The organism is Nocardia flavorosea NBRC 108225 (genome assembly GCF_001613385.1).
GTDB classification, from domain to species: Bacteria; Actinomycetota; Actinomycetes; order Mycobacteriales; family Mycobacteriaceae; genus Nocardia; species Nocardia flavorosea.
The window spans coordinates 1-57671 of the sequence record NZ_BDCG01000021.1 but is presented as its reverse complement, the minus strand read 5'-3'; the positions used below and the strand labels follow the sequence as shown (position 1 = coordinate 57671).

Genomic DNA, 57671 nt, shown 5'->3' with positions numbered 1-57671 from the left:
CGAGGGCGGTCAGACCGGTCTGCACCGGGCCTGGGAGAACTCCCGTGACGAAATGCGGTCCTACTGGGCGGAGCGCGCCTGATGGCCGTGCTGTCGATCAACACCGATGTCGGTGAGGGTTTCGGTGTCTGGGGCGTCGGGGACGAGTCGGCCTTGCTGGCGGAGGTCACCGCCGCGAATATCGCCTGCGGATTCCACGCGGGCGATCCGGATATCCTGCGCCGTACCTGCGATACCGCCGCCGAACTGGGCGTATCCATCGGGGCCCAGGTCTCCTACCGCGATCTGGCCGGCTTCGGACGCAGGTTCATCGAGGTGCCGCCGCCCACCCTCGTGAACGATATCGTCTATCAGATCGGCGCTCTCCAGGCGTTCGCGCGGATCGCCGGCACGGAAGTCACCTACGTCAAAGCGCACGGTGCGCTCTACAACGCCGCGGCCCGTCACGAGGGGCACGCGTCGGCGATCGTCGAGGCGGTCGGACTGGTCGACCCGGCATTACCGGTGCTGTGCCAATACCGGACCAGGGTGTGGGAACTCGCGATATCCGCCGGATTGCTGCCGCACGCGGAGGTGTTCGTCGATCGCGGGTACACCGACGAGGGTCTGCTCGTCGCGCGGAGCCACCCCGATGCCCTGCTCGCCGATCCGGCCGCGGCCGCGGCGCGGGCCTGGGAGATCGTCGGCACCGCAAGCGTGGTCTCGGTCGACGGCATCCGGACGACGGTGCTACCCGAGCAGGCTTCGGCGGTGGCGCTCTGCGTGCACAGCGATACTCCCGGCGCCGTGGAGATCGCCCGCGAAACCCGGAAAGTGCTCGAACGCAATGGTTCGGCGCCGGTCCCGATCGGTCCGGAACGATGACCGGCCCGGCATTGCTGCGTGCCGGTGACCGGGGCTGGATGGTGGACCTGGAACCGGACCGGATCGCTTCCGTGGTGCGGTCGGCGCACAGTCAGGACTTGTCGTCCCTGATACAGGACATCATCCCGGCCTCTCGCTCGATCCTGTTCTGCGCGAACGATTCCACGGATATGGACCGCCTGGCGGCCCGTATCCGGGATCTGCTCGACTCCGCCGGCCCCGAATCCGGGGTGGTATCCGACCGCGATCCGGTAATCGTCCCCGTACGCTACGACGGCGCGGACCTGCCCGGTGTGGCACGCAGCCTCGACCGCACCGTCGACGAGGTAATCGAGGCCCACGTAGCCGCGGAACATCGTGTCGGATTCTTCGGATTCGCGCCGGGATTCGCCTATATCGACGGTTTGCCCGAATCCCTGAAACTCCCGCGCCGCAGTTCGCCGCGCCCCCGTGTCGATCGCGGACTGGTCGCGATCGCCGGAACACAGACTGTCGTCTATCCGGGCGGCACGCCGGGTGGCTGGCACCTGATCGGGTCGACGTCCGAGATACTGTGGGATCCGGAATCCGATCGGCCGAGCCGTTTGTCGGTGGGCGACCGGGTGGTCTTCCGGCCGGTGCCGCGATGACCGCCGTTCTGTCCGACCACGCCGGCTCACCGCCCGCAGACCGCTGCGCGACCGTGACGGTCATCGACCCCGGCCCGGCATCCACCCTCCAGGACCTCGGCCGGCCCGGTCTCGCCCACCTCGGGATCACGGCATCGGGTGGCGCGGACCGGTCGAGTCTGATGCTGGCGAATCGCCTGGTCGGGAATCCCGGCGGGGTGCCGGTGATCGAGTCGACCTTCGGCGGGCTGACCGTGGTGTTGTCCGCCGACCGGATGATCGCGGTGGCCGGAGCGCCGGCGGACGTCCGGGTCGACGACCGGCCGGTGGCCGAACCCCGGACCCTGCTGCGGGCCGGGCAACGACTCCGCCTGGGGCTTTCGGCCTGGGGATTGCGTACCTATTTGGCCGTTCAAGGCGGTTTCGAGGCAGACTTCGTCTTCGGCTCGGCCTCTGCCGACTGTCTGTCCGGACTGGGCACTCGGCCACTGCAATCCGGGGATCGTTTGACGCTGGGCGAACCGTACGGAACGCCTCCGGAGGTGCCGCTGGAGTTGGTCACCCCCCGGGCGGACCCGGGGCCGCTGGTCTTGGACTTCCACTGGGGACCCCGCGATCGGCTCTTCTCGCCCGAGGACCGCGCGGCCTTCACCGGGCGGCGGTGGTCGGTCAGCAACTCCTGCGACCGCGTCGGTGTCCGCCTCGCCGGCACCCCGCTGACCATCGGGTCGGTGGATCTGCCGAGCGAAGGAATGGCACTGGGAGCCGTTCAGGTGCCGCCCGCGGGTGAGCCCATCGTGTTCCTGGCCGATCATCCGGTCACCGGGGGATACCCGGTGATCGGGGTGATCACCGAACGCGCCGTCGACCGGCTCGCCCAAGCCCGGCCGGGCACCCCGGTGCGATTCTCCGCCCTACCCCGAGGGGGCGCCTGACCCGGACACGACTCGATATCCCGCCCCGAACAGAGCATCCATACCCGAGAAAGGTATCCCCATGACCGCTCAGACCGACCTCGTCCCGTTCCACCTCGCCATTCCCGTCGACGATATCGAGGCTGCCCGCAAGTTCTACGGCGGCGTTCTCGGATTCGCCGAAGGCCGGTCCGACACCAAGTGGATCGATTGGAACTTCCGCGGCCACCAGGTCGTCACCCACCAGGTCGGTGCCGGGAAGCCGGCGGCCGCCCGCGACGGGGTGGCCGGAACGAACCCGGTGGACGGACACGATGTTCCGGTGCCGCATTTCGGCCTGGTACTCCCCGTGGAGGAGTTCAAGGTTCTCGCGGACACACTGACTTCGATCGGCACGGAATTCGTCATCGAACCCTACGTCCGGTTCGAAGGCGAACCGGGCGAGCAGTGGACGATGTTCTTCCTCGATCCCGCCGGGAACGCGCTCGAGTTCAAGGCCTTCGCCGATCTCGAACAACTGTTCGCCGTCTGACCCACAGGCTTCGCTTCCGGACAACCCGGTACGGCATCACTCCGGATCACCATGTGGTGCCTCGTCCGCCGTGGTCATCGGCAGGAGTCGCATTCCTGCCGATGACCGGCTCGGGAGTCTCACCGTGAAGCGATACGCATTCGAAGACACGCGGCCGGCCGGCCGCACTCCCACTCCGCCCGCGCTCACCTCGGAGTCCTCCATGACCACAATACCCACAGCCACCTCGATCGAGGGCGGCCACCCGACCGGATCCCGGCGGATGAAACCACGCCGGGCCGCCGTTGCCGCGGCGGCCGGTACCGCCGTCGAGTACTACGAATTCGGCGTCTACGGATACCTCGCGGTGATCATCGGGCCGCTGTTCTTTCCCAACGACAATCCGACCGCCTCGCTACTCGCGACGCTCGCTGTTTTCGGCAGCGCTTTTGTCATGCGCCCGCTCGGCGGGATCGTCCTGGGCCGGCTCGGCGACCGGATCGGCCGCAAACCCGTCCTGATCACCACGGTGGTCGGTATGGGCACCGCGACTGCCGTCGTCGGCCTCCTCCCGACCGCCGAGAGCATCGGGCTGCTGGCACCGCTCGCGCTGCTGCTGGTTCGTCTCGCCCAAGGATTTTTCGCGGGTGGGGAAGTGACCGGATCGGCGACCTACCTGTCCGAGGCGGCTCCGCACGGCCGGCGAGGGTTCTTCGGAGCCTTCACCCCGGTCGGCGTGGCGATCGGCGGCGGTGCCGCCGCCCTGGTGGCCGGGCTGACCACCACCCTGCTCGACGACGATCAACTCCGCGACTTCGGATGGCGAATCCCGTTCCTGCTGGCGTTGCCGCTCATTGCGATCACTCTCGCGGCGCGCAGCAAGCTCGAAGATTCGCACGCCTTCGCCGAGGAGACGAAGACCGCGCCGGCGAAATCGCCGCTGCGCGAGGTGCTGACCGAACACACAGCAGCAGTGTTCAAGGTCATCGTGCTCTCCATCGGCTCGAACACCGGCTACTGGGTCGGGCTGATCTTCATGAACATCTACCTCACCACCTACCTCGAGTACCCGAAGTCGAACACGTTCTGGATCATGGGCGGAATCAGCCTTTTCGTCGCCACCCTGATGCCTGTCTTCGGCGGTCTCTCGGACCGGTTCGGCCGCAAGCGGATCATCACCATCGGATTCCTGGGATACGCGATTCTGGTGCTGCCCACCATGATCCTCATGGATCAGGGCAGTTTCGCGCTGGCCGTCGCGGCCATGGTGGTGCTCGCGCTCCCGATGCCGATCGTGCAATCGGTGACCTATCCGACCTACGCCGAACAGTTCCCCACCCGGGTGCGTTACACCGGTCTGTCGTTCGCGTTCAATATCGGCACCATCATCGGCGGAGGACTGACCCCCTACCTCGCGACCTGGTTGATCTCGCAGACCGGCAACCTCCTCGCGCCGGGATTCCTGCTGATGGTCGCGGTGGTCGCCGCGCTGTTCACCCTGCGCACCGTCCGCGAATCGTCCCGGGCGGAACTGCTGTGACCGCGCCGGCGCATCCCCGGGAACTGCGCGACCGGATCGCCCGCGGTGAGTGGACCACACCGACCGCCGGAATCCTCGACGACTACCAGCAGGCCAACCTGGTGGTGATTCCGGATTCGGCCGCGGCGGATTTCCGGGAGTACTGCGCGGCCAATCCCGACGTGTGTCCCCTGCTGGCCACCACGGAGCCGGGCGACCCGTTGCTCACCTACGACGAGTGCACCGTGGACCTTCGTACCGCGCTGCCTCGATACCGTGTGTGGCACAACGGGGTACTCGTCGCCGAACCCACCGATATCCTGGATCATTGGCAAGACGATGCCGTGGCGTTCGCGCTCGGCTGCAGTCATACCTTCGACGCACCACTACGCCGTATCGGGGTGCCGGTGCCCCGGTCCGCTCCGCCGGTATACGTCACCGACCGTGCCACCACGCCCGCGGGGATGTTTGCGGGACCACTGGCGGTGAGTATGCGCCCGGTACCCGGACCGCTGGTCGCGGCCGCGGTCGAGCTGACCACCCGGTATCCCACCGGACACGGTGCGCCGGTCCAGATCGGTAACGCTGCCGAACTGGGCATAGCCGATCTCGGCGTCCCCGACTTCGGGGTTTACGCCGGCGTGCCCGACGGCTGCGTGCCGGTGTTCTGGGCGTGCGGTGTGACGCCGCAGATGGCGCTGCCTGATCTCGGCCTCGACTATGCGATCACCCACTTCGCGGGCCATATGCTCGTACTGGACACCCTGCTCGACGAGACACGGACCACCTCATGACGCGACAACTCCGTCCTCGCCGCGAGCTCCACGGATCGTCCGTACCGCCGGACACCATGACCGGAAGGGACGATTCCGCGGTATTCCGCACCGAACACGATCTCCTGGGCGGCCTCGACATCCCCGTCGACGCGTACATCGGTATCCACACCACGCGGGCGCTGGAGAACTTCCCGATCACCGGTGTGCCCATCTCCCGGCATTCCGACCTCGTCGATGCGCTGGCAGCAGTCAAATCCGCCGCCGCGCAAGCCAACAACGAACTCGGCCTGCTGGGTGAAGAGCGCGCCCGGGCGATCGTCACCGCGTGCGAGGACATCCGCAGTGGTGAGCTGCACGAGCATTTCGTGGTGGACGTCCTCCAGGGCGGTGCCGGCACCTCGACGAATATGAACGCCAACGAGGTGATCGCGAACCGTGGTCTCGATATCCTCGGCTGTCCCCGCGGAACGTATACCCGGCTTCATCCGCTGGAGCATGTCAACCTGGGGCAGAGCACCAACGATGTGTATCCCACGGCTGTCAAGATCGCGGTGATCACCGCGACACACCGCCTGCGGGGGGCTCTGGCCGGGCTCTCGGCTGCCTTCGCGGCCAAGGCCGTCGAATTCGCCGAGCATCTCAAGATGGGCCGCACCCAGCTCCAAGAGGCGGTCCCGATGACCCTCGGCCAGGAGTTCGGCACCTACGCGGTCATGGTGAGTGAGGATATAGCGCGGCTGGCCGAGGCCGCGGAGCTGGCCCGCGAAATCAATCTCGGCGGGACCGCGATCGGCACCGGTCTCAACGCTCCGCACGACTATTCCACACGGGCCTGCGCGCATCTGCGATCGATCACCGGGGTCGACCTGGTGACCGCAGCAGACCTCGTCGAATCGACACAGGACACCGGTGTTTTCATCCAGATCTCGGGAATCGTCAAACGGACCGCGGTGAAACTGTCGAAGGTCTGCAACGATCTGCGGCTGCTCTCCTCCGGCCCGCGCTCGGGATTCGGCGAGATCCGCCTGCCCGCGGTTCAAGCCGGGTCGTCGATCATGCCGGGCAAGGTCAACCCGGTCATTCCGGAGGCGGTGAACCAGGTGGCCTACGAGATCGTCGGCAACGATATCGCGATCACGATGGCGGCGGAGGCGGGCCAGCTCCAGCTCAATGCGTTCGAACCCGTGATCGCGCACAAACTCCTGGAATCGATCTCCCATCTCACCGCGGCGGCCGACACTCTCGCCGTTCGTTGCGTCCGGGGGATCACCGCGGATGTCGACCAGATGCGGTCGACCGTCGAACGCTCGATCGGCCTGGTCACCGCGCTGAATCCGCATATCGGATACGAGGCCGCGACCGCCCTCGCGGCACGCGCGCTCACCTCGGATTCGACGATCCCCGAGCTCGCCGTCAGCGCGGGCCTGCTCACCCAGGACGAGATCGGCCGTATTCTCGCACCGGACAGTCTGGTCCACCGCACGAGCCGATCCGGCGAGACGAAAGGTCGCCTATGAGCCGAACCGTCCTCGTCACGGGCGCATCGCGGGGAATCGGGCGGGCTGTAAGCCGAGCCTTCGCCGCCCGCGGAGACAACGTCGTGGTCCACTACGCGAACCGCAGGGACGACGCGGAGGCCACCCTCCGGTCACTCGACGGCAGCGGCCACCTGCTCGTGCACGGTTCGCTGACCGATCCCGAGACCGTACGAACCGTGGTCGAGCGGGCCGCCGGACTCCACAACGGGCTCGACGTCGTCGTCAACAATGCGGCGGTGATGACACCGCATCCCCCGGCAACGGTGACCTACACCGAATGGCAACGCGCCTGGACCGAGACCCTGAACGTCAACCTCGTCGCCGCGTCGAACGTCTGCTACTGCGCCGCCCAGGCGATGATGGCGGCAGGCCGGGGCGGGCATATCGTGAACATAGGTTCGCGAGGCGCGTTCCGCGGTGAACCGGACCACCCTGCCTACGGTGCCAGTAAAGCGGCCCTGCTGGCGATGAGTCAGTCCCTGGCCGTCGCGCTGGCACCCCATGACATCGTGGTCGGTGCCGTAGCCCCGGGATTCGTGGAGACCGAACGGGTGGCGCAACGACTGCACGGCCCCGAAGGGGCCGGCATCCGCGCGCAGAGCCCCTTCGGCAGGGTGGCACAACCGGAGGAAATCGCGTCCGCGGTCGTCTATCTGGCATCGCCCGAAGCCGCGTGGGCCGCCGGAGCCATCCTCGATATGAACGGAGCATCCCATCTCCGGCTCTGAGGGCCGACGGGCACACCGACACGATATTCCGCAGTGTGGTCGCTCGGGAGGCCCGGCCGGCGCTGGTGAGTCCACGACTGTCCCGGCGTCAGGTGGCCGAAGGGCCGGCTCACAGGTTCTGCCATCACTACCTGCGAGCCGGGCCGGCGGCTCATACCTGCGTGGCCTGTAGCGCGGGGTAGTCGGTATAGCCTTCCGCGCCGCCGCCGTAGACAAGGTCGCGTATGTATTCGCTGACAGGGGCTCCGGAGGCGAATCGGGCGGGAAGGTCGGGGTTGGCAATGAATGCTCGCCCGAAGGAGAAGAGGTCGGCCAGTCCGGTGTCCAGTACTTTTTCGCCTGCGTCGCGGGTGGTCGGGCTCGAGCCGTTGAAGTTGGCGACGAGTGTGCTCGACCAGCGTGGTCGTAGATCGGCGAGAGCAGCGTATTCGCCGCGCTCGACCACGTGGAGGTAGGCGAGGCCGAGTGGATCGAGGGTGCGGAGCAGGGCTCGATAGGTGCCTTGTGGATCCTGTTCCGCGATCTCGTTTTCCGGGTTGTCCGGCGAGATGCGCAGACCGACTCGATGTGCGCCGACTTCGGCCGCGACGGCGGTCACGATATCGACGGCCAGCCGGAGCCGGTTGTTGAGTGAGCCGCCGTAGCGATCGGTCCGCTGGTTGGTGTTCTCGGCCAGGAACTGCTGGATCAAGTAGCCGTTCGCGCCGTGGACCTCGACGCCGTCGAATCCGGCGGCGATGGCGTTGCGTGCCTCGATGGCGAAATCCTCGATTGTGGCGTCGATTTCGGCGGTGGTCATCGCGCGCGGCATCACATGGTCCACCAGCCCCTGGGAGGTGAAGATCTTCGCGCGGATTATCCGTTCGGCAGAAGGCGCCAGCGGAGTCGCCCCACCCGGGAGTGTCAGTGGGTGGGTCATTCTGCCGACGTGCCACAGTTGGGCGAAGATACGCCCACCGGCGGCGTGCACCGCATCGGTCACCTCACGCCAGGCCGCCACCTGCGCGTTATCGACGAGGCCGGGGATTCCGGGACCGCCTTTGCCGAGGACGTTGGCGTAGATGCCCTCGGTGACGATCAGGCCGGCGCTCGCGCGCTGTGCGTAGTAGTCCTTGGTCAGCGGGTTGACCACACCACTGGAATCGTCCGCACGCCCCCTGGTCATGGGAGCCATAACGATGCGGTTCGGTAGGTCGAGCGCACCGTTCCGGTAGGGACGTAGCAAAGGGCTGTCGGACATGGTCTTTCCTTCCGATGGTGTGGATCGGGGTTCAGCGGGCGAGTGCGGTGACTTCTACTTCGATCTGCCAGTCGGGCTGCGCCAGGGAAGACACCTCGAGCAGAGTGTCGGCGGGATAGGGCCGGCTGAGGAACTCGCCGCGCAGCGCGATGACCTTGTCCAGGTCGGCGGCCATATCGGTGACGAAGATCCCGACTTTCACCACATCCCCGAAATCGGCCCCGGCCTCCGCGAGGACACGCTCGATATTGGCGAAGGCCTGACGTCCCTGCGTCAAGAAGTCATCGGAGACGGTGCGCCCCTGCTCGTCGATACCTGCCTGTCCGGACACGAAGATCAGGCCGTTGGCCTTGATGGCCTGCGAGATCTTGTACGGCTCATACCAGTCGGGCGTGGTGGCGATCTTCTCGATGCGCTGCGTGGTCATAGCGGTTCACCTCTCCACAGTTGCATGCACCTGCAATATTTGCGTGTACATGCAGATGTTGTCACTACATGTATTCTGATGTCAACACGGAAGGTGCGCACACATGGACGAAACGATCTGGGACCAGGTCATGACACTGCACAGCACGGTGACTCAGCAACTGGCCAAGGAGATGCAACGGCGCCATGGCATCGGCCTGTCGGAGTATCAGGCCCTGTGCCGGCTCGCCCGCGCCGACGACGGCGAACTACGCATGCAGGAGCTGGCCGAGCTGATCGGTCTCAACCAGAGCTCGGTCAGTCGTCTGGTCGTCCGCCTGGAAGCAGGCGGCCTCACCCTCCGCGACCATTGCCCCAAAGACCGCCGCGGTGTGTACACGGTGATCACCGAGGAGGGACGTACCCTACAGGCGAAGGCCGAGCCGACCTACCGAGACGCTCTTGCCGGGGCGCTGGACGAGGCCGCCGCCGATCCCCGATCCAGCGAACTCGTCGCCAAACTCCGCACGTGACCGGCACGGGATCGACAGTCGGAAACCGCATGCGTGGCGGTGCCGGCCCTACCGCGGATCATCCGGCCCGGACCGCGGCAGCAGACCACGGTCCATGGCGACGACGACGGCATGGGTGCGATCGCTGACGTCGAGTTTGGCGAAGATGCGCAGCAGGTGAGTCTTGACGGTGGCTTCCGCAATACTCAGCAGCCGGCCGACTTCGGGGTTCGAGAGCCCACCCGCCACAGCTCGCAGCACCTCGGTTTCACGAGCGGTCAACAGAATCGGCTCCGGACGGCGCAACCGGGCGAGAAGTAGATCCGCGACTCGAGGAGCCAGAACAGTGCGGCCCCGAGCGGCGGCGTGGATGGCCTCGACGAGTTGGGCACGGGTGGTGTCCTTGAGGAGATAGCCGATGGCGCCGGCTTCGATGGCGCGTTCGATATCGGAGTCGGTGTCGTAGGTGGTCAAGATGAGAACGCGCGTTGTAGTGCGGCCGGTGATCTCCCGGGTGGCGGCTACACCGTCCATGACCGGCATGCGCAGGTCGAGCAAGGCCACATCGGGTTTCAGTCGTTCGGCCAGTTCGACCGCCATGCTTCCGTCCGCCGCTTCGCCGACGATATCGATACCCGTTTCGGCGGCCAGCAGTGCCGTGAGACCGGCACGCATGACGACGTGGTCGTCAGCGAGGATCAGACGGAGAGGTTCTGCCATATCACGTCCGAACTCGGGTGGGCAGTACGGCGAAGATGCGGGTGCCTTCGCCGGGCGAACTGGTAACGGTGAGCGCGCCGCCGAGTTCGGCGAGCCGGGCGCGCATACCGTTCAGACCGAAGCCACGGGCCGCAACGGGACTGAACCCTGCCCCGTCATCGGTGATTTCGAGCTCTACCCCAGCCGGGCCGCCGGCCAGAACGACCCCGACCGTAGCCGCCCCAGCGTGCTTGCGAACATTGGCCAGCGATTCCTGGGTACAGCGCACCAGTGCGATTGTGGTGCGCTGATCGCAGTCGATATCAAGCAACTCCGCGTCCACGGTCAGCCCGGTGTCCTCGACGAACCGGTCGAGGATGCGCCGCAGTGCGGGCGCGAGACCGCCGGGCCTACTGTCGCCCGCCGCAGGAGCCCCGACGAGTATGCGTGCTTCCGCGAGATTTTCGCGGGCGGTGCGCTCGATGGATACAAGCTGTCCGGCGCTCGCCTCCGGATCGGTCTCGAGACCTGCACGCGCCGCCTCGGCCAGGACGACGATGGAGGCGAAGCCCTGGGCGAGCGTATCGTGAATCTCGCGCGCGAGCCGTTCACGTTCCTCGGCCGCACCCTGCCGCTGGTGCGCCACCGCCAACTCCGATTGCGTACGTTCCAGTTCGGCGCCGAGCACCCGGGCCCGTTGTTCCCCGTGCTCCAGCACCCTGTCCATCCACAGCCCGAGCAGGATACCGCCGGCGAGGCCGATCAGGGTGAAAACCACATTGCCCGGAGAAAAGGGCGAACCGGTGAAATTCCCGATCAGAGTGGCCGTAGCGGCGGCGGCGATGAAACCGATCGCCTGGCGCTGGGTAGCCGCGTAGATCCAGAACATGGGCAGTGACACGATGAAGAACGCAGCGCCGCCGTCGAGCAGGATTGCCGTCCCGCCGAGTACCAGCACCAACACCCCGAGGAAACGACCCGGCCGCACCACGGGATTGCCGGGAAACAATCTCAGGGCGAGATAGGTGAAGGCGAGGGCCGCTACCAGCGCCCACGTCGTGTACTTTGTGGCGTCCATTCTGTCGTGCACCGCTATCACCGGCGGGCACAAGCCCATCAAGACCCAGCAGCCGTGGTACCACCGCCGCACTATCCGTATCCGGAACCGATCGCCGGTCCGCGACTGCTGGTCCATTTCGGTCAGCCTACTTTCGTCGGCACGCGGCGGCCCGGGGTGCCGGCCGGGCGAGCGGGCCACCATGTTCGATCGCCCAGTAGCAGAAGCAGAGCGGGCAGGATTACGATCCTGATGACGAACGCGTCGAGCATGACGGCGACAGCGAGTGCGAAACCCATCTGCTTCATTTCCATGATGTGCAGCGGAACGAAACTGGCGAACACGGTCACCATGACGAACGCGGCGCTGGTCACCACCCCCGCCGAACCGCCGACCCCCTCGAGCACGGCTTGCCGGGAGCCCACCCCCCTGTCGACGGCTTCCTTGATCCGGCTCAGCACGAAGACCTGATAGTCCATCGACAGACCGAACAGGATCACCAGCAGCAGCAACGGGACCCGGGAGCCGACCGTGCCGGTCGAGTCGAAATCGAGCAGCCCCTCGGCCCAGGTGTGTTGAAAGACCAAGGTCACCAGGCCCAGCGAGGCACCCACCGACAGCAGGTTCAGCACCACACCGATCAGGCCGAGCATGAGCGAGCGGAATGCCGCGGCAGTCAGAACGACGGTCACGAGCAGCAGCGCCCCGACGATCAGCGGCAGTTTCTGCTTCTGATGAGCCGGATAGTCCGCATAGCGGGCTACGTCCCCGGTCACCGCGAAGTCGATATCGGACAACTTGCCGATCGTGGCCGGTATGTAGTTCGCACGGATTCTTTCCAGTGAAGCCCCGGCCGCCTTTTCGCTGACGTAATGCCGCACGGGCAGTTCCAGCAGGCTGACGCGACCGTCGGCCGAGGTGCGTAATTCCCGAGGGGCAGTCAACGCCGGGTCGGCTGCGGCCCGCAAAGCCAGTGCACGCAATGCGCCCCCGACGTGATGCACCCGGTCCGGCTCCGCCGTCACGACCACCTGATGCATCGACTTCAGTTCCGGGAAAGCGGCATTCATCCGGTCGAAGGTCTGCATGGCCGGAATAGTGCGCGGATGGGTCTCTCGCCCCATATCGGTGAGTTCCAGGCCCAGCGCCGGCACCGTGAGCGCAAGCATCACCAGCACCGAAACAGCGAGTCCGACCGCCGGTTCAGCGGCGATCCTGCCGAGGATGTACCTGGTGAATCGCCCGCCGCTCGTTTGCTCGCGCCGGGCCGGGCCGGCATGTACGGCTCGGCGGGTGAGGACCGCGAGCAGTGCCGGCAGCGCGGTGAGCGAGCTGACCACTGCGACCAGGGTCACCAGGATCGCGGCGGTCGCTATGGAGGAAAAGATGACGTCATCGGCGAGATACAAGGTTGCGGTGGAGACCGCGACGGCAAGTCCGGACACCACCACGGCCCGGCCCGAGGTCGCCGCAGCCAGTTCCACCAGGGTCTGTGTGCCCAGCACTCCACCGAAGCGAGCGCGTTCCTCCCGCGCACGCTTCGAATAGAACAGTGTGTAGTCGACGCCGACAGCCAGCCCGAGCAGCAAGATGATGTTGGTACCGACGCCGTTGTCCGGAAACAGATGCGAGGCGAGCATCGACAAACCGATCGCGGCGCCGATCGACGACACTGCCAGCAACACCGGCACCAGAGCCATCGCCACCGACCGGAAAACGAACAGCAGGGTGATCAGCGTAACCGGTAGTGCGATCAACTCCGTACGGGTCAGGTCCCGCCCCCGCAACTCGTCGACACCGCTACTGATCGACGGCCCACCGGTCTGCTCGATCAAGAATTCGGGATGAACCCGCTGCACCTGCTCGGTCTGCGCCCGCAGTGCACCGACATGCTTCTTCCCGTCGAGCTCGGCCCCGACCATGATCACATCGATCCGCAGCGCCGTGTTCGTCGATGAATACACCGGTGCTGCCACGGATTCGACCTCCGGCAGCCTCAGCATCCGGTCGGCGACCTCTCGCGCGACATCATCGGCCGCAGGGCCCATCCGGGAACCGCCGGAGGTAATGAGCACGCGCTCCACTGCTCTCTGCTGCAGTCCCCCTGAGGCAGCCATTGCCTCGCCCCGCCCCGCTTCTCCGATCCGGAAATCCTCCGTAGCGGCAGGCTTCCCACCGATGACAGCCCCCGCCCCGAGGCATACGGCCACGAAGACAAACCATCCGATCATGGCGAGCCACGGACGCCGTGCACTCCAACCAGCCGTGGCCACCAGGCAATTTCGCATACTCGAATACTGCTGTCCACTCTCTCCTCTCGGACAGCATCGACCGGTCGAACCTCATGTCCACCGATCGGTGGACATCGGGCCCCGAGGTTCCAGTTCCACCCGATACTGCGGGCCTGGGCCCGTAGCGCGGGTTCCGATCCTCCGCGGCCGCGATCCGCCGGCCGGCCGCGATGTCAGAGGCGGCGTATGTCGGTGCCCGTTGCTAACTTTCGTTCGAAACGCAACAACGAAGAGCGGGAAAAGTATGACTGCGGCAACCACGACCTACCTCGAGCTGTCGGAAGAGGGAGGATCGGCGCATAAATTCTACGAGGTCGTCGTGGACGGCACCCGGGTCACCATCCGGTACGGACGTATCGGAGAGCAAGGCCAGAGCAAGGCCAGTTCTTTCGCCGACGCACAGAAAGCGCACGCGGCGGCGCAGAAGAAGATCAACGAGAAGAAGCGGAAAGGTTACGCACCGGCCGTACCGGGTGCACGGTCGGCCCGCCCGGTGACGCGACGCGCCATCACCAGCCGCCGCTCCACCGCTCGTACCGCACCCGTGCTGTGGAGCTTCGATTCCGGTGCCGCGGCCTTCGGGATATTCGTCGACGGCGAACGCTGCTGGGTAGGCAACGAGAACGGGGAGGTGTTCACGCTGACACCCGGCGGCGAAGTGGTCGGCCGATTCCGGTTGCCGGACTCCGTGAAATGCATAGTCGCCGACGACTTCTGGATCTATGCCGGCTGCGACGACGGTCGCGTCTACGACCTGTCGGGCAAAGTACCCCGGGCGGCCTACGATATCGCCGCGAACGTCGATATCTACTGGCTCGATATCCACGACGGCATCCTCGGTGTCTCCGATGTGGAGGGTGGACTCACCGTCATCGATCATGAGGAAGAGTCGCTGTGGAACCGTCGCAGCCACGGCGATTCCGGCTGGATGGTACGAATCGACGACGACGGCGTCTACCACGGCCATTCGGCCGGGATCACGAAGTACGACCTGACCGACGGTAACCACCGATGGCACCGGGACACCGGCGGACCCGTGCTCTTCGGCTGGCAGGAAGCCGACGCCGTGTACGCGGGCACCGCGCGTAATCAGGTCAGGATGGTGGACAAAGCCGGCCGGTCCGATCGGTCGTTCCGATGCGATGCGGCGGTGTACTCGTGCGCGGCCTCACCGGACGGCCGGTACGTCTTCGCCGGTGACAATTTCTCCTCCGTGTACTGCTTCGATGCCGACGGGCGACGCCTGTGGAAACTCGGTACCGGCTGCGGTTCGGCCTATTCGATGCAATACCACGACGCGCGGCTGTACCTCGTGACCACCAGCGGCACCCTGGCCTGCCTCGATGTGAGCGAGACCGCCGTCCACGACGCCGAACAGGGTCTACTGCCACAGACAGTTTCCGTGAAGGCACCCCCGATGGCCGCGGTGGTACCCAGCAGCACCTTGGAGGTTGCCACCGACAGTTCCGGCGGAGTCGTCGTCGAATGCGTCGACGTGGACGGACGGCTGCGTGTGCACGTCGTCTCCCCCGGCTTTCAACGGGAATGGAACGTGCAGTTCCCCCGCGATATCAGGCAGGCCGGGATCCGCTATGTGGTGGACGGGCTGGCCGAATCCGCTCGCGGTGGGTTCTATCGGGTACGGGGTGATATCCGCCGATTGAACTGATTCCAGTGCCGCCCAAGACGTACTGGAGCCACAGGACAACCTATGATTCCAAGCGCTTCGGCCGGCGCGCCCGCCATCGGGCAAACCCCGTGGGGTGACGCGCTCGATCGCGTCGGCGGCAACCATCCGAAAGGCCTGCTTGCGAGCCACACCGGCAGTGGCAGCCTGAGCGGTCGTGAACAGGCGCCGCCGCTGGCGTAACTCGCTGTCCGGCACGATGTGATCCGTGTTCGACAGGCTTGCTCACAGAATGGTCCCAGATGCCTTGTGGGACACCGTGCAACCGATGCTACCGCATGTTCGGTCCCAGCCGCAGGACGGCGGGACTTCACCGGTGGACGAACGAGCGGTGTTCACCGCGGTCGTATTCGTGTTGACCAGCGGCTGCGCGTGGCGGCACCTGCCGCCCTCGTTCGGGGTGGGTGCGCCGACCGCGCATCGACGGTTCATGGTGCGGGCCGACACCGGAGTATTCGACGCATAGCACCGAGAGATACTCGACCGGCTCGGAGCAGCCGGCGAGCTCGACTGGAGTGCGGCGATCCTGGACGCAGCATCGATACTGGCAAAAAGGAGCTCGCTGACCGGCCGCAGCCCGGTCGACCGCGGAAGAAAGGATAGAAACTTCCAGGTCAGTCTCCGAGGCGTGCCACTACAAGCGCGGGATCGCCCCGGGAGCCTCGATACTTCGCCCGCATGGCGCCCACCGGATTCGAAACGAACATAGATTCCCTTGAACGCCAAGGCACTTCGTTTAGGTCTACGGTTTGTATGTCATACAACACATTACCGAAAGGGGTCACCATGCCATCCCTGATCGACGAGACCACGAACTTCACGCCTGAGGTTCATCGAGCGCTCGAAAGCCTGGTCGCTGAGGGCGGCCTGGCCGAATCAGCGCATCGGGTGGCGTGTGAAGCAGATGAGGTCATCAGGTTCACACCGGCCTGACGCGTCATGACCTGGTGGCCCGGCCTCTGGCCGGACCACCAGGTGGCGCACATGACCGGGCAAGTAGGTAACATATGATTGACAACTCAGGCCTTCTCGGTCAGGCGTTCTGCGGCCTGCCATTTCTATCCGATGCTTTCCGCAGCGACCTGGTCACTGCCATGGTTCGCGCCAAACGCCGGAGCGCGCTCGGCGATATTGGGGAAACGGACTGTCTGACACCGGAATACGGCTGGCGCTACCTGGAATCTCCCGAGACCCGCCCGTTGCACGAGCGGTGGAGCCGATCGGCGGACCTGTCACCATCGCAGATCCACCGGGTTGATCGTACGCTGGGGAATCTGTCAAAGGCCACAGAAGGGTGGTCCCAACTGTTCCGGATACCGATTCGCTTTGTCGCACCGCGTGAACCCGAGGTATCCAGTGCTACACACCCGTGCGCACCGCAGACGATTGCCCTCGGATCCCAGGCATTCGACACCGATCGGGCGTTGCAGGCGGCCCTCATTCATGAATTCGCCCATGTTTGGTTCGGGTTGCTGAGTGAGATAGCGCAGTTCGATAACGGCTCGGACTCCCGGACTTTCACCCTACCCACTGGCACTTCGGGCAAGACATTGCGGACAGTGCTGTTTGCAGCACATTTCGCAGTCGCTTGCGGACGCTACTTCGGACCGAAGACGAGGTTTGTACCCGGCAACGAGTCATTGACGTACCACTCTTATGCAGAGGAATGCCTGGCTGTATCGGCGAATTCGCCGGGACTCACTGCCATGGGGGACTACGTGTGGCGCGAACTTGCCGCTGAGGTGACCAGAGACAGTCGAGGGCCGACCACAGTGACCCGGCAGTCGTGGACACCGCAGTGATTGGACATTTGAATCCGTGCTTATCGATCATTGTTGATCTACCGATTTTCCACGGCTCTAAACACATTACTCAGTGATCGCCGCCGGCGATCGGTCGACGGGATAGTGATGCGCACCCAGATTCAGCCCAAGCCCGGTTTCTACCAGCACCTGACGGCCCAGCAAGTCACCGATCTCGTCGAAAGTCTCGTCAAGCATCAAGAATTGCCTCGGCAGTACGGCTATGTCGGTACAGGCGCCCAGGATTGGGACCAGCAGGCAACCGGAGAACTATTCCTTGCCAGGACGCGCCTCCTGGACGCTAACCGGTCGTATCTGTCTGAACTGATCTCCCGCCACGAACGCTGGGACGTCATCGACCTCGGCGCCGGGAACGGGTGGCCCGCGCGGCAGATCCTGTCCTGGCTGATGGACGCAGGCCGCATGGGCCGATATGCCGCGACCGACATCAGTGCGGACATGCTGCAGATCGCCGAGCGAAATATCGGAACCTGGTTCGATGGCCAAATTCCGTACGAAGGCCATATTATCGACCTTGCGCGGCAACGGCTCACCGACCATATCGGCCACGACGGCTACACCGCGCGGCTGGTGCTGCATTTCGGCAACACGCTCTTCAATCTCCGCGACTGCGATCAGGCATTCAGGATGGTTCGCGGCAGCATGACGGCAGACGACTTCCTGATTCAGGACCGGTATATCGAGACACCGCAGGATTTTCTCGCCAGAGTAGCCGACAATGTCGACTCCGCGCCGCGGCTACCACCCACACAGAGGTTCCTCGTCGATCTACTCGGCATCAATGAGGATCTGTACACCATCGAGACCGGATATGACCCGCTGCGCGGTGAACGGTTCAAACGCATCCGCCTGACCACGAGCGCAAGTATCCATTTCGACACCGGGCCGGTTGTGGACCTCGACGAGGGAGAATCACTGCTGTTGAATCGCGATCCCATCTACAGGCCTGTTGAATTATTGGCCAAGCTCGGCGAGCACGGATTCACCACAATTCACACGTTCCAGAGCGATGACGACAAACGCCCCCTCCTGTTGACGGTCTCGGTCGCTGCGTAGTCGTCGCCGACGTCGACCTGCCATGCGGTCGTCAGCCATTGTCCCGCTGCCTGTCTGCCCAATCCGAGAACGTGAACAATGATGTGACTTACGTGAATGTAATTCATTGTCCGGCAGGATTTGACCTCTGAGTCGACACACTTTCTCAACGGCTGGACCCGGAAACGATGTGGAATATCGTGGAACCGCCGCTTCCGGAGTTCACATCCAGACCGCAGGGCGGAGGGACCACTCCCTTCTTCGACGGGTATATGCGCCGTCGGCTGCCCTGCCCTCGGTCGCACCGATCAGTGGCCGCACTACCGTGAGAGCGACTCATCGGACGGGCACGTCAGCGTCACACGATGGCCCGGGCTCGGGGTACCGTCCGACTGACGGACGACGACCGGCCGCAGATCGGTTACACGATTCTGCTCGGTACCCTGGTCCGTGAAACTCCGACTACACGCGAGAGCTGGTCACACCATGCCTCCGTTCCGCCGGGCACTGCACGCCGGGCAGATTGTGGTTGCACTCGACGAATCGTCCTCGTGCGGGATCGAATCGACGATCTCGTGACCACCGTAGTACCGCCGGCACAGCGGGCAGGGCAGCCAGAAGTAGCCGTGGCTCTTCGCGTGGCGTTCGTGGATTCCACGTGGCAGATACGGCCACAGCGACGCCGGGTCGTACCTGCTGCGTGCGAACGGGACCTTCAACCCACGCCGCTCGTACACTGCCGCGTACTCCGGAGGGGTCTCGCGCAGAGGCCTGATTACCCCGTAGTCGACGTTTGTGCATTCGAAGAGGTCCGGATCTGCGCAGCCTTCCGGTTCGTTATCGCCCTCCGCGGCGCCTTCGAACGTCTCGGATCGGCTCGAACTGTCCATCCTGTCCTCATTTCTCGCCGGATCGGCGACGGCATCTCTCGGTCCACGCGCTTGCGCCGCGATAACGGCGGACGCGAGTCGAATCAACCGTCGGAGAGCCACCTTTCGACCGTACGCGAGCGCGGGCAAGGGTCCGCTCGCGGCGGAAAGTACGCCGGTGTGTGACTGTCGCGGTGAGAGTACTACTCGAACGGTCGAGAGGCGACGTTCATTGCCGCGCATTACGTGGTCATCCTCCAGCACGAGAACCGTCCAACAGAACGTCTTGGGGGCCTGCCGCACGGATAGGTGACACTGCCCCCCTTGCGGCAGCCCCCCGATGCCCGGAGGGTGAACGGGACACGTTTCGCTCGCCGACTGAAGGGCGCGGTGACTTTGCGTTCGAACTATCACATAATCGTGCAGTTGCACGATTATGTGAGTGTACGGTGGGTCGCGAGTCTCGTTCATCGACACGAAAAGCGAGGGTGTCATGTCCGATCCCGCCGCCGAGCCGCCAGCAGATACGAGTGGAATCGCCTGGCGCAAAAGCTCTTACAGCGGACCGAACGGCAATTGCGTCGAGCTTGCTCAGATATCCGGCGACCACGTCGGGATCCGCAACTCCCGAGACCTCCACGGTTCCGTGCTGACGTGCACGCGCGCCGAGTTCGCGGCCCTGCTGTGCGATATCAAAGCCGGCCGCTTCGACAGCCTCATACTGTAAGGTGTTGCGGTGGCGGAACTATGAGGGGCTGAGGATTCTGAATACAGGTAAGTCGATTCGATGACGGCCAGAGCCGAACGCGAAGGTGCTGTGACGGCCCGAGCTGCTGTCGACCGCGGTCCCACCGTCCTGCGGATCGCGCTCGGGGGGCAGCTACGGAAGCTGCGCGAGGAACGCAAGATCAGCCGGGAGACCGCTGCCGAGGCACTGCGCGCAACCGGATCCAAGATCACCCGAATCGAATTGGGGCGCAACGGGCTCAAGGTACGCGATTTGAGCGACCTGCTCACGCTCTATGGCGTGCACGATCCCGACGAGCGCGAGGACTTCCTTGCGCTGGCCCGTCAAGCGAACGAGCCGGGCTGGTGGCATCGCTATAGCGATCTGCTGCCTTCCTGGTTCGAGACGTACGTCGGTCTCGAACAGGCCGCCGCCACCATTCGCCTCTACGAAACCCACTACATCCCCGGACTTTTCCAGACTGCCGACTACGCCCGCTACATCTTCGGTCTCGATTCCCGGGTGGATGTCTCTCGTCTGGTCGATATGCGGATGCAGCGCCAGCGCGTACTCACCCGCACACCGACTCCGCCCACCGTGTGGGCGGTCATCGATGAAAACGTGCTGCGCAGGCAGCCTCCGGATCGGCACGTGGCCCGCGGTCAGCTGCAGCACCTGCTCGAGCTGACCGAGCGGACCAATATCGTCATCCAGGTACTCCCGGAATCTGCCGGCCCCACGCCGGCCGAAGGCGGCTCCTTCAGCATGCTGCGCTTCCCCGAAGAAGAACTGCCCGACATCGTCTATCTCGAACAACTCACCAGCGCGCTGTATCTCGACAAGGCAGCCGACCTGCAGCGATATCGCAAACTGATGGACGTCCTGTGCGCGGGTTACGCCCTGCCTCCCGGAAGGACCCCCATAATCCTCCGGGAGCTTCTCGATAGGGTCGGCTAGCGCCACGCGGGGCGCGGTCCTATCTCCGGAGTGTGACGTCCCGCCTTGCGGGACAGACGATTCGCTCGTCAACTCGCCGCCGCATGAGTCCGGGCTGAGGTAACGTGTGGGGCGACTGAAGGTGTCAGCGATCCGATCTGATCCTCCGAAGTCCTCGGCCTCGAGCAGGCCGAAAGAAGGGGCAAGACAGAGTGGACATGCGCGAGGTCCCGCGTGGGCCGGGCCGTTTGCCTGTGGTAGGGCACGGCTGGGAAATGTGGCGCGATCCGGTACAATTCATGACGGGTCTGGCCCGCGTGGGAAAAATCGTACGTGTCGACATCGTCAGCCGTGTTGTCTATGTCATCACCGATTTCGAACTACTCCATAAGGTGTTGGTCGAGAACTCCGACGCCTACGAGCGAGGACTCCTCTTCGAGCGCATCCGTCTCATATTCAGGGAATCGCTGATTGTGGCGGATGGTGAGCAGCACCGGGATCTTCGTCGTCTGCTGCAGCCGGCGTTCCATCGAACAGAGTTGGACAGCTACGCGCACACGATGAAGCGGAACGCGGACGCGTTGGCGAGCTCGTGGCGGCCGGGCCAGAACATCGAGGCTCGTTCGGCCATGTTGGAAGTGGTGATCGCCAACGTACTCGAGTGCATGTTCTCGCACGAACCCGATACCGGGGAGCTGCGATTCATTTCGGGTCTGGTCGAGGACATAGGCGCCGGCGCCCTCGTAGGCAGTGTGCTGCCCGAGAAGCTGGCGAGCCTGCCGTTGCCGGTGAACCGCAAATTCCTGTCTGCCGGAACACAACTGCGGAAGTACTGTCAGGATCTGATCGCCGCCCGCCGGGCCGGTGGTGGCCGCCGCAACGACCTGCTCGATATCCTGCTGGATGCCTCGGCAGACGAACACCACAGCGACGAGTTCCTGGCAGCGCAGGCCGTGACGGTACTTTTCGGCGGTATCGACCCCTCGACCACCACGCTGACGTGGGCTCTGTACGAGTTGTCACAGCGCCCGGAAATGGCTTCGACTCTCCGGCAGGAGGTCTCCGGAGCGGGCGAGCTCGCCCCGCGGGACCTCGGTCAACTCGACTATCTGAACCGTTTCCTGAACGAGGTCGTGCGGGTCCATTCACCACTACTGCAAACGAGACGCACCGTCACCGCGGTCGATCTCGACGGCTTCACATTTCCGGCTGGGACCGATATCGGCTACAGCCTTGCCGCTGTTCACCGGAACCCGGACATTTTCGCAGAGCCGGACACTTTCGACCCCGATCGGTGGTCGGACTCGAGTTCTGGGTCGAAATCCCGGTGCTTCGTTCCGTTCAGCATGGGCAATCAGATGTGTATCGGCAACAATTTCGCGTGGATGGCATTGCAGACGACGCTGCACAGTGTGTTGTCGAAGTGGGAGTTTCATCCGATCGGCACCGGGAAGCTTCCCCGAGCGATGGGCCCGATCCCGGGGATCGGAAAGCTTCCGCTCGAGGTTCGTCCGGTCTCCGGGTAATCCCGCGTCCGAAAACCGCGACGACCTCGCATCCGGCACCTTGGATCAGGTGCGGGATTTGGTGAACGTCGCTCGGCGATACATCGAGATCCTGTGCATGAGGGCGGGTATCACCGCCGTGGTGACGAAGAGGGCGACCGAGACGAGGACGAAGTACAGCAGCGACCCGTCGCGGCCGAAACGGGGGACGAAGGCGACTTCCTGGCCGGTTGCGGCGACAGCGTTGAGAAACGGGGCGTAGGACTGCAAGGTGTACCCGTGCGGCAGCAGATTCATGGAAATCTCTGCTACATGGACCCAGAACAGGAGGACCGCGACGGCAGCGGACGGGGTACGAATGAACGACCCGACCGCGACACCCACACCGCACGCGGCGAACGCGTAGCTCGGGACGGTCCAGAGGAACCGGATACCGGCTGGGTCCCCGATGTCCACGGCCCCATAGATTTGGGGGAACTGGTGTGGCAGCGTGACCATCACGACGACGAGCACGACGACTGTCGATACCGCCGCGATGGCTCCGTAGTAGAACCACCGGGCCAACGCGACAGTCCAGGACCGGGGAAACAGGAAGGCGTTGAGATCGCTTGTCTCACCGCGCCATTGCGAGGCGTGGGCGTATGCGGCGGTGACGGCCATGACCGATACGGACAAGGTGATCACCCAGTACACCGAGTTGGTTGTGGAAACCGTGGCCACATAGCTCTGGCCGGGTAGGTCCGCGAGTCGTTCTGCGACAGCGGCGATTCCGAACGTGACGGACAGCGGCAGCAGAAAGGTGAGGGGTACCGCGGCGGTCCACAGGAAACTGCGCCCGGTGGTGCGGGTCCATTCGGCGGCGACGCCGCGGCGGATGAGGGTGGCCGGACCGGGACTGTTCATTGGGCCGCGCCGGACGTGGTGTCGATGGGCAGGCCGGCGATTCGCAGATAGGCGTCTTCGAGGCTCGTCTCGCCAGGGCCCAAGGTGTTCATGAGCTGAGCAAACGGCTCGTCGGCCAGAACGCGCCGGTTTCCGAGGATGACGATATGGTCGGCGTTGCGTTCGACCTCGTCGAGCAGATGCGTGGCAACCAGGACACAGGTCCCGGTATCGGCGAGGTCGCGCAGCAGTTCGCGGAGCCAGCGGATGCCCGCGATATCGAGGCCGTTGAGCGGCTCGTCGAGCAACAGGGTTCGGGGCTCGGAGAGTAAGGCGGCGGCGATGCCGACACGTTGGAGCATACCGAGCGAGTAGTGCCCCAATCGGCGATCGGCGACCCGGGCGAGCTCGACGATCTCCAGGACATCGCCGACCCGCCCGGTGGGAAGTCCACGGGCGCGGGCGATCCAGCGCAGATGCCGGCGCGCCGTGTGGCGTGGGTCGAAGGCTCGGTAGTTGAGATGCAGTCCGAGAGTTGCCGGTGTGGTGTGGTGGTCCCGGATAAGGACGCCGTCGACCCGGACAGTGCCGGCGGCGGGCGCGATCACACCGCAGATACTCCGCAGCAGTGTGGTCTTGCCGGTGCCGTTGAGGCCGATCAGGTAGGTCAGTGTCCCGTCGGCCACGGTCAATTCGGGGACTTCGAGGACGCTGACGCCCGAGTAGCTCAGGATAAGGTCACGGATGTCGATCACGGGGCTCGAAGATTGTCAGAAATCGCAGGCCATCGCCAGTCCCACGGCCTTCACGCCCTCACACACGGAACTGTTGGACAGCTTCCAGACACCATCGATACGCTTCCAGACCACGCGCGCGACCAGATCCGGTTGCCCCGCTGTCTTGCTGCGCAGCATGGCGGTGTGCACGTCACCGTCGTGGGTTTCGGGACCGGTGATCTCGTTCGATCCGCGCGGAGCTCGGTACAGACCGATGTTGTAGAGGGTGCGGGCAACCACGACCGCCCTCATGCCGCCTTCCATATTGGCCGCCTTGGCCTCATCGGAGGCAGGCGTTTCGATCAGGAACGCGACCTGCGCGTCGAGATCGGCAAGGGTGGGGACCTTTCGGGTGATGAGGAACTCGCCGGGAGCCGCGGAGGCGACAGGGGCATGGACCACGGCAGCGGCGGTCGTGATCGTGACGACCGTGGCGACCGTCGACAGGACGCCGGCGACAATGGTGCGAATCTTCATTTTCATCTCCTGAGGCCGATGGCTCCGAGCATGATCATCCGGGTGTCCGGCAGGTCGGGGCGGAGCCATTGCTGTACCGGCACCACGCCGGGTTCGAGCAATTCGAAGCCGGCGAGCAAGGCCCCTGTCTGCGCTGCGGACCGAAAAGCGACCTGGGCCGATGTGGCGTCGGTGCCGGAGAGCACCTGGAGTATCTCCGGGCTGGACTCACTGGAGCCGTGGGTGATCGCGATATAACTGCCCGGCGCCATCCGCTCACGAAAGGCGGCAATGATCTCGGCGGGATGTTCATCGTCCATCACGTAATGCAACACACTGACGAGCGTGACGGCCACAGGCTCATCGAGGTCGATCAGGTTGTGTTCGACCAACTGATCGAGGACGTCGTGGGGCCGGCGAACGTCTCCCAGCAGTGCCGCGACACCGGGAGATCGGGCCAGCAGCGCTTCGCAATGCGCGACTGCGACCTGGTCGTAGTCGACATACACCACGCGCGCCGACGGCTCGATCTCCCGAGCCACCTCGTGCACATTGGGCGAGTGCGGGATACCGGAGCCGAGATCGATGAACTGGCGGATACCGGCCTCGGCGGCCATTGCGACCGCTCTGTGCATGAAACTCCGAGTGAACCAGGCCAACGTCTTGAGTTCGGGTGTGCTGGACAACATTTGATGGGCAACGTCTTGGTCGGCTTCGTAGTTGTCTTTTCCGCCCAACAGGTAGTTGTACACCCGGGCGGAAGTCAGCTGTTCGGTGTCGAACGGGCGCGGTATTCGGTTGCCCTCCGGCACAGTCTCTTCGACTCCTTCGGCCACGGGCGTAATCGTATCCGAAGGCTGCTTGATGTGTGCGTTCCTGCGGGAGATCGCCTGTTATCGAACATGTGCCGCGATCCGTGCACCACCGATGCCGGTACGAGCCTGTCTGTGGAGGCCCGAACGTTGCCAGGCGCGGGAGTCGGCTCCGAGGCGGCTCGGACCGACTACGACGGGCGGCCGCGGTCGCGGTGACCATCGGCCGTTTACGGATCGGTTTCGGCCAAGGCGACTGCGTGTGCCACTGCGGACCGCGCCCGGTCGACGGTGTCATATCGGCCCAGACCACATGGGGCCGCGACATCCACCAGGCCGCCGTAGGCCGACTCCGCCACCGTCAAACTCTGCCGTGCTTGAGTAAGCGGCTGCGTCGGATGTGCAAGGCCGGCGACAAGACGGGTAGCGGCAGGCAATTCGAGGCGTGCCAGGGGCCCGTAGTACCGCGGCCGCACCGGCGCCTGTGTGCCGTCACCGATGGGAAGGTGAACGAATTCGAGATGTCTTCCCGCAGGCCAGTATCGGGCTATCGCGTTGGCCAGCGTGACTACCGGGGCCGTCGATCTCGGCGCCACGACCGGTTTGTCGCCGAGGCTCCCGTAGCAAAGGTGCACTCCGAAACGGGCATCATGGGGCGCCCGTGCGACGAGGCGTGCGATCGCCCGGCCTGCCGCGGCGGCCACGGCCTGCCGCAGGACCGCAGGTGCGTGCCCGCAGAGGAGCGTCTCCGCGGGCAGTTCGAGTTGGAATACGACGTTGTCCCGCAACGTCTCATGGATTCGGTTGATCTCCCTGACGGTGGCGTCGAAGATCGGGCGGTAATAGGGGAAGCTTCGGTCTCCGCGGCGGGCCGAGCGCCGACGCAACACGAGCATCCGTGCCTCGAAGGCGATGAAGCCGATGACGAACGGCGTCGGAATACCCACCTGTAAGCGTAGTCCGGGATCGGTTCGACGCATATCGGCCAATGCCACGGTGGCACGCCCGGCCTCCTCCGCGTAGCCGAGCGCGGTGTCGATATCCGCTTCGCCCAGCGACCGGCCCGCCCGGAGCCGGAAGGTGTTGCGGGAACGCAGCGTCGACCAATCACCGCGGCGCACCGGCGCCAGCGCCGGGATGCTGTCGAGCCGGTCGATGATGGGTCTGATGTACCACTGGGCACGATAGGGATCCGCTTCACCGCCGGGAACCGTGCCGTCCAGGAACTCACCGGCCGTGTCGACGGCGAACGCCATTGCCTTTGCCGGACTGTCCAACTGTGCGGGCAAGCTACCCACGAAGTGAACCCTACGCTTCGGTTGCACGCCGCCAGTGTCGCACATGGTGATCTCGGTGCGTTCCGTAATGGGAACGGCTTTCGCTCGGCAGTCGAAGATCGCCAGAACTTCCGTGCCGCAGCCCATATCAGCGAGTTCGGTCCGCAAGGGGATCAATTTCAGGTGGCGGCAAGCCGGTGCCCGAGCTGCCGGTCCGGGTTGGTCTGTTCGACGACGACGTCAGACATTCGGTTCGTGAGATGTGAGCGAGCTCTCGGACAGCTCGTTCTCGGTCGATTCCCCCCCAGCAGGGCGCCGCCGAGTGCTGGCAGTGCGGTGCCTGACCCAGATATCGAGCTGGGGCATCCTCTATTACGCCTTCCCGGTGTCGCCCGCGGCAGGGCGTCTACCGCTGCCGCGGGCGCGGTTTGCACATCAATCCCGCCGTAACCCGGGTGTCTATTCGGCGGCGGCCGGCGCGCAGCCCGCCACCGCCGATTCCGCCGCCTTGGGCGCGTGCTCTGCGCTGCCGGTGCCGCAGCACGCCTGCACCGCCTCGCCGTCGTCCTTCCCGGCGCACGTCGATTCGGCGCCGAAGTGCTCGGTATCGGCCAGCACGGTGCAGACCTCCCACCGCTAGGAGTTCGGGCTGGTCACCCGCCCCCTGTCCTGTGTGGCAAAGCAACACGTGCACGGCCGCCGATGCGGCGCTCGCCGTCCTACGACCTCGCGAAAACTTCGATCGATCGCCGCACTCGCTGCCGATCCCGCCTGCTCTCGCTGGAACGTCCGGTCACTGTCGGACGGGTAACTGGCTCACGTATGGTTTACGAGTATCGACGGATTCCGCCCGGGCGGCCGGTGTCATGTTCGCGAGGTCCAGGACGCAGGTAGCCCGCAGATGCCAGAGGCTACCGGTAAACGGCCGAGGACCGAACAGTGTAGAGCCAGTCCGGCCGCTACCACCGGAGAGTTCGACACCGGTGCCGTGCGCCGCGGCCGCATACTCAGAGTTTCCTCGGGGTCGGGGACAACCGTGTCAGCCACGAGTGAAGGGAATCATCTGCATGACCACCCCCCACGTTCAGATCCGTGATGGCCTGGAATCCGTACGAAGTGTGCCCGAAAAAAACAAAATCACCCGTCGCCTCCCCTCGGACAGCGGAGTCGAAGCGATCGGCGTCCGAATGAAGGACGTTTTCGACATTGCCAAGGCATGGACGGATGTGGGCCTGGGCCATATCCCCGAATTGCTCGCGAGTTCATGGTACGAGATTCGCATGGTCGGCGTGGCTGTTCTCGATTTCAAAGCACGCCGCCGGTCTTTGACCGATGATGAGCGACGTCAGCTATACGAGATGTACCTGCACAATCACGAGTACATCAACATGTGGGACCTTGTCGACAGGGCGGCCCCGCGGGTGATCGGCTGGTATCTGCTGGACAAATCACGTCGGCCGCTGTTCGACCTGGCGCGCTCTACCGAAGCGATCGAACGGCGTACCGCGATAACCGCATCCTTCTGGCTCATCCGGCAAGGAGATATCGACGACCCACTGGCACTGGCAGAACTGCTTGTGGACGACACCTCCGAACTGGTCACCAAACCCGTCGGAACAGCGCTTCGCGAGGTCGGCAAGATAGATCAGCAACGCCTACTGAACTTCCTGGCAGCCAATCAGGGACGGATGAACCGGCCTGCCCTGCGTCTCGCAACATCCTTGCTCTCGGATGCCGCACGCGCATCCGTGCAGGACGGCCACACATCGACATAGGGCCCTCGGAGGATTCCGTCACTACCGTGATGTTCCCGAGGCGCTACCGGTAGCCGGACCTCCCCGACTCTCGCAGGATTTACCGCTTGGGCGTATCTCGGGATGTGGGCTCAACGCCCGAAATCGTCCGGTCACAACGAGCACAGCGATCACCGTGGACAGTGCGATCCAGCTCGGCCAGCTCCCGGGGATCGATGTGTGAAATTCGGTCTCCCGGCGAAGGAACAGTCATGGACTCTCGAGAACGGCCGGCTCGAGCTGGTTGCCCGCTGCGGTGGATTCGCCAACTGTGACGCTCGTTTCCGAGTCGAGGTGCCGGCGACGTTGACGGTCCTGCGCAGCGGGCAACCGACGGACCTGCGTGGTGGATAGCCGGGCCCGCGGGAGGGCGGGCACCGGGTACGGGTTACCCAGGCGCTATGACGGATTGCGCGGCGCCCGAACGCATCACGTAGTCGATATGAACATGGCGTGCAATGAATCGGCCGTTCTCGACATTGGCCGAGATGGACGTCGGAGCAAGCGAATCCCCGTCCGGTAGCCCTGCATAATACAGACCGGGTATCGCTCCGAGAATGCCCTTGTCCTGGATAGGCACGCCGCGCGTGTCGAGTGCCCGCTCCGGCAGGATCCGATAGTCAGGCCCGAATCCGGTACACCAGATGATCGTCGTAATGTTGTGCTCCGCGAGATTTATCCGGTCACCGAAGTCGGAAATGTTCTCCATGTTCACTGCGGGCTTCGGATACTGTTCCGGGGCTACGAAGCCTCGCTTGCGCAGTCCCGAATCGATGGTGTGCAGGACCGCTCGAACGGAACTCGCACTGGCCTCGGCGACCGCGACCACATTGTCCTGCAAACCGAGAACCAGGCCGTTCGCGTCACGTACGGACCCGATGAGAACGACTCCCTTGTCGGCCAGCGTACCGAGATTGAGGTCGTCCACGCCGTCCTTCACGGCGATCACCGGTAAACCGGGCAGTCGCGGGGTATCTCCGTTGTCGGCCTTCCCGGAATCGACTGTGACGTAATCGTCGTACATGGAGAAGATGTACATCCACTCGCCTATGTTGCGGCCGCGATAGTAGCGAGGAAAGACCCGGTGACGTCCGACGGACAGGACAACGCGCCGCCCGGCATCCGCCAGTTCGTCGGCGATCTGCTGCCCGCTTATCCCCGCCCCGACCACGAGGACGGACCCGTTCGGCAAAGACTCGGGGTTGCGGTATCGATGCGAGTGGAGCTGTTCGATGGAAGCGTCGATACGCGCCGCGAAGGCAGGTATTCGAGGTTTGGCGTAACCACCCACCGCCGCCACCACATTCCGTGATTCGATTACCCCGCCGCCGGACAGATGGGTGCGGAACCGCACATCGTCACTGTCGGAGGCATGCGGCCGGCATTCGACCTCCCGTACGGTCGTGTGCTCCCGCACCCGCAGTTTGCGCTCAGCCACGTAGCGACGCAGGTGAGCGGCCAACTCCGGCCCTGTCAGGAAACCGTCGGGGTCGTCACCGTCATATTCCCAGCCGGGAAACCGAACCGATCGATTCCCGCTTCCGATGAGCAAGCTGTCCCAGCGTTCATGAGCCCAAGCCTGCCCGATTTCACCCTTTTCCAGTACAAGCGCTTCGCGGCCGAGATCCTGCAAGGCAGCGGCAACTCCGCATCCTTGTTGTCCCGCACCGATGACCACGGTCTCCGAGTAGTCGTTTTCCACAAAGATCACCCTTGGTTGGTCGAAAAACTTCGTATACGGGGCGGGCGTGCCGTGCAGCCCGAGCCCTGGCCGATACCTCGTGCCCAGAACCTCTCCCCACCTGTCTGTTCGCGCGTTCCGGCGTATCCATACACCGGCCGGCGACCGCACCCTCCCTCCACTCCGAGCTATTAGGATTGCCTAACTGGAGCATCTGAAGTCGGCTGGAGATCAAGGCCCACAACGACGCAAAGCAGGTGAGATGGGTAACACTGAAAAGGCATGCAGCACTTCGGGCGACGACGGTTTGATCGGGATCGGTGCGGCTGCTCACCGATTCGGTCTCGCCGAATCGGCATTGCGCTACTGGGAGCACTGTGGACTGATTCGCCCGGCGCAATTACGGTCGCGGTGGCGCCTGTACGGCCCTGAGGAACTGCACCGGATCGGGTTGATTCAGCTGTGGCGCTACACCGGGCTGATGAGCATCGAGGACATCACCAAGGTGCTCACGACGGACAATTACGGTTGGCGAGCAGCCGTCCTGGAAAGACTCGACGCGATCGAGCAGGAGCAACAACGTCTGGCTGCCGCGAAAGCGCATTTGAGACAGTTGCTCGACTGCCCGGACAGCAATCCCGCCGAAGACTGTCCTGAGTTACGCAAGATGACTGCCGCCCGAGCAGTCTCGGATCACCCGGTAAACCGCCGGTAGCAACGGCCGGGCCCGGTGAGCGCGACGAGGGCGTCGTAGGGCCGAAAGCGTCCGAGCCTGTCACCGACGGCCAGGTCGGGACGGCCGTGAGTCGATTCGGTTATCCATAGTTCGGCAAGGAAATCTACGGGCCGGTTCAGCTGTCCCGAGGAGCCAGCAGCCCTCGGCAGAGCTGAGTCAGCGCGTCGAGCATGCGCTTCTCATCGCCGGGCTTGTGCGCGATATGGTCGGTCGCTCCGTGCATCGCCGAGTAGAGGATCACTGCTGTCGCCAGTGGGTCGGCCGGTGGCGGCTGCAACTCCGCAAGCAGCTGAGTCAGCGTTTCGACGGGCGGGTTCGGCGCTTCCCGATCGTAGGTCGCCGGGTGGAACAGGACATCGTGCAATCTGATTTCGCGTAGGTACTCGCCTACTCCTGCATGCATCCACGCCTCGATGCCGGCAACCCCGGCAACTCGCCGGGCCGATGCGAGCTGAGAGTCGGCGAAGCGGCGTACATAGCGATCGCGCAGGGCGTTGAGCAGGTCCGCCTTATTGGAGAAGTGCAGGTAGAAAGTACCTTTGGCGACTCCGGCGTTAACCGTGACGTCGTCGATGGTGAATGCGTCCACGCCCTTGGTCACCAGCAGTTGTTCCGCCGCGTCCAGTAGCTCACCACGCCGCTGAGCCGGCGGTTTCGTCCGGGTCACAGTCGCTCCCTTCGCCGGCCCGATACTACCGACCCGCCATTCCGGGAGCCGTCGCGACCTCGGTCGCACTTGCCTTGCTGAGGGTTGCCTAATACCGTACTGACTGACGGTCAGTCGGCATATTCAGGACTCGGAGGATCATGGCCACCACCATCTCGCCCGCAACGCCGCCGGAAAGCCCGCCCGGCGAGCCACCGCGCAACCGCCTCGCGCCGGTCGGGGCGCTGACCCGGCTGCTCGAACCGGTTCGCAACCACTTGATCGGATGTGCAGCTCTATCCGCGCTCGCGTCGGCCTGCGGCGTCGTTCCCTATATCGCGGTCGCGGAGATCGCTCGAACGGTTCTGGACCGGGGGCCGGAGGATCCCGCCCCGACGGTCTGGACATGGGTGCTGATCGGCGCCCTCGGCGCCGCCCTTCGCCTGCTCTTCGTCTTCGGGTCGTCGCGGCTCGGGCATTTCGCGGACGCGAAGATCCTGCACACATTGCGGGTGCGGATCGTGCGCCATCTCGGCACCCTCCCGTTGGGCTGGTTCCGCTCCAGCGGATCGGCACAGGTCAACAAACGGATGACCAACGACCTCGAGGAGATGCACCAGCTCATCGCGCACGCGCTGGGAGAGATGGTCGGCGCCGCGGTCTCCGTCGCGATCGGCGTGACCTATCTGGCCTTCGTCGACCCGGCACTGACGGCGATCGCAGTCGGCGCGCTGGCGCTGCTGGGGATCAGCTACCGGGTGGCGATGCGGTCGATGACCGCACATATGGAACGGTTGCTCGCCGCCGAAGCCCGTATCGGCGCAGCCGGCGTGGAATTCGCGGACGGTATCGCGGTGGTCAAGGCCTCCGGGACGGGCGGACGTATTCAACAGCGATTCGACGAGGCGATCACAGAACATGCGCGCGCGCTGACCGCTTGGGCGAACGAGACGCGGTACAGCACGGCATTCGCGCGCTTGCTCGCCTCGGAGATGACGCTCCTCGCTGTCCTGGGCGGCGCCGGAATCGCGCTGGTATACATGGGTTCCGCGTCCATGGCCGAGGTCTTACCGTTCCTCGTTGTCGGTGTGGGCCTGCCGACGGCGATCAACCCGGCCATCCACGGTTCGCAAGGTCTTCGTAAGGGGCGCAGCGCGGCACAGAACATCGAGTCGCTGCTGATTCGCACCCCCCTTCCCGAAACCTCCACGCCGCGAACACCGGAGGGCAGCCGGCTGGAGCTGGACCGAGTGACATTCTCCTACGACGGCCGGCGTCCGGCGTTGGATGGAGTCACCGCGGTTTGCGAACCGGGCACTGTCACCGCCGTGGTGGGCCCTTCCGGTGCCGGGAAATCCACCCTTGCCGGTCTGATACCTCGTTTCTACGACGTCACACAGGGCTCGATCCGTATCGGCGGGGTCGATATCCGCGAAATGGCGCACGGCACGCTGCTCGCCTCGCTGTCGCTGGTGTTCCAGGACGTGACGCTACTGCGTGACACCGTCACCGAGAACATTCGCATCGGCGCGCCGGGCGCCGATGACAAGGCAGTGCGCGATGCTGCGCGCGCGGCGCAGATCCACGATGTCATCGAGGCGCTACCACTCGGCTACAACACTGTTCTCAGCGAAGGTGCCGACCTGTCCGGCGGTGAGCGTCAGCGTGTGAGTATCGCCCGGGCGATCGTCTCCGACGCGCCCATCGTGGTCCTCGACGAAGCGACCGCGTCGCTGGACCCGGACAGTGAAATTGCCGTCCAGCAAGCCCTCTCGCGTCTGGTGCAGGACAAGACAGTGATCGTGATCGCCCATCGCCTCCATACCGTCGCCACGGCCGATCAGATCCTTGTGCTCGACGCGGGCCGCATTGCCGAGCGGGGTACCCACGACGAACTGCTCCGCAGCGACGGCTTGTACGCACGGATGTGGCGGACGCAGCACACCGAAACCGGTCGATGACTCGCTATCGGCCGTTCGCGGTATTGCCCCGGCTGCCCGGCGCCGCGTTGGTAGTCGTTCCCGCCGGCTACACCACATACACACCAGAGTCCGCATTGACGGACCTGGCGCACGGTCTGACGGTATCCATCGTCTCGGCCACCGGAAGACCCGAGACTTTCGCGGTTTTCCAGGACGGACGGCTTGCCGAATACGGCACTGCCGCTGAACTCCTCCACCTCGACGGTATTTTCGCCCGCGCGTACCGCGCGTGGCAGACAGGGACAAATCTATGATCCGCCACCTCTACTCGCTGGTTCCGCACCCGAAATTGATCCTGCGTCTCGGCGCGCTGAACGCCGCCCAAGCCGTTCTGCAGGGTTTGCTGCTCGGCGCGCTCGTTCCGATCCTTCGGGCACTGGTGCAGCCGGAACCCGACTTCACCGGGGCAGCACCGTGGCTGGTGGCCGCTGCGGTCGGCCTACTCGCGTACGGTCTGCTCACGATTATCGCCACACCCATCGGGTTCGCCGCGGCCAACGAGGTAGCGGGCCAATTGCGGCGACGTCTCGTACAGCATGCTGCCCAACTGCCGTTGGGTTGGTTCACCCCCGAGAACAAATCCCGGTTGACCCGGGCACTCACCGCCGATGCCGGCAATATCGGACAACTCGCTGTCAGTACCGGCGGACCGGCCATCACCGCGGTGCTCACCCCGCTGACCATCGTCGCTGTCACGGTCGCCGTCGACTGGCGTATCGCGGTGCTCTCAGCGCTCATCCTGCCCGCCGCGCTGGCCGCGCTACGCCGCGCAGGGCAAATCTCCTCTGCCGTGGAGCGTGATCTCGAACGAGCGGCGGCCGATATCGCCGGCCGGGCAATCGAACTGGGCCAGGCACAACCGGTTCTACGCGCGGCGGGGCGGGCTCGTACCGGGGCCGCACCGATGCGTCGAGCGCTGGACGAGCATCGGGATGTCTACGAACGCGGACTGCGCCGCGCGATGGTGCCCGACCTCACCTATACCGCCGTAGTATTGGCCGGTTTCCTCGCGGTACTGCTTCTCACCACAGTTCTGCTCGTCGAGGATTCGATCAGCATGCCCGAGGCCATCGCCTTGCTTGTACTGGCGGTCCGATTCCTGGAACCGTTGAGCAATCTCATCGAACTCATCGGCGCCCTGCACGCCATGGACAACGCGGTCGGCCGGGTCGGCGCCCTGCTCGACACCCCGACCCTGCCGGCGCCCCGAGCACCTCGTACCGGGATAGCGTCCTCTTCCATCGAATTCACCGACGTGACCTTCACCTACCCGGGCAGCGCCGAACCCGCGGTCACCGGCCTCGGCTTCAGCTGCCCGGCCGGCAGCACCACCGCACTCATCGGCCCTTCCGGGTCGGGCAAGACCACCATCACGAAACTCATCGCGCGCTTCTTCGACCCCGATAGCGGATCCGTGCAGATCGGCGGTGTCGATGTCCGCGACTACGACCCGGCCACGCTGCTCGACCATATCGCCATAATCTTCCAGGACGTTTACCTTTTCGATGACACCATCGAGGCGAACCTGCGGATCGCGAACCCGCACGCGACCCCCGGCGACCTGGCGCGCGTCGCCCGTGCCGCCCGGCTCGACGATCTCGTGGACCGGCTTCCCGACGGCTGGAACACCCGTGTCGGCGAGGGGGGCTCTGCGCTCTCCGGCGGTGAACGTCAACGGGTCTCCATCGCCCGAGCCCTGCTCGAGAACGCCCCCATCGTCCTGATCGATGAAGCCGCCTCGGCACTGGACCCGGAGAACGAACACGCCGTGAGCCGTGCCATCGCCGAACTCGCCGACGACCCCGGACGTACGGTGGTCGTCATCGCGCATCGACCGGCCACCCTCGAGGCTGCCGACCAGATCATCACCCTGGACCAGGCGGGTCGCATCGCCGAAACCGGTACCCCGCGACAGCTACAGGCAACCGGGAGCTATTACGCCGGTCTCCTGCGGCACGCGCATCTGGCGCGCACCTGGCGTATCACGGCGCGGGCCTGAGAAGCGGCCGCGGGCGAGTGGGCCGGTCACTGGCCCACTCGCCCGCGAGCCCACACCACCGCGACTCCGGTTCCGGCCGCGGCCGCGACCAGAGCGCCCATCAGCAGCCAGGAGAATCCCACCGCCGCTGCTATCGCCAACCCGGCCGAACTGACCACAGTTACGGCCGCACTCTCGAGCGCCATCGGGACGGAGTAGTCGGTAGCCGCCACTTCGCGACGGGCGAGTTGCATCGAAATAGTTGCGAACCAAGTAATTTTCGCGCCGAAAGCAATAGCCACCCCTACCACCGCCAGGGACGTGAGCACCGGCGCGGAATAGCCTGCCGCCACCGGCGTCAGCGCCAGCACGCCCACAGCGCCGACCGTGCCGAAGACGAGCGCGGAAGCCGAACGACCCCAACGGGTTATCATCATTCCTGCGGCAAAGGCCGCCACTACTTGCACCGACATCGCCACCGATTGAACGATCGCGATTCGGTCCATCGACCAGCCGGCGGCCAGCATCATGGCCGACTGCGGCGCAGTGCCGAGCCACTCCGCGAGCCCGAACAGCGGAATCACCAACAATATCCACATCGCTCGCCGGGGTCCGCGGAAAGAATCGGCGAGGGTGGCCCATAATGCCGGTGCCTCGGCCTGCTGCTCTATCGGCGGTTCTCGTAATCGGGCCAGCAACATCAGCGGAACGAGAAAGACCGCGCCGAGAGCGAGCACAGTCACCGTCCACCCCGTCCGCGAAAACAGCAACAGGGCGCCGCTGGACCCGATCAACACCGATAGGCTGGCACCGCCGATCTGTATTCCGTTGGCGACACCGTGTTCCGCCGGAGCGATCGATCGAACAGCCAAACCGTTGAGTGCAGTGTCGTGGAACGCCGAGAGAACGAGCACGAACCCCATCACCACCAGCACCACCGGAAGGTCTTGCACCGGATCAAGAGAGGCCAGACCGGCCAAGACGACGAGTAGTGCCAGTTGAGTGCAGATCAACCACCCACGGTAGTGGCCGAAACGCACCCACCCGAACCTGTCCACGACCGGAGCGAGCAGGAATCGCGCGGCGTACAAAGCCCCCAACAGGTTGACCAGCGCGACCGTCCCCAGCGGCACCCCTCCCTCCAGCAGAATCGTGCCGAAGGCGAGGAAGAAGAACGAATAGCCGATATTGGTCGTCAAATAGAGAATCCCGATCTCTACCAGGCCGCAACCACGCCGAGCACTGAACCGCCCAGCACTTTCCCGCAGGACTGAGGTCACGAGGCGGGCCGCCGAACCGACAACGACTCGAAATCACACCCCACACCGGGTGCGGGACCGGCGCTCGACACCGAGCGCCGCGTTCTGAGGCCCGACGGCAGCCCTGCCACTTCCACCGTCGCCTTCACTCCCTCACGTTACCGAACGAATGACTGATAGTCAGTCATTCAAGCATAGCCCCCTGCCATCAGTTCAGTTCGTAGACGTTCCCCTTCTCGACGTGGATCGCCGTGGCGCATCGAGACAGGACGGGAGCCGCCCTGAACCGGCGGGCCGCGCATCGCCAGATCGAAGGCCGATCCGCAATGACCAGGCGCTTCCAGTTGCCCGCGTTTGCCTGCCCCGTCAGGGACACCGGCCCGGCTCCGGCGAGAGCCCCAGCGGGTGGACGACCGCCCAGGTGGCACCAGGCCGAACAGAATCGATAACCAATACGGGGGCACACGGGGGCTAGAAACGAAAAGCAGGTCAGGACCAAATTTAGAATGGTCCTGACCTGCAACTTCAGTGGAGCTAAGGGGACTCGAACCCCTGACCCCCACGAAGAGGTTCATGAGAGTCATCAGCGGGGCGCGGTATCGACGTTCAGCATCGCCCCAACGCCCGGCCCCTGCCATGGCAATGAACACGGGCGCACCAGCACGCTGCCATCCAGGCGATTACGTTCAGCCACAACGGAAAAACCGTGTGCAGCGAGAAACTACCGTCGGGACCCATCGCACGGCCCTGAGTCCAACCTATCCCGAAGCTACCGCCACAACGAACATTCGACCCTCGATGACCGGTCGTCAGAACGTCAAGTCGACCGGTAGACCACGCAGCCTGCTGGCTGGCTACGCTCGAGTCGACGCACGACACCCCATCAGGCGGCTGACCAGGTAATAAGCTACACGACCGACGTTGCGCCTCCGGTTCCGCGATCATCTCTCTCCCCCGGTAGCCATCTGGCGCCGACGTCGCATCGACGACGAAAGCGCGGGGTAACCGCGGGGCTTGCTCGAGTCTGCGCCCGCGTAGCGCCGCCGAACGATACGCGACATACTCAGTCCCTGCACCGCGACCACGGTCGACGCGGCCGGCGAGATCACCGGTGCGCTAGGGGGATGTCGACCGCTTCGGCGATCAGTAAAGCCCGCCCCGGTGTGGTCTCGAACATGCAGCGCCGGGTCGAATGCAGGAGCCGCCTCGTAGGACACGAATCCATACACCCAGTTGCCTCGGCGAGCGAGTTCCTCCGCGCGGGCCGGCGCAGATTTCGCACCGTCGAGCTTTCGCGCGCTGATCACGGCACCCGCGTCCCGGAAACCATGCTCCGTCCGCTCCGGCGATCGTCGAAACGCGTGACACCGAACATCGATCGCCCGGCGACATCAGCCACAGGACTGTTCCTCATCTTGTCCGAGCCGTAGGCCGTCGCTCGGCCGTTGTCCTTTCCGCAGTCGGGTAGCCCGATCCGGGTCGACTGCCACAGCGCTCGCAATGTCCGCTACCTGCCGACGGCAGCCGACCGAGAGCGCGGCGCCGGCCGAGGCGCTGCCGTCACTTCGTAGCCGAGATCGGTGAGCACCTGGGTCGTGGCCTTGGCGAAGTTGAGAGTGATGAAATGCAGACACGGCGCACCCTCGTCGATAAGCCGTTGCGCCATCTCCGTGGCGATCTCGATACCTGCCGTGCGAACCGCCTCGCGGTTCTCCTGCGGGCCGTCTCCCGCAGCCTTGCGCAGCCGATCCAGCACGGCGGCCGGTAACTCCCGCCCGGACAACTCCACCGCCCGGCGCACAGTGCGTAGTGAGGTGATCGGCATCAGTTCGGGGATGATCGGTTTCGCGCCCTCGACCGGATCGTGGGCGGTGATGCGGTCGCGCAACCGCAGGTAGTGCTCGATGTCGAAGAACATCTGGGTGATCGAATAATCGGCTCCGGCGCGGAGTTTCGCGGCCAGGAATGCGGTGTCGGTCTCCAGATCCGGGGACCGGTGATGGCCTTGGGGAAAAGAGGCGACGCCGACATTGAAGTCGCCGAGCTCGCGCACGATCCGAACCAGTTCCTCGGCATAGGTGACACCGGCCGGATGACTGTGCCAGTCGCCGAGGGGGTCGCCCGGCGGATCTCCGCGCAGGACGAGGATGTTGCGGATGCCGCAGTCGGCGTAGGAACCGACGAGCGCGCGCAGTTCGGCCACGCTGTGCCCGATCGCGGTCAGATGCGCTACCGGCAGCAGGGTGGTCTGCTGGGCCAGCTGCCCGGTGATGCGGGCGGTGCGGTCCTTGGTGGAACCGCCCGCACCGTAGGTCATCGATACGAATGCGGGGTGCATGCGCTCGAACTGCCGGACGGTGCGCCACAACCGGGCCTCGCCGTCGGCGTCTCGGGGCGGGTTGAACTCCACGGAGAACGGAACCTGCTTCGTGGAGTGGGTGCGCAGGCTCTCGACCACCGTTCGAGATGCGGGCACGGGAGGGACGGTCCGGACGGCGTGGCCGATCGGCGTGCGGTCTGCGGGAAAGAAGTGCATGAAGGCCTCGGACTGGAAGGGAAGCACCAGGGAAACCGGGGCGCCCGCACGTGCGGGCGCCCCGGTCACAAAATCAGCGCAGCGCCTGGGCCGCCGCGACGAGATTGCGCAGCGAGGCGATGACCTCGTCGGTGCGGCGGGTCTTCAGACCGCAGTCCGGATTGACCCACAGCCGTTCGGCCGGAACGGCTTTCAGCGCGAGCTCGAGCGACTTCTCGATCTCCTCGGTGCCGGGCACGCGTGGTGAGTGGATGTCGTAGACACCTGGGCCCACACCCAGGCCGAACCCGGCCGCGTTGAGGTCGTCGAGCACCTCCATATGCGAGCGCGCCGCTTCGATCGAGGTGACGTCGGCATCCAGACCCGCGATGGCCCCGATGACCTCACCGAACTCCGAGTAGCACAGGTGGGTGTGGATCTGGGTGGTATCGGCGACGCCGGAGGTCGAGAGCCGGAACGCCTCGACCGCCCAGTCCAGGTAGGCGGCCTGGTCGGCTTTGCGCAGCGGCAGCAGTTCGCGCAGCGCGGGCTCGTCGACCTGGATGATGCCGATACCGGCCGTCTCGAGGTCCACCGTCTCGTCCCGGATCGCCAACGCGATCTGGCGGGCGGTGTCGGACAGCGGCTGATCGTCACGGATGAACGACCACGCCAGGATGGTGACCGGCCCGGTCAGCATGCCCTTGACCGGCCTGCTGGTCAGCGACTGCGCGTAGGTGATCCAGTCGACGGTCATGACCCGGGGACGGACCACATCGCCGTAGACGATCGGCGGCCGCACGCACCGCGTGCCGTAGGACTGCACCCAGCCGTTGATCGTCGCGGCGAAGCCGTCGAGCTGCTCGGCGAAGTACTGCGCCATATCGTTGCGCTCGGGCTCACCGTGCACGAGCACGTCGAGACCGATCTCCTCCTGCAACGCGATGACCTCGGCGATCTCGGCACGCATCCGCGTGTCGTATTCGGTCTGGTCGATTTCGCCTCGGCGCAGCTGCGCGCGGGCCACGCGGATGCGGCTCGTCTGCGGGTAGGAGCCGATGGTGGTGGTCGGCAGCAGCGGCAGGTTCAGCCGCTGCTGCTGCAGTACGCGACGTTCGTCGGCCGGGGTGCGGCGCACGGCGTCGGCGTCCAGTGCGGCCAGGCGCGCACGCACCGACTCGACCCGCAGCCGCGGGTCGGCCAAGCGAGCGGCCACGGCCGTGCGAGCGATCTCGAGAGCCTCCGCGACCGCCTCCTCACCCTCGGCGAGTGCGGTGGCCAGCACCCGGATTTCGGCGATCTTCTCCTCGCCGAACGCCAGCCAGTTGCGTAGCCGTTCGTCCAGATCGGTCTCGGGCGCGAGGCTGTAGGGCACGTGCAGCAGCGAGCACGAGCTCGACACGGCCACCGGCACCCCGGCATCGCGCAGCCCGGTCAGCTGTGGCAGCGCGTGATCGGGGTCGACCCGCCAGATGTTGTGACCGTCGACGACACCCGCCACGATCAGCTTGTCCGTGAGCGACTGCGCCACCGCCACGTCCGCATCGCCACCGGCGACGAGGTCGACGGCGATACCCTCGATGCCGGTCTCCGCCAGCACCGGCAGCGCCACCCCCAGTCGGCCGAAGTAGGCGGCCACCAGAACGGCCGGGCGCGCCGGCACCCGCGACAGCTGCTGGTAGGTGGAACGCACGGCCGCCAGCTCGGCCTCGGTGAGGTCGGTCACCAGCGACGGCTCATCGATCTGCACCCACTGCGCACCGGCCTCGGCGAGCAAGCCGAGCAGCTGCGCGTAGAGGGGAAGCAGATCGGGCAGCCGCTCGAGCAGGTCGCTGCCGTCCACCGACTTGGCCAGCTTCAGAAAGGTGATCGGGCCGATAACGACCGGGCGGGCCGGTACGCCCAGAGCCAGCGCTTCGCGCAACTCGGCCAGCGGCTTCTCCGGATGCAGGGAGAACGCGGTGTCCGCGGCGAGTTCGGGCACCAGGTAGTGGTAGTTGGTGTCGAACCACTTGGTCATCTCCAGCGGAGCAACCTCGGCGTTGCCACGAGCGGCCGCGAAGTAGCGATCCAGCTCGTCGGCGATCCCCGACACCCGCTCGGGCAACGCACCGAGCAGCACGGCGGTATCGAGCACCTGATCGTAATAGGAAAACGTGCCCACCGGCACCGAATCCAGCCCGGCGTCACGCGCCGCGGTCAGTTGCGTGGTGCGCAGGTCCGCCGCGACAGCGTGCAAGCCCTCGGCATCGAGGCGCCCAGCCCAGTAAGACTCGGTAGCGCGTTTGAGCTCCCTGTTGGGGCCGATACGCGGTAGCCCCAGCACGGTTGCGGAAAACGTAGTGTGCGGGTTCGACATCAATGAACTCCATTGTCGGCAGCAACGACCGCCACCCATACAGAGCGCACGCTGATGGAGCCCAAAAAGCATCGTTCCCGTGCCCGGGTCCGCTCGGCGTACGCCTGATCCACGAGGCGACGACCACCGGATACGGCGTATCCGGTACAACGGGCAGGTCTTCGGACTCGTGGGCATCGACCCTCGACCGGGTCGGCCCCGGCGCTCGAGGCCCGGGGCTGGTCCTACCGACCGTCGCTTCCCAGGCAGGCGCCCAGTGCGGGTGACGGCTGTCGTTCCCACTCACCGCTGCGGGACAGTCCCGGATTTTAACCGGGTTCCCTCTCACTCGGCGATGCGAGCACCACCGAGCTTCGACGCCGTCGGACGGATCAGGGGCTCCTCGACTCCGCCTCCGGCGAACCAGCTGCGCCGACAAATATAGCCAACTCCGATCGGATCGCGAAAGACGGTCACCTCACATCCGGTGGGGAGCACTCGACAGCCACCCCGTAGCGGGCCCAGGTCGCAACAGCCACGGCGGGAATTCAGCCGGTTCTCGGCGATGCAGACTCAGCCGGATGCGCGTTGTCCGTTGCGCGATCGCGGCAGGAAGGACCGCGGTATGGGAGATCAACCCGAACCTCATGCTGTTGCCCCACGCGTGCGGATACCGCGCCTCGGCGGTGGTTGCCACCGCCGAGCCGATCTCAACCGGCCGCACGCGCAGTCACCTCCCGCACAATGGGGTCGGGATCGTCCAGATCCAGGACAACGTCGGCCAACTGGTCCAGCACCGCGCTCTGGTGACTGACGACCAGGAGCGCGAGCCCACCGCGGCGGAGCTGGTCGAGTAGATCGATCACTGTCTGCTGGGACTTCGCGTCGAGGGAGGCGGTGATCTCGTCACAGATCAGGATCTGCGGGTCGGCGGCCAGGGCGCGGGCGAGGGCTACTCGCTGCTGTTGCCCGCCGGAGAGTTCTCCGGGGCGGAGGGTGGCCAGGTCCGGGTCCAGGCCGACCTCGGTCAGCAGGCGAGACACCTCGAGGTCGGCTGTGGTGGTTTCCATTCCGCGTAGCAGGGTCAGTGGCCGGCGGATCTGGGTGCCGATTCGGTGGGCCGGGTTCAGCGCGGTGGCCGGGTTCTGCGGGATCAATTGCAGTGCGCGACGGTGCGGTGTCGTGCGTTCATCGGTACCGGGTGGCAGGACTGTCCCGTCCAACCGGATGGTGCCGCTTGCCGCCGGGTGCAGGCCGGTCAATGCCCGGGCCACGGTGGTTTTACCCGCTCCGGAAACCCCGGTGAGCGCGAGGCAGGAGCCGGGTGCCAGGTCGAAGGAGATGCTGTCGACGATGTTGCGTGAGCGATACGCGACCGTCAGCGCTTCCACCTGCAGAATCGGCTCTCGGCCGGAGCACTGTGGTTTCCGCACCGTGACCGCCGCCGCTCGGCTGTCGGAGTCACTTATCGGCCGGTAGGAAACCACGCGGCCAGCGTCCAATTCGAGCACATCATCGACGAGCGGTGTGATGCCGGGGAGATCGTGGGTGATGATCACGAATGAGGTGGCCGCATCCCGGCGTACCGCGTTCAGCATCTCGACGAGATCGACACGGGCCCGCAGGTCGAGTCCGGTCGTGGGCTCGTCGAGGACGACCACTGCGGGGTCGCCGATCATGGCCATGGCCAACAGAACCCGCTGCTGCTGTCCCCCGGACAACTCGTGCGGAAACCGGCGACGGAACGCACGGTCGCCGGGCAGGCCCACCCGGCGCAGAGCGGCCGTCACATCGTCGCCGGTCCGTTCGAGTCCGCTCGCCCGGATGATCTCGGCGATCGAGGTACCGATCCGCAGCGCCGGGTTGAGGCCGGCCGCCGGATCCTGCGGTACGAATCCGACCGCCCGGCGGAGCCGCCCGCTCCGGCCGATGGTGACTGTGCCCGAGGCCGACAGTCCCGGCGGCAGCGCGCCGAGCACGGCCGAGACGAAGGTCGTCTTCCCGGCGCCGGACGGCCCGATGACCGCCAGCCCTCGCCCCGGGGCCAGCCGCACGGAAACCTCCTCGAGCAGCACACGTCCGGCGTCGGCCCGGACGGTGAGCTGCTCGGCGCGCAATCCTTCGCCGGTATCCGGTTGCGGTGCCGCCGTGCTGTTGCGGCGGCGGGGCGGTGCGATCACCCGGTCGCTGAGCATATTGACCGAGACCACCAGAACCATGATCAGCAACGCCGGGGCGAGTACGGACCACGGTTGCATACCGAATCCGGGACGGTTCTCGGTGATCATCAGTGCCCAGTCGGGTGCCGGTGAGCGCAAACCGAGTCCGAGGAATCCACCGACCGCCACGACCGAGATAACCCCCGACAACCGCACCCCGGCATCAGCCAGCACCACACCACGCAGATTGGGCAGGATCTCGACCACGGCGATCCGCCACAGCGGTTCACCCCGGGCCCGGGCCGACTCCACATAGCCCGCACCGGCGATATCGTGCACCGCGGTGCGGACGATCCGCGCGATCCACGGCGCGGCAGCCAAGGAGGAAGTCAGCAGTACCGCCGCCGCTCCCGGGCCGAGCGCGGTGGCCGTCACCGCCAGCACCAGGAACCACGGGATGACCACGATCGCGTCCACCGGCCGCATGATCCACGGATCCACCCGTGACCGCAGACCGGCCAGCAGACCCAGTGTCAGCCCCAGCGCATAGGCGATCACCAGCGACAGGGCCGAGATACTGACCAGCGACCAACCGCCGTGCAGCAGACGGGACAGCACGTCTCGGCCCACGACATCGGTGCCGAGCAGATGCCCCGGGCCGGGCGGCCGGTACGGTGCCGCGACCGAGGCCGTGGGCGAATACGGGGCGACGAAGGGCCCGAGCGCGACCACACTCAGAATCCCCGTGAGGACAAGTGCCCAACCGGTTCTCTTCACCATCGCCCCGCCCCCACCAGTGTCCGGGCGCGCGGGCTGATCAGCAGGGCGAGCAGGTCCGCGAGCAGGTAGACGACGATCCCGAATGCCGCCAGCAGTACGGCGGCGGACTGGACGAACGGGTAATCGCGCGCCGCGATCGCGATCAACAGTTCCTTGGATACGCCGGGATAGGAGAAGAGGGTTTCCACGACCGCGATACCGCCGATCAGGCCCACCACCGACCCGGCGAGCGGATGGATGGATGCGGATACCGCATTGGGCGCGATATGCCGCCACGCCAACCGGAACCCGCCGACACCGTTGAGTCGTGCGGTGCGGATGTATTCGGTCGCGGTAACCTCGGCGGTCTGCGCGCGCACGATCCGCACAGGGTGCGGTGACAGGCCCGCCAGCAGACAGATCACGGGCAGCACCAGCACTTCGGGCCGATCCCACACGCTGGTGCCGGTGGGAACCAGCGAAACCGCGGGCAGCAGCCGTAGCGACAGCGCGGTGATCGCCACCAGCAGGACCCCGGTGATGAACGGCGGCACCGATTCGACGGCCAGCGCACCGGCGCTGACCACCCGGTCCGTCCGCGACCCCGGCCGGGCGCCGGCCAGCAGTCCCAGCCCCAGCGCCAGCGGGATCAGCAGCACGATCGTGAGCAGTGCCAGCGCAGCGCTGTTGGACAATCGGTCGAACAGCACCTCGGCCACCGGACGGCCGGAGACCAGCGAATCACCGAGATCACCGCGTAGGAAACCGGCGAGCCACTCGAAGAACCGGACCGGCGCCGGCCGATCCAGGCCCAGTTCGGCGCGCAGCACCGCCAACTGTTCCGGTGACGGATCGCCGGCGCCGCGCCGCGACAGCACCACCACCGCCGCATCGGAATCCAGCAGTTCGAACAGACCGAAGACCAGCACCGTGACCACGGCCAGCACACCTGCCCCGGCAGCTGCGCGGCCGACGAAATACCGCAGCACGCGTCAGCCCTGCGCAGCGATCCAGGTGGTGGCGTAGTTCGCCCAGTCATCGGTACCCGGAACCCCGGCGCGCATCCCACCGACGGTATTGCGGGCAGCGTCGGGGCGTTTGGCGAAGCTGTGCAGGATGAGCCCGCCTTCCCGCCACAGCTCGTCCTGGAGTTCGAAATACAGTTCGCGGCGCCGCTCGGGGTTCATGGCGGCCCGGGCCTGGGCGAACTTCGCGTCCCACGCGGGTCGCCGCCACGCGGTGCTGTTACTCGGGGAGGTACTGGTGCCGGTCTGGCCGTAGAAATAGTCCAGGCTGTAGTTCCACCACCCCACATGCGTGAGCGCGCGTTTACCGGAAACCTGGGAGAAGTAGGTATCGGCGGGGGCGGATTCGAGCCGGACGGTGATGCCCGCGGCCTTCGCCTGTTCGGCATAGAGGGTGGCCGATTCCACCATGCCCGGCATACCGTCGGCGGTCACCAAGGTGACCTCGAGGTTTTCCTTGCCCGCGGCCCGCAGCAGTTCCCGGGCACGCTGCGGGTCGTAGCTGCGCTGCGGGAGGGTGTCGTTGTAGTACGGCGCGCCCTTGCCGTAGAGATCGTTGCCGACCTCGCCGTACCCGTAGTAGACGGCATCGACCATCGCCTGCCGGTCCACGGCCAGCCGCATCGCCTGGCGGACCCGCACATCATCGAACGGGGCCAGATCGGTGCGCATCTGGAAGCACCCCATCAGCCCCTCGGGCGGTACGTACACCGTCGCGGCGGGGTCGTTCTCCAGATTCCGGGCCTGCAGATAGCTCATCTCGTGCACCACGTCGCCCTCACCGGAGAGGAAGGCGTTCATCCGGGCCTCGGTCTCGGCGATCTGGATGATCTCGACCTCGTCCAGCAGGGCCGGTCCGTCCCAGTGGCGGTCGTTGCGGCGCAGTAGCGTGCGGTCGCCGGGAGACCAGGCGGCCAGCGCGAACGGCCCCGTGCCCACCGGCAGGGTGCGCTGGTCGAACGCTGTGGTGCCGTCCTTGACTACATAGCAGTACCACCCCGCGAGCACCGACCCGAAATCCGCGATCGGTGTTTTCATCGCGACCAGCACGTCGAGCTCGCCGTCCGCCTTGATCCGTGCCATATCGACCATCGCCAGATCACCGGCCGAAGCCCGCGCCGGGTCGAGCATCCGCTCGAAGCTCCACAACACATCGCGGGAGGTCAGCGGAGTGCCGTCGCTGAACACGACGCCCGGCCGCAGGCTGATCCGCCACACGCTGCCGTCGGCATTCGGTTCCAAGGCCCGGGCCAGGCGGTACCGCAGGGTGAGGTCGTTGTTGTAGGCGACCAGCTTGTCCCAGACGTTCTTCGATACCGCACCGCCGGCCGAGCTGCCCGCCTCATGCGGGTCCAGCACATCGGAGGTCGCGGACCGCCCCGCGATCAACGACCGCAGCCGGCCGCCCGGTTGTGGTGGGCCGGACGGTGGCCCGGAGGGCCCGCCCGCTGTGCCGCAGGCCGTGAGCAGTGGCACGCCGCCCAGAGCGGTCAGGCCGAGCAGGCCCGCGCCGGTTGCCAGCAGTCGTCGGCGGCCGAGCACTGCCCGACCAGTTGGGGAGTTGTTCATCGCCATCCTCGTGGGTGTCACCCGATACCGTGGCGCAGGTGTCCTGGCTCCCGGATCGACGCATCCCCGCCGGCCTTCCGACCCGGGTAGGTCGTGGCCACTGAATGGCGGATCGCTCCTCGGTGACAGTTGCGGGACAGCCCCGGATTCGCACCGGTGTTCCCTGCACCGCGCAGGACGTTACCGGGAACGCGCGTCCTGCGGCGGACCCGGCACCGCCCGCGCCTTGTCGCCGGTCAGCCCGAGACCTCATCGGATTCGGGCGGGGCATGTCGCCGCGCCGGGACGGAATCGACGGTCGGCACCCGGGGTGCGAGCCGTCGATGAGCGGGATATCGCAGCGTCAAGCCACGACCGGGCGCTGCGGTACGCCGACGTATTCGCTCAGCGGCCGGATCAGCGCGTTCGCCTCACCCTGTTCGATGATGTGGGCCGTCCAGCCGGTGATCCGGCTCATCACGAAGATCGGCGTGAATACTTCGATATCGAAACCGAGCAGGTAATAGGCCGGCCCCGTAGGGAAATCGAGATTCGGTTTGATCCCGGTGGCATCGTCCATCGTCTTTTCCAGGATCTCGTACATCTGCACCCACTTCTGCCCGTCGGTGACAGCGGCGAGATCCAGGAAGGCCTGCTTCATGGTGGGGACCCGGGAATCGCCGCGCTTGTAGACCCGGTGGCCGAAGCCCATCACCTTTTCCTTGGCGGCAAGCTTGTTGCGCAGCCACTGTTCGGCCAGGCCGGGATCGCCGATCTCGAGCATATGGTGCATCACGGCCTCGTTGGCGCCACCGTGCAACGGACCCTTGAGTGCCCCGATGGCGGCGGTGACGGCGCTGTAGATATCCGACAGTGTCGAGGTGACCACCCGTGCCGCGAAGGTCGAGGCATTGAAGCTGTGTTCGGCATAGAGGATCAGCGAAACCTCGAATGCCTTCACCAGCTCCGGCGCCGGCACCTTGCCGAAGCACATGTTCAGGAAATTCTCCGCATAGCCCATATGGGAATGCGGGGCGATCGGGTCCAGACCGCGGCGCCGGCGGTGATCGGCCGCGACAATGGTCGGCAATACGGCGAACATCCGCAGTGCCTTGGCGCGATTCGCCTTGACCGAGTTGTCGTCCTCGGTAGCGTCTTCCGCGCCCAGATAGCTGATCGCGGTACGCACCACATCCATCGGGTGGCAGGTATCGGGCATCTTCGCCACCAGCGACAACAGCGACCGGTCGACCCGTCGCGACGCCCGCTCCTGCTGCTGGAACCGTTCGAGTTCGGCGTCGGTGGGCAGCTCGCCGTACCACAACAGATAGGCGACCTGTTCGAAACTGCACCTGGCAGCCAGATCCTGGACAGCGTAACCACGGTAGGTCAGCGAATTGGTCTCCGGCACCACCTTCGAAATCGACGTGGTATCGACGACGACGCCTGCCAAACCTTTGTAGATGGTCGGGATCTCGGACGACCGATCGGCACCCTTCACCGGATCGCTCACCACAGCCGGATTCGTCACTGGTTCCTCCCCAGAGTGAAATTGAAGATATCCGAATCGAATTCGTTGTAGCGCTCGTACTGCAGAAGCTCGTAGAGGCGGCTGCGGTGCTGCATCCGGTCCAGCAGACCGGATTGCGTTCCCTCCGCGTGAATTTCGCGTAGCCCCGCTTCCGCGGCATGCATAGCCAGGCGAAGCGTCGAAACCGGGTAGATGATCGCGTTGTAGCCGATCTTATCCAGTGTCACGGCCGACAGCAGTTCGGATTTCCCGAATTCGGTTATATTCGCCAGCAGCGGCGTGTCCACCGCGGTACGGAATTTCTCGAAGTCATCCGCGGTGTGCAGCGCTTCGGTGAAAATGAGATCCGCGCCCGCCTCGGCATAGGCTCTGGCCCGCTCGATGGCCGCATCGATACCTTCGATACCCGCCGCGTCGGTCCGCGCGCAGATCACGAAGTTCGGATCACGGCGGGCCGATACCGCCGCCCGCAGCCGGCGGACCATCTCGTCGGCCGGCACCACGGCTTTGCCGTCGAGGTGACCGCACCGCTTGGGGTTGACCTGATCTTCGAGGTGACAGCCCGCGATCCCGGCATCCTCGAGCACCGTCACCGTACGCGCGGCGCTCATCGGCTCACCGAATCCGGTGTCGGCATCGATCAGCACCGGCAGATCGGTGACCCGGGCGATCTGGTGCCCGCGGCCGGAGACCTCCGTCAGGGTGGTCAGGCCGATATCGGGCAGCCCGAGCTCGGCGGAGAGCACCGCGCCGGAGACGTAGACCCCTTCGAAACCGATCTCCTGGATCAGTTTCGCGACCAGCGGATTGAAGGCGCCGGGCAATCGCTGGATGTGGCCGGATTCGAGGCCGGCGCGGAAGGCCGCGCGCTTATCGGCGGCCGAGGTGGAGGCAGCGAGTAGGCCTGCCATCAGAAGAGTCCCTTCGGGGAACGGGGCGCGCGGGCGAGCACATCCGGCGAGACGGTGAAGGTGAGCTCCGACAACTCACCCGCGGACAGCTCGCCCGCACGCTGGACCACCTCGAGGAAGCGGTCCTGCTCGGCGGGCTCGACGACGCCCTCGGCGAGGGTGCGGAACTTGGCGATGTACTGATCACGGGCGAAGGGACGGGCGCCCAGTGGGTGCGCGTCGGCGATGGCAAGTTCGTCCACGATCACCTCACCGCTCTTCAGAGTGACCTCGGCGCGGGCGCCGAACGCCTTCTCCGCCGGGTCGGTCGAGTGGTAGCGGCGGGTCCACTCCGGATCCTCGGCGGTGGAGATCTTGCGCCACAGCTCCACGGTGTCCGGACGCTGCGCGCGCTCCGGAGCGTAGGAGTGCTCGTGATGCCAGGTACCGTCCTGCAAGGCAACAGCGAAGATGTAGGGCACCGAGTGGTCCAGGGTTTCCCGCGAGGCCGTGGGATCGAACTTCTGCGGATCGTTCGAGCCGGTGCCGATGACCACGTGAGTGTGGTGACTGGTGTGCAGCACGATCGAGGCGATCTGCTCCAGATCACCGATCCGGTCGCGCAGCCGCCGGGCCAGGTCGATAGGCGCCTGGCTCTGGTATTCGGCCGAATGCTCCTTGGTGTAGGTGTCGAGAATCGCCCGCTTGGCCTCACCCGGCCCGGGCAGCGGCACCGAGTACTCCGCCTTCGGACCACCCAGTAACCAGGCGATCACCCCGTCCTCGCCCTCCCAGATCGGCGACGGGGCGCCCTCCCCGCGCAGCGCCCGGTCCACCGCTTCGACGGCCATCTTCCCGGCGAACGCGGGAGCGTAGGCCTTCCAGCTCGAGATCTCGCCCTTGCGGGACTGCCGGGTCGCGGTGGTGGTGTGCAGAGCCTGACCGACGGCCTGGTAGATGGTCTCGGTGTCCAGGCCCAGCAGGGTGCCGATACCGGCGGCCGCGGACGGCCCGAGATGAGCAACATGGTCGATCTTGTGTTCGTGCAGGCAGATGGACCGGACCAGATCGACCTGGATTTCGTAGCCGGTGGCCAGGCCGCGGATCAGCTCGCGACCGCTGCGACCGGCGTGCTGGGCCACCGCCAGAATCGACGGGATGTTATCGCCCGGATGCGAGTATTCGGCGGCCAGAAAGGTGTCGTGGAAATCCAGTTCACGGACGGCGACACCGTTGGCCCACGCCGCCCACTCCGGAGAGAACCGGCCGTCCACACCGAATACCGTCGCGCCGGAACTGTACGGATGCGCGAGCGCCTGGGCGCGCGCATTGGCCACCGGGCGCCGCGTCACCGACGCCGCCGCAACCGCGGCGTTGTCGATGATCCGGTTGACGATCATCTCCTCGGTCTCCGGGGCCACCTCCACCGGATCCGTCGCGACCTCTGCGATCCGCCATGCCAGATGCTGCTCGCGGGGGAAATGCTCCGCGGAACGATGGGTACGGACGAGATGATTCTTCACAGTCCTAGGCCTCCAGAGGTCGATGCGATTCGCTTCGATTCGCACGCTACTGACGCGACCGAGCGGCCGGAATCCGTCGCAAATGCGTATTGTGTGGATCCTGAACTGCAAAGTTGTGGAGTTTGTGGAAACGTCGGAAGACCAATGGAAGCCGCCGCAGCACTCGGCGCAACACGAGGCGGGGCGATGGTCCGGACCGGACCGGCCACCCCGATGCGGGCGGCTTCAGCCCTCGGCGGCTGCCGGCGCGTACGGGGTGGTCGCCGGCCGGTTCTCGTCGGCGGCGAGTGGCCGCCCGATCTGCGGGAACGCCCGTTGCGGACAGGCCGCCCGTTCGCATACCCGGCAGCCGGCTCCGATCGGAACAGCAGCGGACGCATCGTGCAGGGGAAGCCCCTGGGAATAGACCAGTTTGTCGGCGTAGGCGAGATCACATCCGAGCCCGACCCCGAAATCTCGCGAAGGCGCAAGATAGCCCGGGCTGCTCTCGCCCGTCGTCCGCGCCAGCCACAGATAGGTTCGCCCGTCCGGCATCTCCGCGATCTGCGTGCGGATCCGGCCGGGCGTCGCGAACGCATCGTGAACCACCCACAACGGGCAACTTCCCCCGGCACGAGAGAAATGAAAGGCTGTAGCGGACTGCCGTTTGGAGATATTGCCCGCTCGATCGGTGCGGACGAAGAAGAACGGCACACCACGCTGCCCACGCCGCTGCAAGGTCGACAACCGATGACATACGGTTTCGAAGCCGACCTCGAACTGCGCGGCGAGCAGATCGATGTCATAACGCAACGACTCGGCCGCCGCCAGAAATCGCCCATAGGGCAAGATCAACGCGCCGGCAAAGTAATTGGCCAGCCCGATCCGCAACAACCGGCGCGATTCCGCCGGCAGTGCAGCGGTCTCGGCAAGCAGATCCTCGATCACCCTCGACTGGGTGAGGAACGCCAGCTGCGTGGCCAATTGGAACGCGCGCTGCCCGGCGGTCAGCCGACGCGCGAGGGTGAGCGTGCGCTTCTCCGGATCGTAGAAGCGTTTGGGTCCGGGCCGGACCGGGTCTTCCGAACGAATCAAAACCTGCACATCGTGTTCTTCGTGCAGCAGACGGGCCAGCTGCAGATCCAGTCCACCGAGCGTGAAACCCCTGCGGGCGAACAGGGTCTCGGCGGCGGCGTCCAAAGCCGGGATGTGATTGCGGCGGTCATAGAAGAAATCGCGAACATCCTCGTAGGGCATCGCCGCCCGCGGATCGGCCACCGGCGATTCCAGCCCGGCGGTCAGCTGCTCGAACTGGGCATTGGCGATACGCAACCGGCGGTGCTGACTGATGAGCAACCGCGCCGCCGCCGGCGCCCGCGAGAGCAGATCGTCGAGTTCGCTGCTGCTCACCGCACCGGCTTCCGGATCCTCGGCGAATGCCTCCTGCAGATCCGCCAGCAACCGCGCATCGGTTTCCGGCGCGAAGAAACCCACCTCCAAATCGAAGGACGAGGTCAACCGCATCAACACCGGCACCGTCAAAGGCCGCTGATCGTTCTCCAACTGATTGACATAACTCAGCGATAGCCCGAGCGCCTTGGCCAGCCCGGACTGAGACAACCCCCGCTGCTCACGCAACACCCGCAACCGGGCACCCGCATACATCTTCTCCACCGGCCGACCTCCCTTCTACGACGTTCGATCCGATGGTCGGCCGCCTCGGCGGAACCCACTGTGATCGCAACCGTTGCGATAGACCGCGGACACTGGTCCTGAGAACCTCGGCAGTGATGACAAGATGCATACCCGTCGTCGGCAATGAACGGCCATCGCCCCGTTGTTGCGCGCACGACGACTACGCGTCCAGGAACTCTCCCGAATGCGTCGATATCGGCGTAGCGCCCAATCCACGAGGCGACGTCCGCCGGGCACGGCGTACCCGGCGCAACCGGCAGGTCTTCGGACTCACGGGCATCGACCTCGTTCGGCCGACTCTGGATCGAACCCCGAGCTGCACTACGCCGTCGCTTCCCAGGACGAACCCAGTGCTCTGTGACGGCGGTCGCTCCCGCTCACCGCTGCGGGACAGTCCCGGATTCCCACCGGATTCCCTCTCGCCCTGCAGGTCGGTGTCGTCTGACAGCCGTCCGGCGGGCTCGACGCCGCACACGGACACAACAGTGCACGACGAACCAGCTGCGCTCACCAGCATATGCCCAGCACGGGACACCCGTTCCGGCAGGTCGAGGTCGTGAACGGCCGGCAGGCACGTGACCGTGGCTGGGCGTTCGGCAATCACGTCGTGGTCATCCCCTTCGCGGCACTTGCGCTCGATCCGCCGGCGGTGGCCGCGGCCATGGGACCGTTGGTTGCTCCACATAGCAGCCTCGGTCTCTCGCAGCCACCGCGCGGCCGGGTCGTCGTCGCTCCGTCCCATCATCGCCCTCCCTGTTGTGACGGTGGTGACTCCCACTGCTCGCAACCATGCGGCGGAAAGTCCCCCGGCGGCACAGATTCCCAATAGCCCGCCCACGACGGATTCTTCCGTTGCCCGGGAAATCGCCGAGTGCTACCGCAGCTTCGATGGCAGGTAGCCCCCATCGACACGGTCTCTCTCGGAGGCCGCACAGATCCGCGGGAACTTTCGGCCCCGGCCGCCCGACTACCCGCAGTAGGGGTGAGTGAGGGCGCCCGGAGAGTGAGGATTGCAGGATGCCGGATCAGGTGTCGGAGCGGCACGAGCCGGGCGTGGAATCGCCCGCAGCCGGCAGTGAGAAACCACCACCCGAATCCTGGGAACAACAGCCGGGTGTCTGGGCGCGATGGCGACCGTTGCTGCTGCGCCTCCATTTCTACGGAGGAATGCTCGCCGGGCCGTTCATCCTGATCGCCGCCGTCACCGGCCTGTTGTATACGCTGACACCGCAACTCGACGGAATCGTTTTCCGCGACGAGTTGACAGTCGACGAATACGCACCGCAGACACGCACCCTGGCCGATCAGATAGCGGCCGCGCGCACCGTGTACCCCGAAGCCCCGATCACCAGTGTGAAACCGCCCACGGTGCCGAGCGAAACGACACAGATAGCGTTCACGACACCCGAGGTGCCGTCCGACTACACCCGCACCGTATTCGTCAATCCCTACACGGCGCAGGTACAGGGCACATTGACCACCTACGGTATGTGGCTGCCGATTCGGTCCTGGTTCGACGAGATGCATCGCAACCTGCACCTGGGCGTAGCCGGTCGGTACTACAGCGAGGTCGCGGCGAGCTGGCTGTGGGTGGTCGCACTGGGCGGGGTCGCGATGTGGATCGCCCGCGCCCGCCGGCGCGGCGGAAAGAGCCTGGTCCTGCCGGATCGCGCCGGCACCCCGAAAGGATCGCGGAATCGTATTCTGAGCTGGCACGGCACGGTCGGGATCTGGATCGTGGTCGGCCTGCTGGGTCTGTCGATCACCGGGCTCACCTGGTCTCGGTTCACCGGGGAGCACATCGAACAGCTACGCGCCCAACTCAGTTGGACCACACCGTCGGTGACAACGACCTTACCGCCCGCCGACAGCCGCACCGGTACACCGCGCGAACTCACCGCCGGAGCCGACACGGTCCTGCACAGTGCCCGAGCCGCCGGCCTGCAACCACCGATGTGGATGAAACCACCGGCCGAGCCGGGCGACGCCTGGGAGGTGTACGAACGCAAACGTGACTTCCCGACCCGATTCGACGCTGTAGCCGTCGACGCCGGAACCGGTGCGATCACCGACGAGAGCAGATTCGCGGACTGGCCGCTGACCGCCAAACTCACCGGCTGGGCCATCGACGCCCATATGGGAGTGTTGTTCGGACTCGCGAACCAGATCGTGCTGGCGCTGCTCGTCATCGGCTTGATCACCGTTATCGTCCGCGGCTACCGAATGTGGTGGAAACGACGCCCTACCCGCGGTGGATGGCCCACCGCGCCCCGGCGCGGGGTACTCACCGGCCTGCGACCTGTCGAAGCGGTGATCGCCGTCGCCGTGCTCGCGGCGGTCGGCTGGGTGGCTCCGCTGTTCGGCGCGACGCTGGGCTTGTTCGTTCTCGGCGACGTCGTCGCCGGCGAGGTCATCCGGCGCCGGAAGCGAGCCGCGTCATGATCACCGACCCCTTCCTGAAATGGGCTGCTGTCACCGCGTTCGCGGTAACGGCGGTGTACTGGGCGGCACTGTCGGCACGGTCGGAGTCGATACCGGGCCGGCTCACCGCCATCCTGCACGTCCTCATGTCCCTGGCGATGCTCACGATGGTGTGGTCGCCTTCAACGGATATCCCCACAGTCGCCGGTATGACGGTGTTCGCGGGTGCCGCGGTGGTATCCCTCGCGCTACTCGTTGCACAACGCGAGCACCACCTCGAGTACATCTACCACGCGGGGATGATGGCGACGATGGTGTGGATGTACGCGGTCATGGACTCCGCGCTGATCGGTGGCACATCGATGGCCGGCGGCGGCGGATCCGCGCACGCCGGGCACCACGGCGCCATGGCGATGCCGACAACGATGACAATGCAACCACCGTCCTGGGCCGCGTACCTCAATCTGGCTATCGGACTCGTCTATCTCGCTGTCGCCGCCATCTGGGTCGCCCACGGCTACCGCGGAAAAGCGGCCACCGACCCGGCCCACCGCCACGGTGGTGCGATGCAGGCCGTCATGGCCACCGCGACCGCGGCGATGTTTCTGTCCTACACCGGCTGACAACAGCCAGCGGGCGGAACATCGGGTTACTGTGACGGCCACTTCATCCTCGGCACTGTCGCGCCCGGATACGCGTTGCCGGGCGCGACAGCCACCGATCCGGCTGTGACGCCTCCGCACACGGTGAACCGTGCCTGCTCGCAACTCACCGGTTCCCGGTCTCCTTGAACGACCGGCTCGATCAGAGGAATACGAGTCATCGATGACTACTGTCAGAACACGCAAGAAATTCGATACCCGCGAACTCCGCGCGGATCTGCGCACCGCCCGCCTCGACGCCACCATCGCCCTGCTCGTCACCCTCGCGGTGTTCGGCTGGCTCTATTACCGCGTCGCCACCGGTACCTCGCCGACCATTGTCGTCATGCCCGATCTGGCAGACCCCGGACAGTACTGGATGTACTGGATGTGCCAAGCATTCGGCTGGACCGGGCTGCTCTGGGCGTGGATCACTGTCGTCCTCGGCTTGCTGCGCAGCAGTCGCAGCCCGAGGTGGATGCCGGTCCCACAGCACACTATCGAGAAATGGCATCGCGCTACCAGTTTGACGACCATCGGATTGATGTTCGTCCACGCCGCCTGGCTGTTCGCCGAATTCGTCCGTGACTATTCCGCAACCGCGGGGACCCCCGAATCGGTGTGGCGCGCATTCGTCGACACCTTCGTCCCCTCGGCCTACCCCAGCGGAACAGGAAAGGTCGCCATTTTCATCGGACTGCTGGCGCTCTATCTGGCCATACCGCTCGGCCTGGCCTTCTATTCCCGCCGCTGGCTGCGCCCCGCCGTCTGGCGGGCTCTGCACGCTTCGATCATTGTCGTCTACGCCCTGAGTGTCTGGCATACGCTGCTCTACGGCACCAACGTCTGGTATGAGGGATCGTTCCGCACGCTGGTGTGGTCGATGCAGCTTCCTATTGCCGCGCTCGTCCTTTACCGGCTCGCCAACCTGCCACTGAGCCGGCAACGAACTCGGGCGACGGTCGCGTTCCGCTTGGTCGCGGGGCTTTTCGTCCTCGGTTTCATCGCGGTGATCTGCGCCGCTGTTATCAGCGGGCACGACGGTGGCCGGACAGCCGGTGTGTCGGGCCTCGGCCTCAATGTCACCAAGGCGAATGTCTGGTGGGGGTTGGTGGCATTCCTGGTCGCGGTCGCCTTGTCCGTGGGCCGGGTACGGCGGCTCCGCAGGACCGCGGCCACCGGCTTGGTGGACCCGTAAACAATTGATCGCAGCCGACCACTGATCCGGATGTTTTTCCCGGGCCGGGGTCGGGTAGGTCCGCCAGTGTCTGTAGTGCGCGCAGAACCATCGTCAACACTATTTCGGGGCCAAACCGGGGGGTAAACGGGGGGTTGGTCAAAATAAAACAAGTCAGGCCCGGTATTAGACCGGGCCTGACTTGGTGTTTTAAGTGGAGCTAAGGGGACTCGAACCCCTGACCCCCACAAAGAGGTTCATCAGACTAATCGGTCCGGCGAGGCATCGACGTTCGGCACCGACACCAACGATCGCCCGAGCGACAGCACGGAAGCGGCCGCATCGGCCCGCTATGAAGACGACTAATTCTCTTGGCCCACAACGAAACACAATGCACAGCGAGAGACAACCATCAGGACCGAACTGGAGGGCCTCCTCGACGGACTACCCCGAACGCAATCCACAACAGTGACCCAACCCTCGATGACCGGTCGTCAGAACGTCAAGTCAACCGGTGACAACGCCGCACCCCGGCCCACTGCACCCGAGGGGCTCCGCTATGCCCCCGAGCAGACGGCTGAGCAGGCAGGGAAAGGCCACTCGACCGGCGACACCCATTCGGCTCCACGAGCAGTCCTGCGCCGGTACACCCGACGCCAACGTCATATCGGCGATGAAAGCGCGGGGTAACCGCGGGGCCGACTCGAGTCGGCCCAACACCCGCCAGCAAGTACGCCTCAGATCTTCTTCAGGCGAACCGGTAACCCGTCCCTGGGGACCGGAAGAGCGGTGTAGTCGAGTTGCCACGTGTAGCCGGCAGGCACGGACCATTCGTGCGTCAGCAACAGGTTGTGCATGATGGTCTTGACTTCCATCTGACCGAAGTACAAGCCGATGCATTTGTGGACGCCCCCACCGAAGGGCATCCAAGCGTATCGGTGTGTTTTA

Annotated in this window: 50 protein-coding genes, 2 pseudogenes and 3 riboswitches (1 of these 55 running past the window's edge); of the genes and pseudogenes, 27 read left to right on the top strand and 25 right to left on the bottom strand. The window is 65.5% G+C overall.

The window, feature by feature from the left end:
* The 9 genes from NFL01S_RS26915 to NFL01S_RS26875 all read left to right on the top strand — a co-directional run.
* Positions 1–82, top strand: partial view of a GntR family transcriptional regulator gene (locus NFL01S_RS26915; RefSeq protein ID WP_168433915.1) — the 3' end only. Its footprint begins 611 nt before the window's first position; only the last 82 of its 693 coding nucleotides appear in the window; the start codon falls outside the window, past its left edge; it ends in the stop codon at positions 80–82.
* Positions 82–864, top strand: coding sequence for a LamB/YcsF family protein (locus NFL01S_RS26910; RefSeq protein ID WP_157116985.1), 783 nt, complete (start codon positions 82–84; stop codon positions 862–864). Before NFL01S_RS26915 ends, NFL01S_RS26910 begins: the two co-directional genes overlap by 1 nt.
* Entirely contained in the window at positions 861–1493 is a 633-nt protein-coding gene (locus NFL01S_RS26905) for a 5-oxoprolinase subunit B family protein (protein ID WP_062979108.1), read from the top strand. Before NFL01S_RS26910 ends, NFL01S_RS26905 begins: the two co-directional genes overlap by 4 nt.
* Complete coding sequence (locus NFL01S_RS26900) at positions 1490–2407, top strand: 5-oxoprolinase subunit C family protein (protein ID WP_084493295.1); 918 nt, start codon at positions 1490–1492, stop codon at positions 2405–2407. The genes NFL01S_RS26905 and NFL01S_RS26900 overlap by 4 nt, the downstream gene beginning before the upstream one ends.
* A 61-nt stretch (positions 2408–2468) precedes the next feature.
* Positions 2469–2918 carry a VOC family protein gene (locus NFL01S_RS26895; protein ID WP_062979107.1) on the top strand — a complete coding sequence of 150 codons (450 nt, stop codon included), beginning with the start codon at positions 2469–2471 and terminating at the stop codon, positions 2916–2918.
* A 202-nt stretch (positions 2919–3120) separates the two neighbouring features.
* Complete coding sequence (locus NFL01S_RS26890) at positions 3121–4437, top strand: MFS transporter (RefSeq protein ID WP_062979302.1); 1317 nt, start codon at positions 3121–3123, stop codon at positions 4435–4437.
* Positions 4434–5210, top strand: a complete 777-nt coding sequence (locus NFL01S_RS26885) for a D-glutamate cyclase family protein (protein ID WP_062979106.1) — start codon at positions 4434–4436, stop codon at positions 5208–5210. Before NFL01S_RS26890 ends, NFL01S_RS26885 begins: the two co-directional genes overlap by 4 nt.
* Before the next feature lie 56 nt (positions 5211–5266).
* Entirely contained in the window at positions 5267–6709 is a 1443-nt protein-coding gene (locus NFL01S_RS26880; RefSeq protein WP_062979105.1) for an aspartate ammonia-lyase, read from the top strand.
* Positions 6706–7458: an SDR family NAD(P)-dependent oxidoreductase gene (locus NFL01S_RS26875; protein WP_062979104.1), complete on the top strand. Its 753-nt coding sequence runs from the start codon at positions 6706–6708 to the stop codon at positions 7456–7458. The genes NFL01S_RS26880 and NFL01S_RS26875 overlap by 4 nt, the downstream gene beginning before the upstream one ends.
* Positions 7459–7609: 151 nt before the next feature.
* Here NFL01S_RS26875 and NFL01S_RS26870 read toward each other — a convergent pair whose 3' ends face one another.
* Both NFL01S_RS26870 and NFL01S_RS26865 read right to left on the bottom strand, forming a co-directional pair.
* Positions 7610–8698 (bottom strand): alkene reductase, encoded by a 1089-nt coding sequence (locus NFL01S_RS26870; protein ID WP_062979103.1) that lies wholly within the window; start codon positions 8696–8698, stop codon positions 7610–7612.
* A gap of 31 nt (positions 8699–8729) precedes the next feature.
* Complete coding sequence (locus NFL01S_RS26865) at positions 8730–9125, bottom strand: RidA family protein (protein WP_062979102.1); 396 nt, start codon at positions 9123–9125, stop codon at positions 8730–8732.
* Positions 9126–9228: 103 nt separating this feature from the next.
* Between NFL01S_RS26865 and NFL01S_RS26860 the strand changes: the two genes are divergently transcribed.
* A complete protein-coding gene (locus NFL01S_RS26860) occupies positions 9229–9636 on the top strand; it encodes a MarR family winged helix-turn-helix transcriptional regulator (RefSeq protein WP_062979101.1) in 408 nt (135 codons plus the stop codon).
* A gap of 48 nt (positions 9637–9684) precedes the next feature.
* Here NFL01S_RS26860 and NFL01S_RS26855 read toward each other — a convergent pair whose 3' ends face one another.
* The 3 genes from NFL01S_RS26855 to NFL01S_RS26845 all read right to left on the bottom strand — a co-directional run bounded on the left by NFL01S_RS26855 (position 9685) and on the right by NFL01S_RS26845 (position 13446).
* On the bottom strand, positions 9685–10335 hold the full coding sequence (locus NFL01S_RS26855) for a response regulator (protein WP_062979100.1): 651 nt from the start codon (positions 10333–10335) through the stop codon (positions 9685–9687).
* 1 nt (position 10336) lies between these two features.
* Entirely contained in the window at positions 10337–11392 is a 1056-nt protein-coding gene (locus NFL01S_RS26850; RefSeq protein ID WP_210744890.1) for a sensor histidine kinase, read from the bottom strand.
* A gap of 122 nt (positions 11393–11514) precedes the next feature.
* Positions 11515–13446: an MMPL family transporter gene (locus NFL01S_RS26845; protein ID WP_210744891.1), complete on the bottom strand. Its 1932-nt coding sequence runs from the start codon at positions 13444–13446 to the stop codon at positions 11515–11517.
* A 460-nt stretch (positions 13447–13906) separates the two neighbouring features.
* Between NFL01S_RS26845 and NFL01S_RS26840 the strand changes: the two genes are divergently transcribed.
* The 4 genes and pseudogenes from NFL01S_RS26840 to NFL01S_RS26830 all read left to right on the top strand — a co-directional run bounded on the left by NFL01S_RS26840 (position 13907) and on the right by NFL01S_RS26830 (position 18228).
* On the top strand, positions 13907–15331 hold the full coding sequence (locus NFL01S_RS26840; RefSeq protein WP_062979098.1) for a WGR domain-containing protein: 1425 nt from the start codon (positions 13907–13909) through the stop codon (positions 15329–15331).
* A 226-nt stretch (positions 15332–15557) separates the two neighbouring features.
* Positions 15558–15986, top strand: a pseudogene (locus NFL01S_RS34810) (transposase); the annotation flags it as partial.
* 370 nt (positions 15987–16356) lie between these two features.
* The gene (locus NFL01S_RS35765; RefSeq protein WP_157116981.1) at positions 16357–17151 is read left to right on the top strand and encodes a hypothetical protein; all 795 of its coding nucleotides are present in this window, start codon (positions 16357–16359) and stop codon (positions 17149–17151) included.
* 108 nt (positions 17152–17259) lie between these two features.
* Positions 17260–18228 (top strand): L-histidine N(alpha)-methyltransferase, encoded by a 969-nt coding sequence (locus NFL01S_RS26830; protein WP_062979097.1) that lies wholly within the window; start codon positions 17260–17262, stop codon positions 18226–18228.
* Between the two features lie 458 nt (positions 18229–18686).
* Here the strand turns inward: NFL01S_RS26830 and NFL01S_RS26825 are convergent, their stop codons facing one another.
* Entirely contained in the window at positions 18687–19097 is a 411-nt protein-coding gene (locus tag NFL01S_RS26825; RefSeq protein ID WP_062979096.1) for a hypothetical protein, read from the bottom strand.
* 472 nt (positions 19098–19569) lie between these two features.
* On the opposite strand from NFL01S_RS26825, the gene NFL01S_RS26820 reads away from it, so the two are divergent.
* The 3 genes from NFL01S_RS26820 to NFL01S_RS26810 all read left to right on the top strand — a co-directional run bounded on the left by NFL01S_RS26820 (position 19570) and on the right by NFL01S_RS26810 (position 22265).
* Positions 19570–19803 (top strand): DUF397 domain-containing protein, encoded by a 234-nt coding sequence (locus NFL01S_RS26820; protein ID WP_062979095.1) that lies wholly within the window; start codon positions 19570–19572, stop codon positions 19801–19803.
* Positions 19804–19893: 90 nt separating this feature from the next.
* The gene (locus tag NFL01S_RS26815; RefSeq protein ID WP_245670902.1) at positions 19894–20760 is read left to right on the top strand and encodes a Sco1979 family transcriptional regulator; all 867 of its coding nucleotides are present in this window, start codon (positions 19894–19896) and stop codon (positions 20758–20760) included.
* A gap of 197 nt (positions 20761–20957) precedes the next feature.
* Entirely contained in the window at positions 20958–22265 is a 1308-nt protein-coding gene (locus NFL01S_RS26810; protein ID WP_084493293.1) for a cytochrome P450, read from the top strand.
* A 45-nt stretch (positions 22266–22310) separates the two neighbouring features.
* Here NFL01S_RS26810 and NFL01S_RS26805 read toward each other — a convergent pair whose 3' ends face one another.
* From NFL01S_RS26805 to NFL01S_RS26785, 5 genes are all read right to left on the bottom strand, one after another.
* Positions 22311–23147 (bottom strand): hypothetical protein, encoded by an 837-nt coding sequence (locus tag NFL01S_RS26805; protein ID WP_062979092.1) that lies wholly within the window; start codon positions 23145–23147, stop codon positions 22311–22313.
* On the bottom strand, positions 23144–23881 hold the full coding sequence (locus NFL01S_RS26800) for an ABC transporter ATP-binding protein (protein ID WP_062979091.1): 738 nt from the start codon (positions 23879–23881) through the stop codon (positions 23144–23146). Before NFL01S_RS26800 ends, NFL01S_RS26805 begins: the two co-directional genes overlap by 4 nt.
* Positions 23882–23896: 15 nt before the next feature.
* The gene (locus NFL01S_RS26795; RefSeq protein ID WP_063916053.1) at positions 23897–24379 is read right to left on the bottom strand and encodes an MTB12 C-terminal domain-containing protein; all 483 of its coding nucleotides are present in this window, start codon (positions 24377–24379) and stop codon (positions 23897–23899) included.
* A gap of 2 nt (positions 24380–24381) precedes the next feature.
* On the bottom strand, positions 24382–25194 hold the full coding sequence (locus NFL01S_RS26790) for an SAM-dependent methyltransferase (protein WP_084493292.1): 813 nt from the start codon (positions 25192–25194) through the stop codon (positions 24382–24384).
* 206 nt (positions 25195–25400) lie between these two features.
* Positions 25401–26468 (bottom strand): hypothetical protein, encoded by a 1068-nt coding sequence (locus NFL01S_RS26785; protein ID WP_157116975.1) that lies wholly within the window; start codon positions 26466–26468, stop codon positions 25401–25403.
* Between the two features lie 241 nt (positions 26469–26709).
* On the opposite strand from NFL01S_RS26785, the pseudogene NFL01S_RS37155 reads away from it, so the two are divergent.
* A pseudogene (locus NFL01S_RS37155) lies at positions 26710–26835 on the top strand (MFS transporter); the annotation flags it as partial.
* A 71-nt stretch (positions 26836–26906) separates the two neighbouring features.
* Here NFL01S_RS37155 and NFL01S_RS36185 read toward each other — a convergent pair.
* A complete protein-coding gene (locus NFL01S_RS36185; protein ID WP_168433913.1) occupies positions 26907–27065 on the bottom strand; it encodes a hypothetical protein in 159 nt (52 codons plus the stop codon).
* Positions 27066–27514: 449 nt separating this feature from the next.
* On the opposite strand from NFL01S_RS36185, the gene NFL01S_RS26780 reads away from it, so the two are divergent.
* Together NFL01S_RS26780 and NFL01S_RS35755 are read left to right on the top strand one after the other, a co-directional pair.
* Positions 27515–28222, top strand: a complete 708-nt coding sequence (locus NFL01S_RS26780) for a DNA alkylation repair protein (protein WP_063916062.1) — start codon at positions 27515–27517, stop codon at positions 28220–28222.
* A 198-nt stretch (positions 28223–28420) separates the two neighbouring features.
* Positions 28421–28594, top strand: coding sequence for a hypothetical protein (locus NFL01S_RS35755; RefSeq protein ID WP_157116973.1), 174 nt, complete (start codon positions 28421–28423; stop codon positions 28592–28594).
* A gap of 34 nt (positions 28595–28628) precedes the next feature.
* Here the strand turns inward: NFL01S_RS35755 and NFL01S_RS26775 are convergent, their stop codons facing one another.
* Positions 28629–30092 (bottom strand): flavin-containing monooxygenase, encoded by a 1464-nt coding sequence (locus NFL01S_RS26775; protein ID WP_245670901.1) that lies wholly within the window; start codon positions 30090–30092, stop codon positions 28629–28631.
* Positions 30093–30183: 91 nt separating this feature from the next.
* On the opposite strand from NFL01S_RS26775, the gene NFL01S_RS26770 reads away from it, so the two are divergent.
* A complete protein-coding gene (locus NFL01S_RS26770; protein WP_062979087.1) occupies positions 30184–30636 on the top strand; it encodes a MerR family transcriptional regulator in 453 nt (150 codons plus the stop codon).
* 136 nt (positions 30637–30772) lie between these two features.
* Here the strand turns inward: NFL01S_RS26770 and NFL01S_RS26765 are convergent, their stop codons facing one another.
* Positions 30773–31324: a TetR/AcrR family transcriptional regulator gene (locus tag NFL01S_RS26765; RefSeq protein WP_062979086.1), complete on the bottom strand. Its 552-nt coding sequence runs from the start codon at positions 31322–31324 to the stop codon at positions 30773–30775.
* A 140-nt stretch (positions 31325–31464) separates the two neighbouring features.
* Between NFL01S_RS26765 and NFL01S_RS26760 the strand changes: the two genes are divergently transcribed.
* Genes NFL01S_RS26760 through NFL01S_RS26750 form a run of 3 tightly spaced genes read left to right on the top strand, consistent with a single transcriptional unit; the run spans position 31465 to position 35284 of the window.
* On the top strand, positions 31465–33264 hold the full coding sequence (locus NFL01S_RS26760; protein ID WP_062979085.1) for an ABC transporter ATP-binding protein: 1800 nt from the start codon (positions 31465–31467) through the stop codon (positions 33262–33264).
* Positions 33261–33539: an ABC transporter ATP-binding protein gene (locus tag NFL01S_RS26755; RefSeq protein ID WP_062979084.1), complete on the top strand. Its 279-nt coding sequence runs from the start codon at positions 33261–33263 to the stop codon at positions 33537–33539. The genes NFL01S_RS26760 and NFL01S_RS26755 overlap by 4 nt, the downstream gene beginning before the upstream one ends.
* Positions 33536–35284, top strand: a complete 1749-nt coding sequence (locus NFL01S_RS26750; protein ID WP_062979083.1) for an ABC transporter ATP-binding protein — start codon at positions 33536–33538, stop codon at positions 35282–35284. The genes NFL01S_RS26755 and NFL01S_RS26750 overlap by 4 nt, the downstream gene beginning before the upstream one ends.
* A gap of 26 nt (positions 35285–35310) precedes the next feature.
* Here the strand turns inward: NFL01S_RS26750 and NFL01S_RS26745 are convergent, their stop codons facing one another.
* The 10 genes from NFL01S_RS26745 to NFL01S_RS26695 form a co-directional block, all read right to left on the bottom strand.
* Complete coding sequence (locus NFL01S_RS26745) at positions 35311–36462, bottom strand: MFS transporter (protein WP_168433916.1); 1152 nt, start codon at positions 36460–36462, stop codon at positions 35311–35313.
* Between the two features lie 1567 nt (positions 36463–38029).
* Positions 38030–38980: a methylenetetrahydrofolate reductase gene (locus NFL01S_RS26735; RefSeq protein WP_062979080.1), complete on the bottom strand. Its 951-nt coding sequence runs from the start codon at positions 38978–38980 to the stop codon at positions 38030–38032.
* 151 nt (positions 38981–39131) lie between these two features.
* Positions 39132–41396, bottom strand: coding sequence for a 5-methyltetrahydropteroyltriglutamate--homocysteine S-methyltransferase (gene metE / locus NFL01S_RS26730; protein ID WP_062979079.1), 2265 nt, complete (start codon positions 41394–41396; stop codon positions 39132–39134).
* Positions 41397–41531: 135 nt separating this feature from the next.
* A riboswitch (cobalamin riboswitch) is annotated at positions 41532–41753 on the bottom strand.
* A gap of 332 nt (positions 41754–42085) precedes the next feature.
* Complete coding sequence (locus NFL01S_RS26725) at positions 42086–44314, bottom strand: ABC transporter ATP-binding protein/permease (RefSeq protein WP_062979078.1); 2229 nt, start codon at positions 44312–44314, stop codon at positions 42086–42088.
* Positions 44308–45282, bottom strand: coding sequence for an ABC transporter permease (locus tag NFL01S_RS26720; protein ID WP_063916052.1), 975 nt, complete (start codon positions 45280–45282; stop codon positions 44308–44310). Before NFL01S_RS26720 ends, NFL01S_RS26725 begins: the two co-directional genes overlap by 7 nt.
* A gap of 3 nt (positions 45283–45285) precedes the next feature.
* A complete protein-coding gene (locus NFL01S_RS26715; RefSeq protein ID WP_062979298.1) occupies positions 45286–46887 on the bottom strand; it encodes an ABC transporter substrate-binding protein in 1602 nt (533 codons plus the stop codon).
* 16 nt (positions 46888–46903) lie between these two features.
* Positions 46904–47080: riboswitch (cobalamin riboswitch) on the bottom strand.
* A 150-nt stretch (positions 47081–47230) separates the two neighbouring features.
* Complete coding sequence (locus tag NFL01S_RS26710; RefSeq protein ID WP_371851865.1) at positions 47231–48397, bottom strand: bifunctional 2-methylcitrate synthase/citrate synthase; 1167 nt, start codon at positions 48395–48397, stop codon at positions 47231–47233.
* Positions 48394–49308 carry a methylisocitrate lyase gene (gene prpB / locus NFL01S_RS26705; protein ID WP_062979077.1) on the bottom strand — a complete coding sequence of 305 codons (915 nt, stop codon included), beginning with the start codon at positions 49306–49308 and terminating at the stop codon, positions 48394–48396. Before prpB ends, NFL01S_RS26710 begins: the two co-directional genes overlap by 4 nt.
* A complete protein-coding gene (gene prpD, locus NFL01S_RS26700; protein WP_062979076.1) occupies positions 49308–50810 on the bottom strand; it encodes a 2-methylcitrate dehydratase PrpD in 1503 nt (500 codons plus the stop codon). Before prpD ends, prpB begins: the two co-directional genes overlap by 1 nt.
* A gap of 225 nt (positions 50811–51035) precedes the next feature.
* Positions 51036–52463, bottom strand: coding sequence for a short-chain fatty acyl-CoA regulator family protein (locus tag NFL01S_RS26695; protein WP_174555729.1), 1428 nt, complete (start codon positions 52461–52463; stop codon positions 51036–51038).
* Positions 52464–52742: 279 nt separating this feature from the next.
* Positions 52743–52902: riboswitch (cobalamin riboswitch) on the bottom strand.
* A 599-nt stretch (positions 52903–53501) separates the two neighbouring features.
* On the opposite strand from NFL01S_RS26695, the gene NFL01S_RS26690 reads away from it, so the two are divergent.
* From NFL01S_RS26690 to NFL01S_RS26680, 3 genes are all read left to right on the top strand, one after another.
* The gene (locus NFL01S_RS26690) at positions 53502–54926 is read left to right on the top strand and encodes a PepSY-associated TM helix domain-containing protein (protein WP_084493288.1); all 1425 of its coding nucleotides are present in this window, start codon (positions 53502–53504) and stop codon (positions 54924–54926) included.
* Complete coding sequence (locus NFL01S_RS26685) at positions 54923–55528, top strand: DUF5134 domain-containing protein (RefSeq protein ID WP_062979075.1); 606 nt, start codon at positions 54923–54925, stop codon at positions 55526–55528. Before NFL01S_RS26690 ends, NFL01S_RS26685 begins: the two co-directional genes overlap by 4 nt.
* A 202-nt stretch (positions 55529–55730) precedes the next feature.
* Positions 55731–56744 carry a ferric reductase-like transmembrane domain-containing protein gene (locus NFL01S_RS26680; RefSeq protein ID WP_062979074.1) on the top strand — a complete coding sequence of 338 codons (1014 nt, stop codon included), beginning with the start codon at positions 55731–55733 and terminating at the stop codon, positions 56742–56744.
* Positions 56745–57460: 716 nt separating this feature from the next.
* On the opposite strand, the gene NFL01S_RS26675 is transcribed toward NFL01S_RS26680, so the two are convergent.
* A partial coding sequence (locus NFL01S_RS26675) for a cytochrome P450 (RefSeq protein WP_157116971.1) occupies positions 57461–57671 on the bottom strand: 211 nt, incomplete at its 5' end.

Bases quoted from the DNA above. Each gene is read 5' to 3' on its own strand.
- NFL01S_RS26760 (WP_062979085.1), top strand. From the start codon at position 31,465: ATGGCCACCACCATCTCGCCCGCAACGCCGCCGGAAAGCCCGCCCGGC.
- NFL01S_RS26690 (WP_084493288.1), top strand. From the start codon at position 53,502: ATGCCGGATCAGGTGTCGGAGCGGCACGAGCCGGGCGTGGAATCGCCC.
- NFL01S_RS26840 (WP_062979098.1), top strand. From the start codon at position 13,907: ATGACTGCGGCAACCACGACCTACCTCGAGCTGTCGGAAGAGGGAGGA.
- NFL01S_RS26780 (WP_063916062.1), top strand. From the start codon at position 27,515: ATGACCACCCCCCACGTTCAGATCCGTGATGGCCTGGAATCCGTACGA.
- NFL01S_RS26880 (WP_062979105.1), top strand. From the start codon at position 5,267: ATGACCGGAAGGGACGATTCCGCGGTATTCCGCACCGAACACGATCTC.
- NFL01S_RS26795 (WP_063916053.1), bottom strand. From the start codon at position 24,379: ATGAAGATTCGCACCATTGTCGCCGGCGTCCTGTCGACGGTCGCCACG.
- NFL01S_RS26750 (WP_062979083.1), top strand. From the start codon at position 33,536: ATGATCCGCCACCTCTACTCGCTGGTTCCGCACCCGAAATTGATCCTG.
- NFL01S_RS26820 (WP_062979095.1), top strand. From the start codon at position 19,570: ATGTCCGATCCCGCCGCCGAGCCGCCAGCAGATACGAGTGGAATCGCC.
- NFL01S_RS26825 (WP_062979096.1), bottom strand. From the start codon at position 19,097: ATGGACAGTTCGAGCCGATCCGAGACGTTCGAAGGCGCCGCGGAGGGC.
- NFL01S_RS26905 (WP_062979108.1), top strand. From the start codon at position 861: ATGACCGGCCCGGCATTGCTGCGTGCCGGTGACCGGGGCTGGATGGTG.
- NFL01S_RS26725 (WP_062979078.1), bottom strand. From the start codon at position 44,314: ATGGTGAAGAGAACCGGTTGGGCACTTGTCCTCACGGGGATTCTGAGT.
- NFL01S_RS26910 (WP_157116985.1), top strand. From the start codon at position 82: ATGGCCGTGCTGTCGATCAACACCGATGTCGGTGAGGGTTTCGGTGTC.
- NFL01S_RS26685 (WP_062979075.1), top strand. From the start codon at position 54,923: ATGATCACCGACCCCTTCCTGAAATGGGCTGCTGTCACCGCGTTCGCG.
- NFL01S_RS26850 (WP_210744890.1), bottom strand. From the start codon at position 11,392: ATGGACGCCACAAAGTACACGACGTGGGCGCTGGTAGCGGCCCTCGCC.
- NFL01S_RS26865 (WP_062979102.1), bottom strand. From the start codon at position 9,125: ATGACCACGCAGCGCATCGAGAAGATCGCCACCACGCCCGACTGGTAT.
- NFL01S_RS26680 (WP_062979074.1), top strand. From the start codon at position 55,731: ATGACTACTGTCAGAACACGCAAGAAATTCGATACCCGCGAACTCCGC.
- NFL01S_RS26805 (WP_062979092.1), bottom strand. From the start codon at position 23,147: ATGAACAGTCCCGGTCCGGCCACCCTCATCCGCCGCGGCGTCGCCGCC.
- NFL01S_RS26855 (WP_062979100.1), bottom strand. From the start codon at position 10,335: ATGGCAGAACCTCTCCGTCTGATCCTCGCTGACGACCACGTCGTCATG.
- NFL01S_RS26890 (WP_062979302.1), top strand. From the start codon at position 3,121: ATGACCACAATACCCACAGCCACCTCGATCGAGGGCGGCCACCCGACC.
- NFL01S_RS26895 (WP_062979107.1), top strand. From the start codon at position 2,469: ATGACCGCTCAGACCGACCTCGTCCCGTTCCACCTCGCCATTCCCGTC.
- NFL01S_RS26900 (WP_084493295.1), top strand. From the start codon at position 1,490: ATGACCGCCGTTCTGTCCGACCACGCCGGCTCACCGCCCGCAGACCGC.
- NFL01S_RS26870 (WP_062979103.1), bottom strand. From the start codon at position 8,698: ATGTCCGACAGCCCTTTGCTACGTCCCTACCGGAACGGTGCGCTCGAC.
- metE (WP_062979079.1), bottom strand. From the start codon at position 41,396: ATGTCGAACCCGCACACTACGTTTTCCGCAACCGTGCTGGGGCTACCG.
- NFL01S_RS26755 (WP_062979084.1), top strand. From the start codon at position 33,261: ATGACTCGCTATCGGCCGTTCGCGGTATTGCCCCGGCTGCCCGGCGCC.
- NFL01S_RS26715 (WP_062979298.1), bottom strand. From the start codon at position 46,887: ATGAACAACTCCCCAACTGGTCGGGCAGTGCTCGGCCGCCGACGACTG.
- NFL01S_RS26875 (WP_062979104.1), top strand. From the start codon at position 6,706: ATGAGCCGAACCGTCCTCGTCACGGGCGCATCGCGGGGAATCGGGCGG.
- NFL01S_RS35765 (WP_157116981.1), top strand. From the start codon at position 16,357: ATGATTGACAACTCAGGCCTTCTCGGTCAGGCGTTCTGCGGCCTGCCA.
- NFL01S_RS26770 (WP_062979087.1), top strand. From the start codon at position 30,184: ATGGGTAACACTGAAAAGGCATGCAGCACTTCGGGCGACGACGGTTTG.
- NFL01S_RS26810 (WP_084493293.1), top strand. From the start codon at position 20,958: ATGCGCGAGGTCCCGCGTGGGCCGGGCCGTTTGCCTGTGGTAGGGCAC.
- NFL01S_RS26830 (WP_062979097.1), top strand. From the start codon at position 17,260: ATGCGCACCCAGATTCAGCCCAAGCCCGGTTTCTACCAGCACCTGACG.
- prpB (WP_062979077.1), bottom strand. From the start codon at position 49,308: ATGGCAGGCCTACTCGCTGCCTCCACCTCGGCCGCCGATAAGCGCGCG.
- NFL01S_RS26860 (WP_062979101.1), top strand. From the start codon at position 9,229: ATGGACGAAACGATCTGGGACCAGGTCATGACACTGCACAGCACGGTG.